This window comes from Streptomyces canus (genome assembly GCF_030816965.1).
GTDB lineage: Bacteria > Actinomycetota > Actinomycetes > Streptomycetales > Streptomycetaceae > Streptomyces > Streptomyces canus_E.
The window spans coordinates 7,020,493-7,075,864 of the sequence record NZ_JAUSYQ010000002.1 but is presented as its reverse complement, the minus strand read 5'-3'; the positions used below and the strand labels follow the sequence as shown (position 1 = coordinate 7,075,864).

Here is a 55,372-nt window from a genome sequence, read left to right as displayed (position 1 = left end):
CGCCGCCGGTGTCGTAGGTCACCGGGGTGGTGGAGGCGATGCCCTCGGTGGTGCGGAGGGTGGCGTCGAGGTTGTCGAGGAGGAGCTTGTCCTCGGCTCCGTCGACACGAGTCACCAGCGTGAGCGGCCCGTTGACGCCCGGGCCGAAGCCTCCCCCACGCTCCGCGCGGGAGGTGCCCCCAGCGAGGAGGTCGTAGGCCTGCCGGGTGGTCGCGGACCGTGGGTCGTTGCCCTGGTCGGAGGTGCCGAGGCGCAGGCCCAGGGTGGGCAGGGCGAGGACGGTGACGACCACCAGGGCGATGGCGCCGAGCAGTTTGGGGTGCCGTTCCACGAACGCGGACCAGCGGTGGGCGAACCCGGTCGGCAGTTCCGGCTCGGGACCGTGCTCGGCGAGGCGGCGCCGCTCTCGCCGGCTCAGGGCGCGCATGCCGATGAGGGAGAGCAGGGCCGGCAGCAGGGTCACGCAGGAGGCGACCGTCAGGACGACGGTCAGGGAGGCGGCTATCGCGACGCCGTTGAGGAAGCCGAGCCGGAGGATCAGCATCCCCAGCAGGGCGATGCAAACCGTGGCACCCGCGAAGACGACCGCGCGCCCGGTGGTGGTGACGGCGTTCTCGACGCACTCGGCGACGCTCAGCCCGCGTTTGAGGCCGCGCCGGTGTCTGGTGACGATGAAGAGCGCGTAGTCGATGCCGACGCCGAGCCCGATCAGCATGCCGAGCATGGGCGCGAAGTCGGCGACGGTCATGGCATGCCCGAGCAGCCCGATCCCGGCGTACGCGGTGCCCACACCGACCAGGGCGCTCGCGATGGGCAGCAGCGAGGCGGCGAGCGAGCCGAAGGCCAGGAACAGCACGACGGCGGCGACGAGCACCCCGACGATCTCGGCGACATGCCCGCCCGAGGACTCGGTGAGGGCGACGGCGCTGCCGCCCAGCTCCACCTGGAGCCCGTCGGTCTCGGCGTCCTTGGCCGTGTCCACCACGGCCTTTGCCTCGGAGGCGTCGATGTCCTCGGCCGGGTCGGCGAAGGTGACGGTGGCGTACGCGGTGTGTCCGTCGGCGCTGATCCGGTCGGCGCCCGTGTCGTCGTACGGGCTGGCGACGGCGGCCACTCCGGGCAGATCCGCGATCTTGTCCAGGGTCGCGGTCATCGTCTGTTCGACGTCGGCGTCCCGGACCGAGCCCGACGTGAGGTGCCAGACGACCGTGTCGCTGTCGCCTCCGAGGTGCGGGAAGCCGTCCTGGAGCAGTTGGGTGGCGCGGCCGGACTCGGTGCCGGGGACCTCGTAGTCGTTCGAGTACGCGGAGCCGGTGACGGCGGCGGCCGCGCTCACCCCGCCGAGGGCGAGGAGCCACAGGAGAACGACGACCAGACGTCGTCGTACACACCAGCGCGCAAGGGCTGCCACGAACGTGCTCCCGGAGGGCGAATTGTGGATCTTTGACCGGGAACAGTCCTTCATGTGTGAACAGCCCGCAAAGAACGCATGAGCAATGTGCGGACCACTCTCGCAGGGGAAAGTGATCGTTTATCGCGATCGTGCGTTTATTCACAAGAGTGGGAGACAGATCACAGGACAGTAACGGTCACTCTGTCGCGTCAGTCGAACTGGTCGCCCAGCGCCATCACCATCACGCCGACGATCAGCAGCCACAGAGCCCTGCGGGTGCGCCCGCGGGAGCCCAGGACCGCGGCGAGCGCGCACACCCCGGCACCGGATCCGTAGGCCGCCGGGACCAGTGCGGGTGCGGAGCCGCTCAACCGGAGCGCCGCCGCGGCCAGACCGGCGAGGGCCAGCAGCGCGCCGGTGCCGGAGGCCGTCCAGCGGGCCCGCCGGGCGTCCAGCACCTGGCCGTCGTACTCCTCCTGTATGTCGGATGGCTCGGAATTCGCAGGACCGTTCATGGCGGGCGAGCGTAGCGTGTTCCGCTGAGAGACTCCGGGCCCGTCCGGCCCCCGACCGAAGCAGGTGCGTTGTTTGAGCGTCCGACCGAGCTCCTCCGTATCCCTTTCCGCTTCCCCGGACTCAAGGAGCCCGTTCACCGATGCCAGACGACATCACCCCGTCCATGACGGGGCCCTCGAGTGAGGACCTCACCCGGCGGCTGACCCAGGCCCGCTACCCGCGCAGCAACAGCTACGACGTCCGCTGGGTCATCGAGAACCAGATGGGCCCGAACGCGCTGTGGCTGCTGGAGTGGCTCGCGCCCGCCCTGGGCCTGGACACCCTGCGGCCCTGCGCCCGGGTTCTCGACCTGGGCTGCGGCCGTGCGATGACCTCGGTCTTCCTGGCCAGGGAGTACGACGTCCAGGTCACCGCGGCCGACCTGTGGATCAAGCCCGACGAGAACGCCGAGCGCATCGCCGAGGCCGGTTTCGCCGACCGGGTGCTGCCCGTGCACACCGAGGCACACGACCTGCCCTTCGCCGAGGGCAGCTTCGATGCGATCGTGAGCATCGACGCGTACCAGTACTTCGGCACCAACGACCTCTATCTGCCCACGCTGACCCGGTTGTTGAAGCCGGGCGGGCGGATCGGGGTCGTGGTGCCCGCGGTACGGGAGGAGATCGAGGGCGTGGAGCCGCCCGCGCATCTCAAGCAGTGGTGGCAGTCCGACTTCTGGTGCTTCCACTCGGCCGACTGGTGGAGGCGGCACTGGACCCGCAGCGGGGCTGTCGAGGTCGAGACGGCCGACTGGCAGCCGGACGGCTGGAAGGACTGGCTGCTGTGGTGCGACGTGATCGCCGAGGAGAGCCCCGAGGAGTTCCATCGCACGATGGCCCGTGAGGTCGGCGAGATGGTACGGGCCGACCAAGGGCGGTCGTTGGGTTTCGTACGGCTCGTAGGACGCCGTAAGTAAGGCTACGGCCCCGGAGGACACGTCCTCCGGGGCCGTACGCTACGGAGAGCTCAGCCTTCGCCGACGCCCAGCTTCTCCAGGATCAGCTCCTTGACGCGAGCCGCGTCGGCCTGACCGCGGGTCGCCTTCATGACCGCGCCGACCAGGGCGCCGGCCGCGGCGACCTTGCCGGAGCGGATCTTGTCGGCGATGCCCGGGTTCCCGGCGATGGCCTCGTCGACGGCGGCACCCAGGGCGCCCTCGTCGGAGACGACCTTCAGACCGCGCTTGTCGACGACCTCGTCCGGGGTGCCTTCGCCCGCGAGGACGCCTTCGATGACCTGGCGGGCCAGCTTGTCGTTCAGGTCACCCTTGGAGACCAGCTCGGTGACCCCGGCGACCTGCTCCGGCGTGATGGCCAACTCGTCCAGTGACTTGCCGGACTCGTTGGCGCTGCGGGCGAGTTCGCCCATCCACCACTTGCGGGCGGAGGCCGCGTCGGCACCGGCGTCGATCGTGGCGACGATCGGGTCCAGGGCGCCGGCGTTGAGGATCGCCTGCATGTCGAGGGCCGTGATGCCCCACTCGGCGACGAGCCGGTTGCGGCGGGCCAGCGGCAGCTCGGGGAGCGCCGCCCGGATCTCCTCGACCCACTCGCGCGAGGGGGCCACCGGAACGAGGTCCGGCTCGGGGAAGTACCGGTAGTCCTCGGCCTCTTCCTTCACGCGGCCCGAGGTCGTGGACCCCGTGTCCTCGTGGAAGTGCCGGGTCTCCTGGATGATCGTCCCGCCACTGCTCAGGACGGCCGCGTGCCGCTGGATCTCGAAACGGGCCGCGCGCTCCACGGACCGCAGCGAGTTGACGTTCTTCGTCTCGGAACGCGTGCCGAACTTCTCGGTGCCGTTCGGGCGCAGCGACAGGTTCACGTCACAGCGCATCTGGCCCATCTCCATGCGGGCTTCCGACACACCGAGCGCCTTGATGACCTCGCGCAGCTCACGGACGTACGCCTTCGCCACCTCGGGAGCGCGCTCACCCGCACCCTCGATCGGCTTGGTGACGATCTCGATGAGCGGGATGCCGGCGCGGTTGTAGTCGAGCAGCGAATGCGAGGCGCCGTGGATACGGCCCGTCGCGCCGCCCACGTGGGTCGACTTGCCGGTGTCCTCCTCCATGTGGGCGCGCTCGATCTCCACCCGGAAGGTCTCGCCGTCCTCCAGCTGGACGTCAAGGTAGCCATTGAAGGCGATCGGCTCGTCGTACTGGGAGGTCTGGAAGTTCTTCGGCATGTCCGGATAGAAGTAGTTCTTCCGGGCGAATCGGCACCACTCGGCGATCTCGCAGTTGAGCGCGAGACCGATCTTGATGGCCGACTCGATGCCGATCGCGTTGACGACCGGGAGCGCGCCGGGCAGGCCGAGGCAGGTGGGACAGGTCTGCGTGTTGGCGTCCTGACCGAGCTCGGTCGAACAGCCGCAGAACATCTTGGTCTTGGTGCCGAGTTCGACATGGACCTCAAGGCCCATGACGGGGTCGTACGACGCGAGAGCGTCCTCGTACGACACCAGGTCGGTCGTGGTGGTCACGGTGAAACTTCCCTCTCAGCCCAGCAGGACGTCGTCATCGCCCAGCCGCTTCAGCTCGCGGTACAGGATGGCGAGGCCGGTGACGATGGCGACCGCGGAGACGGTGGCGTCGACGAGGACCAGGGTGTCCTTCTCCGAGCGCGCCTTCTTGAGCCGCTTGGCGACACCGATGGCGCCGAACGCCGTGGTGGCGATGGACAGGTACGTACCGGACTTGGACTTCTTGAAGTCCTTCGCCTTGGTCAGCTTGCTCACAGCGACGGTGCCTCCTCCAGGAGCGGGTGACCCCACCTTTCCACGAAGGCGGCCTCGACGGCTGCGCCGACCTTGTAAAGACGCTCGTCCTTCAGGGCCGGGGCGATGATCTGGAGGCCGACGGGCAGGTTGTCCTCGGGCGCCAGACCGCACGGCAGCGACATGGCCGCGTTGCCCGCGAGGTTGGTCGGGATGGTGCAGAGGTCGGCCAGGTACATCGCCATCGGGTCGTCGGCGCGCTCGCCGATCGGGAAGGCGGTGGTCGGGGTCGTCGGGGAGACGATCACGTCGACCTGCTCGAAGGCCTTCTCGAAGTCGCGCGTGATGAGCGTGCGGACCTTCTGCGCCGAGCCGTAGTAGGCGTCGTAGTAACCGCTCGACAGGGCGTACGTGCCGAGCATGATGCGGCGCTTGACCTCGGGGCCGAAGCCCGCCTCACGGGTGAGGGAGGTGACCTCCTCCGCCGAGTGGGTGCCGTCGTCGCCGGTCCGCAGGCCGTAGCGCAGGCCGTCGAAGCGGGCGAGGTTGGACGAGCACTCGGACGGCGCGATCAGGTAGTACGCCGACAGCGCGAGGTCGAAGGACGGGCAGTCCAGCTCGACGATCTCGGCGCCCAGCTCCTTGAGCAGAGCCACGGACTCGTCGAAGCGCTGGATGACACCGGCCTGGTAGCCCTCGCCGCGGAACTGCTTGACCACGCCGACGCGCATGCCCTCGACGCTGCCGTTGCGGGCGGCCTCGACGACCGCCGGGACCGGGGCGTCGATCGAGGTGGAGTCGAGCGGGTCGTGCCCGGCGATGACCTCGTGCAGCAGGGCCGCGTCCAGGACCGTACGGGCGCAGGGGCCGCCCTGGTCGAGGGAGGAGGAGAAGGCGACCATGCCGTAGCGGGAGACCGCGCCGTACGTCGGCTTCACGCCGACCGTGCCGGTGACGGCGGCCGGCTGGCGAATGGAGCCGCCGGTGTCGGTGCCGATGGCGAGGGGGGCCTGGAAGGAGGCGAGCGCGGCACTCGACCCACCGCCGGAGCCGCCGGGGATCCTGGTGAGGTCCCAGGGGTTGCCGGTCGGGCCGTACGCGCTGTTCTCCGTCGACGACCCCATGGCGAACTCGTCCATGTTGGTCTTGCCGAGGATGACGACGTCGGCGGCCTTCAGCCGCTTGGTGACGGTCGCGTCGTACGGCGGGATCCAGCCCTCGAGGATCTTCGAGCCGACGGTCGTCGGGACGCCCTCGGTGGTGAAGATGTCCTTGAGTGCGAGCGGGACGCCGGCCAGCGGGCCGAGCTTCTCGCCCTTGGCCCGCTTCTCGTCGACGGCACGGGCCTGCGCGAGGGCGCCCTCGCGGTCGACGTGCAGGAAGGCGTGCACCTTCTCGTCGACGGCCTCGATACGGGCGAGGTGGGCCTCGGTGACCTGTACGGCCGTGAGCTCACCGGAAGCGATCTTCGCGGCGGTCTCGGCGGCGGTCAGCTTGATGATGGTGACGTTGTCCGTCATGGCGGTTAGTCCTCCCCCAGGATCTGCGGCACCTTGAAACGCTGCTGCTCCTGGGCCGGGGCGCCGGAGAGCGCCTGCTCGGGGGTGAGCGACGGACGGACCTCGTCCGCGCGCATGACGTTCGTCAGCGGGAGCGGGTGCGAGGTCGGCGGTACGTCTTGGTCGGCGACCTCACTGACGCGTGCGACCGCGCCGATGATGTCGTCCAGCTGTCCCGCGAAGTGCTCGAGCTCTTCGGGCTTCAGCTCCAGACGCGCCAGCCGTGCGAGGTGGGCGACCTCCTCGCGCGTGATGCCAGGCATGCAGCGATCCTCTGGGGTGAGTGTGTGTGGTTTGGGGCCGGGGCTAGTCGTCCCATTCCCGTCGTCCGCCCGAAGGGCGGGTCGCGTGGCGTCTGGTGCGTGCGATCGCAAGGCGCCGGAGCGTCCTCGTGGCGGAGCCACGTGGACGATTCGGCAACGCGGCGAGCGTGCGTGCCAGGCGTCGCGCGACAGACGGGAATGGGACGACTAGCCCCAATCCTATGGGTCACGGCCGGATGGCCGTTAAACGGTTTCCCGCAGCCGACGGCAACGGGCGGTGCCCATACCGCGCCAAAGGATGCCTGGACGGGTCACTCCGCCGCCGGCAGCGCGGCCCTCGGTCGCTGCCAGCCCCTCGATCCCCTGGCCAGAAGCCACGCCGTCGTCTCCTCCGGGGGCATCGCCGCCGCCACCAGCCAGCCCTGTACGGCGTCGCAGCCCATGTCGCGCAACCGCTCCCAGGTCTCGTCGTCCTCCACGCCCTCCGCCACGACCAGGAGGCCCAGGGAGTGCGCGAGGTCGACGGTGCAGCGGACGATCTCCGCGTCCTCGGTGTCGACGGCCAGCTTGGCCACGAACGAGCGGTCGATCTTCAGTTCGCTGACGGGGAGGCGGCGCAGGTGGACCAGGGAGGAGTAGCCCGTGCCGAAGTCGTCCAGGGACATCTTCACGCCGTGCCCGGTCAGTGCCGCGAGAGTGTCCGCGGCCCGCGAGGGGTCCTCGAGGAGGACGTGCTCGGTGATCTCCAGTTGGAGGGCGCCCGCGGGGACGCCGTGCCGGGCGAGGCGCGCGGCCACCGAGCCGGCGAAGCCCGGGGTGTGGACGTCACGCGGGGAGACGTTGACCGCCACCGGGACGAACAGGCCGTGCGCCCGCCACTCGGCGACCTGGGCGAGAGCCGTGTCGAGGACGTACTCCGTGAGGTGGGGCATCAGTCCGGACGACTCGGCGATCGCGATGAACTCGTCCGGCGGTACCTTCCCGCGCTCCGGATGCACCCAGCGCACCAGCGCCTCCAGACCGGCGACCTGTCCGTCGAAGCGGACCTTGGGCTGGTAGTGCAGCTGCACCTCGTGCGCGTCCAGCGCCCGGCGCAGGTCGCCGAGCAGCCCGAGCCGGTCCGGCGTGTTGGAGTCCCGCTTGGACTCGTACACCTCTACGCCCGTACGGTCCCGCTTGGCCTGGTACATCGCCACGTCCGCCCGCCGCAGCAGTCCCTCGGCGTCCACGGCGTGGTCGGGGAAGACGGCGACCCCGGCGCTGGCCTCCAGGACGAGGGTGAGCCCGTCGAGGTCGAGCGGGGAGCTGAGGGCCGCGACCAGGTTGCGGGCGACCCGGGTGGCGGAGGTCGTGGAGTCGGCGACCGGCAGTAAGACGGCGAACTCGTCGCCGCCGAGCCGCGCCGCCTCCGCCCCGCGCGGCAGCGCGATCCGCAGCCGGTCGGCGATCTGGAGGAGCAGCCGGTCACCGGCGAGGTGTCCCAGGGTGTCGTTGACCGAGCGGAAGCGGTCGAGGTCGATGAGCATCAGGGCGGACCGGGCGCCGATGCGCTCGGCGTCGTCCAGGGCGGTCCAGATGCGCTCCAGGAGCCACTGCCGGTTGGGCAGTCCGGTCAGCGGGTCGCGCAGTTGCTCCTCGGCGCGGGCACGGGCCATCCACAGCGTGGAGTCGAGGGCGATGAGGGGGATCGCGAACAGCGGGAGCAGCACGGGCTTGGCGACGGCGACCACGCACACCAGCGGGGCGATGCCGAGCAACGCGACCGCGACCAGGCCCTGTCTGACCAGGGCGGTGCGGGCCACGGTGGGCAGACCGGAGTGCCGGGAGGAGTGCAGATACCAGCCCAGGGCCCGGGTGACCGCGAGGTAGGCGATGGCGACCAGGACCACCTCGGGGCCGGTGGAGAAGGTCCAGGTGTCGGGGTTCCAGGGGGTCTCGACGGACGGCGACTGACCGAACACGGCGATGACCAGGGCGCCGGTGGCTATGCCGAGCATGTCCACCGCGCCGTGCAGAATGCCCTGCCGCCAGCGGTGGCGCCGGGCTATGCCGACCAGCAGGACGACGGTGAGGCTGACCATTCCGGCGGGCACCCAGCCGTACAGCAGCAGGACGGCGAGTGTCAGGGCGGCGCCCGAGCCGGTGCCGCCCCACCAGCGGGACCGGCCGAGGGCGACCAGATGGCCGACGATGATGCCGGTCAGCACGGCCAGCGACCAGCCGACGGTGCCGGACGGGAAGAGGGCGTGGCCACCGGTGAACGCCCGGTAGAAGCCCGCCCCCAGCACGAATCCGGCCGTCGAGACGACCGCCGTGGGCAGGGCGGGCCAGGACAGCTGTCGGTCAGGATCGGAGTCCGGCATACCGGGGGCGCGCTCGGCGGTGAGCTGTGCGGCACCGGCGCCGCCGGCCCCGGTGTACTGTCCGGCGGCACGCCCCTCGGCGCCCGGACGCTCCGAAGGCCGCCCGGCCCAGCGGCTCGACCGCCATGCGCCGCTGAGCCGGCGCAGCCGTGAGTCCGGGGCGGCGCTCTCGGTCGGTTCCATTCCCGTCCCTCTCACAGCCGGCGGTGCCCACGCCACGCGGCTCGTTCGCCCGACAAAACCCTCGACGGCGCCGCGTTGGAAAAACCTTCCCCTTGCTCTTCAGGAGCAAGGGGATGCCCCTACCGCAGCTGGGCACGGCAGGCGCACGTCTCAACAGTAGGCCGCAGAAGGCTTCCACGGGCAGCGGTCGTCTACGGTTGCCCGAATGCGCCCTGGCCACCCGTATGCATCTGGTATGCGCCGATCGGGTGGCCTTCAACCGCCGCTCCTCGCTACTCCTCCGTGGGAAGTGCCACATCGCCGGCCGCGTCGGGGCCCTGTTCCAGCAGCACGTCGAAGCCGTCCTCGTTCAGAACAGGCACCTTCAGTTGCATCGCTTTGTCGTACTTAGAACCCGGATTGTCACCTACGACGACGAAAGACGTCTTCTTCGAAACCGAACCGGTGACTTTCGCCCCTCTGGTCTGCAACGCCTCTGTGGCCCCGTCGCGGGTGAAGCGCTCCAGGGTGCCGGTGACGACGACGGTGAGCCCTTCGAGGGGACGCGGGCCCTCGTCCGCCCCCGAGCCCTCCTCCTCCATGCGCACGCCCGCGGCCTTCCACTTGCGCAGGATCTCCTGGTGCCAGTCCTCCGCGAACCACTCCTTGAGGGACTTCGCGATGATCGTGCCGACGCCGTCGGTGTTCGCCAGCTCCTCCTCGCTCGCCTGCTCGATGCGGTCGATCGAGCGGAAGTTGCGCGCCAGCGCCTCGGCGGCGACCGGGCCGACATGGCGGATCGACAGGCCGGTCAGGACGCGGGCGAGCGGGCGCTCCTTGGCGGCCGCGATGTTCTCCAGCATGGCGACGGCGTTCTTCTTGGGCTCGCCCTGCTGGTTGGCGAAGACCGTGGCGACCTTCTCCTCGCCGGTCTTCGGGTCACGCTTGGGCAGACCGCTGTCCTGGTCGAGGACGTACGCCTTGATGGGCAGCAGTTGCTCGATGGTGAGGTCGAACAGGTCGCCCTCGTCGGTCAGCGGTGGCTCCTGGGGCTCCAGCGGCTTGATGAGCGCGGCCGCGGCGACATAGCCGAAGTGCTCGATGTCCAGCGCCTTGCGGCCCGCGAGGTAGAACAGGCGTTCGCGCAACTGGGCGGGGCAGGTGCGGGCGTTGGGGCAGCGCAGGTCGACGTCGCCCTCCTTCATGGGCCGCAGCGCGGTGCCGCACTCGGGGCACTCGCTCGGCATCACGAACTCGCGCTCGCTGCCGTCGCGCAGGTCGACGACCGGGCCGAGGATCTCCGGGATGACGTCACCGGCCTTGCGCAGCACCACGGTGTCACCGATGAGGACGCCCTTCGCCTTGACGACGTCCTGGTTGTGCAGGGTGGCGAACTCGACCTCCGAGCCGGCCACCGTCACCGGTTCGACCTGGGCGTACGGCGTGACCCGGCCCGTACGGCCCACGCCCACGCGGATGTTGATGAGCTTGGTGTTGACCTCCTCCGGCGCGTACTTGTACGCGATCGCCCAGCGCGGTGCCCTGGAGGTGGAGCCGAGGCGGCCCTGGAGGGGGATCTCGTCGAGCTTGACGACGACCCCGTCGATCTCGTGCTCCACGGAGTGGCGGTTCTCGCCGAAGTAGGCGATGAACTCCCGTACGCCGTCGAGGCCGTCGACCACCTTGTTGTGCTGGGCGGTGGGCAGGCCCCAGGACTTCAGGAGGTCGTAGCCCTGGGAGAGGCGGGTCATGCCGTCGAAGCCCTCCAGGACGCCGATGCCGTGGACGACCATGTGGAGGGGGCGGGTGGCGGTGACGCGCGGGTCCTTCTGACGCAGTGAACCGGCCGCCGCGTTGCGCGGGTTGGCGAAGGGCTTGTCACCGGTCTCGACCAGGCGGGCGTTGAGCTCCTCGAACTTCTCCATCGGGAAGTAGACCTCGCCGCGGATCTCCACGAGGTCGGGGACCCTGTCGCCGGTGAGGCGGTCCGGGATCTCGGCGATCGTACGGACGTTGGGCGTGATGTCCTCGCCGGTGCGGCCGTCGCCGCGGGTGGCCGCGCGGGTGAGGCGGCCGTGCTCGTAGGTGAGGTTGACGGCGAGGCCGTCGACCTTGAGCTCGCACAGCAGGTGGTAGTCGGTGGTGCCGACGTCCTTGGCCACCCGCTCCGCCCAGGCCGCCAGCTCCTCGTCGCTGAAGGCGTTGTCCAGGGAGAGCATGCGGGAGCGGTGCTGGACGGACGTGAACTCGGTCTCGTACGCCCCCGCGACCTTCTGGGTCGGCGAGTCGGGGGTGCGCAGCTCGGGATACTCGTCCTCGAGGGATTCGAGGGAGCGCAGGAGCTTGTCGAAGTCGGCGTCGCTGATGACCGGCGCGTCGTTCACGTAGTACCGGAAGCGGTGCTCCTCGATCTGCTCAGCGAGCTGCGCGTGCTTCTCCCGTGCCTCGGCGGGCACCGTCGTCTCCGCTTGCTTGTCGCCGGCCACCGTGTTGTCCTCCCGTTACTCTGGGTTGTCCGCGAGGGATCTCGCCGCCTGGGCGCAGTGGGCGAGAGCCTTGCGCGCGTACTCCGGGGAGGCCCCCGCGAGCCCGCACGACGGAGTGACCGTGACCACCTCCGCGAGAAGTCCCGGATGCAGCCCCAGCCTGCGCCACAGCGTCCTGACACCCATGACGCTACCGGCAGGGTCTGACAATGCCGTGTCCGTGCCGGGCACGACACCGGCGAAGAGCCTCGTCCCCCCTTCCACCGCCTCGCCGATCACGTCGTCGTCACGCTCGGTGAGAAGCGAGAAGTCGAAGGAGACCGCCGCCGCACCCGCCCTCCGCAGCAGGGCGAAGGGGACGTCCGGTGCGCACGAGTGGACCACGACGGGGCCGCCCGCGTGAACCCCGACGACGTCGCGCAGGGTGGCCTCGACGACCTGCCGGTCGACGGCCCGGTGGGTGCGGTACCCGCTGGCGCTCCTCACCTGCCCGCGCAGGGCGCCGATGAGGGACGGCTCGTCGAGCTGGAGCACGATCCGCGCCCCGGGGACACGCCTTCGGACCTCCTCCAGGTGCAGGCGGAGTCCCTCGGCCAGCGAGGCGGCGAGGTCCCGGCAGGCGCCAGGGTCGGAGAGGGCGACCTCGCCGTTCCGCAGCTCCAGCGTGGCGGCCAGCGTCCAGGGACCGACGGCCTGCACCTTCAGCTGCCCCTCGTACCCCTGTGTGAACTCCTCCAGCGCATCGAGGTCCTCCCCCAGCCAGGACCGCGCCCGTTTGGTGTCCCGTCCCGGCCGGTCCCCGAGCCGCCAGCCGCTGGGCTCCACGCGCGCGTACAGCTCGACGAGCATTCCGGCGCTGCGGCCGATCATGTCGGCGCCGGGGCCGCGGGCGGGCAGTTCGGGCAGGAAGGGGAAGTCCTCGAAGGAGCCGGTGGCGGTCCTGGCGGCCTCACGGGCGTCGCCGCCGGGGAGGGAGCCGATGCCGGTGGCGGGGGCGAAGCGAAGGTCTGCGGTCACATACGAAGCCTACGTACGTGACCGGAGGAGGTTCTCGCCCCCACCGGAGCCGTCAGCGGCCCGGACGCACCGTCAGGTCGTTGATCTCCGCATCCCGCGGCAGGTCGATCGCCGTCAGGATCGCCGTGGCGACCGACTCGGGGTCGATCCACCGCGAAGGGTCGTAGTCCTTGCCCTCCTGCTGGTGGACCTTGGCCTGCATGGGACTCGCCGTGCGGCCGGGGTAGACCGAGGTGACGCGGACACCGTTCGCGTGCTCCTCGTGGCGCAGGGCGTCCGCCAGGGCCTTGAGGCCGTGCTTGGAGGCCGCGTACGCGGACCAGTCGGCGTGCGCGTTCAGCCCCGCGCCCGAGTTCACGAACACCACATGGCCCCGGGCCGCCCGGAGCTGGGGCAGGAAGTGGCGGGTCAGCTCGGCCGGAGCGATCAGGTTGACGTTCAGCTGGTGGTGCCAGGTCTTCGGGGTCAGATCACCGACCGGGCCCAGGTCGACCACACCCGCGATGTGCAGCAGGGAGTCCACCCGATCCGGCAGCGACTGGTGCGAGAAGGCCCAGCTCAGCTTGTCGGGGTCGGCCAGATCCCCGACCAGGGTCCGCGCCCCGGGGAACTCCGCCGCCAGCTCCTTCGCCCGGCCCGCGTCACGCGCGTGCAGCACGAGTTCGTCCCCGCGCGCGTGCAGACGGCGGGTCACCGCCGCACCGATGCCGGAACCCGCTCCGGTGATCACATGTGTAGCCATGTCCGCCATGCTCGCATCACGCCGTCAGCGCGTACCGAGCGACTCCTCCAGGTACGCCAGCGCCCCCACCGGCTCCTCCGCGAAGAACACCAGGTCGGTGAGCGGGCGGGGCAGGAAGCCCTCGTCCTCCATGCGCCGGAACTGCTCCTTCAGCCCGTCGTAGAAGCCCGCCGTGTTCAGCAGTACGACCGGCTTGCCGGTGTGCCCGTGCTTCTTCAGCTCCAGGATCTCGGTCGCCTCGTCGAGGGTGCCCGTGCCGCCCACCATGATCACCACGGCGTCGGCCTTCTCCAGGAGCAGTTTCTTCCGTTCGGCGAGGTCCTTCGCGATGACCATCTCGTCGACGCCCGGGCGGACCTTGGCGGCCAGGAACTCCACGGAGACCCCGACGAGCCGTCCGCCCGCGTCCTGCACCCCGTCGGCGACCACCTTCATGAGGCCCACGTCCGAGCCGCCCCACACGAGCGTGTGACCGCCCTTGCCCAGCAGCTTCGCGAACTCCCGCGCGGGACGCGTATAGCGGTCGTCGAGGTCGGCGGCGGAGAGGAAGACGCAGATTCGCATGAGGTCACCGTACGCGGGAAGAACCGGGGGCCCGCGAGCGCTTTCCCGGTATGGCCGAAGGACACACGATCACCATCGAGCAAGCCGACCAGCACGTGCGCGTGGTGCACGGCGACCAGGTCCTCGCGGAGAGCGAACGACCCCTCGTGCTGCGCGAGACGGGCTCTCCTGTGCGGTACTACCTCCCCGCCGAGGACGTACGACTCGACCTGCTGACCCCCTCCGACACCCACACCTACTGCCCCTTCAAGGGCACCGCGTCCTACTGGTCCCTGCCGGACGCGCCCGACCTGGTGTGGTCCTATCCCGAGCCGAAGCCCGCCGTCGCCGAGATCAAGGACCACCTCTGTTTCTACGAGGTCGACGTGTCCTGACCGATGATTTCCGTGCGGTGCGGCAGTCTCCACAGGCATGGACAAGAAGACCCTCTCGCGCGACGGCACGCCGATCGCATATGAACGCAGCGGACACGGCCCGGCAGTCATCCTCGTCAGCGGCGCGATGTCCACCGGCGGCACGGTCGCGCCTCTGGCCGTGCCGCTGTCCGAGCGGTTCGACGTGCTCGTGTACGACCGCCGGGGTCGCGGTGCGAGCGGCGACACGGCGCCCTACGCGGTGGCCCGTGAGGTCGAGGACCTCGCCGCACTCATCGAGGTGGCGGGCGGCGAGGCGGGCCTGTGCGGCATCTCGTCCGGCGGTGCGCTGGTCCTGGAGGCCGCGGCGAGCGGACTGCCGGTGCGCCGGGTCGCCGTGTACGAGACGCCGTACGCCGACTTCCTGGACGGCGGCGCAGAGCAGAACGCCGAGTACACCGAGAAGCTGACGGCAGCGCTCGCCGAGGGCCGACGCGGGGACGCGGTGGAGCTCTTCCTGAGGCTCACCGGCATGGGCGAGGAAATGATCCAGGGCGCCCGTCAGTCCCCCATGTGGCCCGGCATGGAGGCGGTCGCCCCGACGCTCGCCTACGACAACTCGGTCATGGCCGGCGGTCTGGTCCCCCGGGACCGGCTGGCCTCGATCACGGTCCCGTTGCTGGCGGTCGCGGGCGGCGCGAGCCCCGAGTGGATGCGCGAGGGCACCAGGGCGGTCGCGGAGGCGGCGCCGAAGGGCTCGTACCGCGTCCTGGAGGGCCAGACCCACATGGTGGACCCGACGGCCCTGGCACCGGCCCTGACGGAGTTCTTCGCGGACTGACCATCCGCCGCCCGGCACCCGCGGGTGGCGGGATGTGCCCGTGCCCGCAGGGCCCGTGGCGACCGCGCGTACCCGGCACCGCAGGCGCTCTCCCCGGGCCCTGCGGGCACGGGCGCGTGGCACCCTGACACACCCCCGTGGCGGTGCGCACGTGCCGGCACCGGCGGAAAATCCGCCCAGGCGCCCGCGGGCAGCAGCAACTGACACAGCCCAGGGCCGCACCCAGCCGCCGACACCCCCGGACCATCCGCCCCACACCCAGCAAGCACCCCCCGCGTGGCACCCCTGACACAGCCCCCGGCCGTACCCACGTGCCCGCACCGCCGGACCATCCGTCCAGGGGCCGCGCGCGGAGTTCGCTCGTGGGCCCGTGTGCCGTCGGGGGTCTAGGCCACGCCCGCCGTCACCCGCACCGTGGTCGCGATCGTCGCCGAACCCACCACGCGCGTGCCGTCGTACAGCACGATCGCCTGGCCGGGGGCCACCCCGCGGACCGGCTCGGCGAAGGAGACCTCCAGGGTGCCGTCGATCAGCTCAGCGGTCACCTCGGTCTCGCCTCCGTGGGCGCGGAGCTGGGCGGTGTAGGTGCCGCGGCCGACCGGGGACGTGCCGCACCAGCGGGGCTTGATGGCGGTCAGGGCGTTCACGTCCAGCGCGGCGGCCGGGCCGACCGTCACCGTGTTGTTCACCGGTGAGATGTCGAGGACATAGCGCGGCTTGCCGTCGGCGGCCGGGGTGCCGATCCTGAGGCCCTTGCGCTGGCCGATGGTGAAGCCGTACGCGCCCTCGTGGGAGCCGATCTTCGCGCCCGACTCGTCGACGATGTCGCCCTCCGCCCTGCCGAGGCGCGAGGCGAGGAAACCCTGGGTGTCGCCGTCGGCGATGAAGCAGATGTCGTGCGAGTCGGGCTTCTTGGCGACCGCGAGGCCTCGGCGCTCGGCCTCGGCGCGGATCTCGTCCTTGGTGGTGACCGTGTCGCCGAGCGGGAACAGGGCGTGCGCCAGCTGCTTCTCGTCCAGGACACCGAGGACGTACGACTGGTCCTTCGCCATGTCGGAGGCGCGGTGCAGCTCCCGCGAGCCGTCCGTGAGCGTGACGACCTTCGCATAGTGGCCCGTGCACACGGCGTCGAAGCCCAGCGCGAGCGCCTTGTCGAGCAGGGCGGCGAACTTGATCTTCTCGTTGCAGCGCAGGCAGGGGTTGGGGGTGCGGCCGGCCTCGTACTCGGCGACGAAGTCCTCGACGACGTCCTCGCGGAAGCGGTCGGCGAGATCCCAGACGTAGAACGGGATGCCGATGACGTCGGCGGCGCGTCGGGCGTCGCGCGAGTCCTCGATGGTGCAACAGCCACGCGCGCCCGTGCGGAACGATTGAGGGTTCGCGGAGAGCGCGAGGTGGACGCCGGTCACATCATGGCCGGCTTCGGCGGCGCGGGCGGCGGCGACGGCGGAGTCGACTCCTCCGGACATGGCGGCGAGTACACGAAGAGGGCGCGGCGTGGTGTCAGTCATAACCCCTCCAGGGTACGGGGGCGCGGGAACCGAAGCCCACGAGTATCCGTTGACGATCACATGGGGGAGAAACAGGCATCCGCGGACGGCGACCGGCGCATCGGACGCCGGGCCCTGCTCATCGGCGGGACGGCGGCGGCCGTGGGCTCGGCGGTGCTGGCCCGCGACGAGTTGGCGCGGCTGTGGTGGCGGGCGCCGGGTGTGGAGAAACCGCGTGTCGAGGGCGCGGTCGACTTCCGCGGCGCGCAGTGGGTCTCCGCCTCGGACGCGAACTGGCGGCGGGCGGACCGGCCCGACGACTACGGCATAGACATGGTGATCATCCATGTCACCCAGGGCAGCTTCGCCAGCGCGGTGAAGGTGTTCCAGGACCCGGGGCACGGCGCGGCGGCGCACTACATCGTCCGCAAGGACGGGCACATCACGCAGATGATCCGCGAGCTGGACGTGGCGTTCCACGCGGGCAACCGCGCCTACAACGAACGCAGTGTGGGCATCGAACACGAGGGATTCGTCGACCGGCCCGAGGACTTCACGGACGAGATGTACGCGGCTTCGGCGCGGCTCACGGCCGGGATATGCGCGCGGTACGCCATACCCGTCGACCGCGAGCACATCATCGGCCATGTGGAGGTGCCGGGCACGGATCACACCGACCCGGGCGAGCACTGGGACTGGGAGCGTTACATGCGGCTGGTGCGGAAGGTGCCGAGTGCCTCCGCCTAGCCACGAACATTCCGTTTGGTTATGAACATTCGGCCAAGACCGCACGCCCGACATGTCCTGCATGCCGATCATGACCTGCGGACCGTCAACTTGGCTTCTTTCCAATGGAGTTGATCTGAGGACCGCCCTCACAGCTTCCCGGGCCCGCACCTAGCTTCATCCCAGTCCTCACACAGCCCCTACGTCGAGGCTCCCCGGCCATGACACACACCACAGACGGCCTGGGGGCCAAGTCCGAGCACTCCAAGGAGAGCAGAGGCCACAAGAAGGGTCTGCACCGGCGCAAGTTCCTCGGCGGAATGGCCGGGGTGGGCCTCGGGGCCGTGGGGGCGGCAGGCGCCGCCTTCTCCCTGCTGACCGAGGGCACCCGCAGCAAGGCGGCCGCCGCGACGGACGGCACCCTCACCATTCCGGACCTGCTGGAGGGCACCACCTCCGACGGCACCACCACCTTCACCCTGGCGGCACAGACCGGCACCGCCGAGGTGCTCAGCGGCGTCACCAGCAGCACCGCGGGTTACAACCAGTCGTTCCTCGGCCCCACCCTGAAGTGGACCAAGGGCGACACCGTGCTGCTGAACATCACCAACAGCCTCACCGAGGACACCACCGTCCACTTCCACGGCGCCCATGTCCCGCCCACCATGGACGGCGGCCCGCAGAACGCCTTCTCCGCCGGGACGACCTGGTCCCCCACCTTCACGGTCCTGGACGAGGCCAAGACCCTCTGGTACCACCCGCACGCCCTGGGCACCACGGCCAAGCAGGCCACCCACGGCCTGGCCGGGATGATCATCGTCGAGGACGACTCCGACACGTCCGCCGCGCTGCCCGGCGACTACGGCGTCGACGACATCCCGCTCGTCTTCCAGTGCCTGGCCGTGGACAGCGCCGGAGACATCAAGTACGACCAGGCCGGCTATCTCAGCTCCGGCCTCAGCTTCCCGCTGCTGGTGAACGGCGAGAACGTCGACGACACCACGCTCACCTTCGCCGCCACCAAGACCCGCAACCGCTTCCGCGCGCTCAACGCCTCGCCGTCGGACATCATCACCCTCCAGCGCAGCGACGGCGGCACGCTGACCCAGATCGCCACGGACCAGGGCTATCTGACGGAGGCGGCCGAGGTGACCACCATCCGGCTGGTGGCCGGCGCCCGCGCCGAGTTCGTCATGGACGTCAGCGAGGACGTCACGCTCCAGGCCGTCGTCACGACGGGCTGGATCCGCGGCGGCTCCGGTACGTACGACTTCCTCACCGTCGCGGCGGGCGGCACCGACACCCCGGACGACCTGCCGAGCTCGCTCAACACCATCGAGCGGTACGACACCTCCGACTTCACGGCACGCACCATCACCCTCAGCAACACGGGTGCGACCATGAAGATCAACGGCTCTGCCGGGCTCACCATGGCCGGCATGACCATGATCAGCACCACGCTGGGCGCGAAGGAGATATGGACGATCACCAACGCCAGCCAGCTGGAGCACTCGTTCCATCTGCACGACGTGCCCTACCAGCTCGTCTCGATCAACGGTGAGGAGCCGACCGGCGTCGACCTCGGCTGGTACGACACGTTCGAGGTCGTAGGCGGCGGCGAGATCGTGATCGCGATGGAGTTCACCGACTTCGCCGACGACACGTACATGTACATGCTCCACTGCCATCTGCTCCAGCACGAGGACGAGGGAATGATGGCCTCCCTCATGGTCACGGAGAGCTGACCGCAACAGACGGTCTCTCCAGACCTCGTCAGCGGGCTGCCGCCGGCAGCGGAATTGCCGGCGGCAGCGCACCGCGCCACAGCCGCGCGTTACGTCAGTCCCGCCGCGCGGGCGCGTTCCACCGCGGGGCCGATGGCCTTCGCGACCGCCTCGACGTCCGCCTCGGTGGAGGTGTGGCCGAGGGAGAAGCGGAGGGTGCCGCGGGCCAGGTCGGGCTCGGTGCCGGTGGCCAGCAGGACGTGGCTGGGCTGGGCGACGCCCGCGGTGCAGGCGGAGCCGGTGGAGCACTCGATGCCCTGGGCGTCCAGGAGCAGCAGCAGGGAGTCGCCCTCGCAGCCGGGGAAGGTGAAGTGGGCGTTGGCCGGGAGACGGCCCCCGGGCGCCGGGTCGCCGCCGAGGATCGCGTCCGGGACCGCCGTACGGACCGCCTCGACCAGGGCGTCGCGCAGGGCGCCGATCTCGAGCTCGAACCACTCGCGCTGCTCGGCGGCGAGGCGGCCGGCCACCGCGAAGGAGGCGATGGCGGGGACGTCGAGGGTGCCGGAGCGGACATGGCGCTCCTGGCCGCCTCCGTGCAGGACCGGGACGGGGGTCCACTCGCGGCCGAGGACAAGGGCGCCGATGCCGTACGGGCCGCCGATCTTGTGACCGGAGACCGTCATCGCGGCGAGGCCGGAGGCGGCGAAGTCGACGGGGACCTGGCCGAAGGCCTGGACGGCGTCGGCGTGCAGTGGGACGCCGAACTCCGCGGTGACGTCGGCGAGTTCGCGGACCGGCAGGACCGTGCCGATCTCGTTGTTGGCCCACATGACCGTGGCCATGGCGATGTCGTCGGGGTCGCGGGCGATCGCCGCGCGCAGGGCGTCGGGGTGGACCCGGCCGTACTTGTCGACGGGGAGGTACTCGACGGTGGCGCCCTCGTGTTCGCCGAGCCAGTGGACGGCGTCGAGGACGGCGTGGTGTTCGACGGGGCTCGCGAGAACCCGCGTCCTTGCGGGGTCCGCGTCGCGCCGGGACCAGTACAGGCCCTTCACGGCGAGGTTGTCGGCCTCCGTGCCGCCCGAGGTGAAGACGATCTCGCTGGGCCGGGCACCGAGCGCCTCCGCGAGGGTCTCGCGGGATTCCTCGACCGTGCGGCGGGCCTTGCGGCCGGATGCGTGGAGGGAAGAGGCGTTGCCGGTGGCGCCGAGATGCGCGGTGAGTGCCTCGACCGCCTCGGGGAGCATCGGGGTGGTCGCGGCGTGGTCGAGGTATGCCATGGTGACGCCGATTCTACGGGTCGCATGTGAGCACCCTCAGGCCAGGACCGGCCGATGCCGGCGGCGTCAGAGGTTCCAGGACACCGTGCTGTCCGCCTGCATGAAGGCCACCAGGACCAGCAGGTCGGCCACTCCGAGACCGAGGCCCAGGTAGGCACGGCCGCGGCGGGTGGTGCCGCGCCACAGGGCCACCGAGGCCAGGACGATGGCGATCGGGCCGAGGAAGACATTCAGGACGAGAAGGCCGAGGAGGCCGAGGACGAACGACGCCACGGCCATGCCGTCGGCATCGCGGGCGCCGGTGCGGGAGGAGGCCTGCGCGGTGAGCTGCATGGTGATCAGTGCTCCTGGGGACGGTGGGACGGCGGTCAGTGGGCCGAGGTACGGCGGCGGCCGTGGCGCTCGCGGAGCGCGAAGATGCCCAGCCAGACGGCGATCACGACGGCGGCGACGGCGGTGAAGGTGAGCGGCGCGTGGGCGACGGTGCCCAGGACCACGCCGAGCAGCATGAGTGCGGCGACGAGGAACAGCATGGGACGGATCCCCCTCCGAGATGGCTGTCGTTACGTTTGGGTGAACAGTTGTAGTTACAGTTGTTCACTGACTCCAGAGTCTAGCGCGTCACACCGCTTTCCAATTACGGAGAACAGTTGTTAACTGGATGACATGAGTCACACCCTCGGCATCCGGCAGGCACAGAAGCAGAAGACCCGACAGGCGCTCCTGGACGCGGCGTTGGCCCTGCTGGAGGACCAGAGCCTGAGCAGCCTCGGCCTGCGCGAGGTCACGCGTGCCGTCGGCGTCGCCCCGACCGCCTTCTACCGGCACTTCCGCTCCATCGCGGATCTCGGCGCGGCTCTGGTCGAGGAGGCGCTGGGCAGCCTGCACCCGATGATCCGGACGACGGTGTCCGCAGCCGACGACCACACTCAACGCATCAAGCGCGCCATCGAGTTGATCGCCGGTCATGTAGACGCGTACCCCGCCCATGTCCGTTTTATCGCCCGGGAGCGACATGGCGGAGTCCAGCCGGTCCGGGAGGCCATCCGGGACCAACTCGCCCGGTTCGGGCAGGGGGTGAAGGACGAACTGGCCAAGGACCCGGTGTCCGAGGGCTGGAGCGAGGACGACCTGCTGATGCTGGCCAACCTGTACGTCGACCAGATGCTGATCACGGCCTCACTCTTCCTGGAGGCCCTGGAGGCGTCACCGGAGGAGCGGGAGCGCGTCTGCCAGGTGGCGGAGCATCAGATGCGCCTGATCAGCATCGGCCGCGAACACTGGCTGGACTAGGGCTGTTTCGGCAACGCACAGGGGCGGCACCCCCGTTCACCGGGAGGCACCGCCCCTGTCGAACGACGTCGGGGTCAGCTCTTCGTCGCCGCCGCACTCGGCGCACCGCTGGGCGCACCGCTCGGGGCCGCGCCGCCGTCGGGACCACCGCAGCCGCCCATGCCGCCGCCGGGGCCGCCCTGGCCGCCGGGGCCGCCGCTCGGCATCCCTGAGGGGTTGCCGCTGGGCGCGCCCGACGGCTTCGCGGTCGCGTTGCCGGTGGGAGCACCCGAGGGGGCACCGCTCGGCATTCCGGAGGCGTTGCCGGTCGGGGCCTGACAGTTCTGCTGCCGGCCCGAGGTGCCGCTGTTCGAGGTCGACGACGAGTCGCCCGAGCCACAGGCCACCAGGGCGAGGGGCGAGAGCGCCAACAGGGCCACGGCGGGGAGGAGACGCACACGCTTCATGAGAGACAGCTCCAGGGAGGATGAGGAAGTCCTGAGGTCGGGAACTCTCGCAACGGCCCCTGAGCCTTCCTTGAGTCCGGCCTGTCCCCCGCCTGTGCGCAAGGCAAAGCGCGGCTAAAGCAGCCCCTCCGAGCTGGCGTTCTGCGCGGACCGCTCACCTGCTCGCTGGTACATGCCCGTGACAGAAGCGGCCGCGCGGGTCAGGCCGAGCCGGTCGCGCAACACCTCCCAGACGTCGGCGAGTTCGACACCGGGCCGGCGCTTCACGGGTCGTCCGGAAGAGCCTACGTGCGGGTCTCCCGCTCCCCACTGTGCCGGTAGCGCAGTCGCAGCCCGCGGGCGGAGAAGACGGCGCCCTCAAGGGCCACCAGGTCGACGGACCGCCGGGGTCCCCCCCTTCCTGCGTGTGGCGTCGGACCAGGATGCGGCGTGAGGTGGCCCCGGCGGCCGGGCGGTGCGGGGGGGCAGCGCGGCCCTCACCTTGCGCAGCGCCGAGCCGAGGGCCGAGTTCAGGCCGAGGGCGGCGTGGGCGCCCTGGGCGGCCGGGATGACCAGGGCGCGGGTCCCGTCGGCGGTCAGGCTCGTGACGTCCGTACGGAAGCCGACGAGGAATTCGACGCCACCGTGCCGCCCGCGCTCGGCGCAGACCGGGACACCTGAGGTGGGAGGGCTTGGATGTCCCGGAGACGGTCGGACTCCACCGGAAAGGATCTCGCGTGACCCAGCGCCGTGGCCCGCGAAGTCGTGTGCCGGCTGCGGGCCGTGTGTGGCTGGTCGCGCCCCGCGGCGGAGCCGCATATCGAAGCAGCCCCGCCCCTGGGTGGGTCAGGGCAACCTGACCCTGGCAAGTTGACGCGACTGTGCCACCAACCTGTCCGCGCTGTCCCAGACCTCCGCGTCCTCCTCCAGGAAGCCGCCGGCGAGGTTGCGGGTGGTGATGGACACGCGCAGCGGGCCGGGGGCCGGGCGGCAGCGGACGTGGACGGTGAGTTCGACCGTGGGCACCCAGCCCTTGAGGCCGATCTCGAAGGCGGTGGGCGGGAGCGCGTCCACCGCGAGGAGCAGCGCGAAGGGGTCGGCGTCGCGGCCGTCGGCGAGCCCGAACCAGGACCGCATCTCACCCTTGCCGGACGAGGCGCCGAGGGCCCAGCCCAGGGTCGACGGGTCCAGCTTGAGCATCAGCCGGTCGGTGATGGCGGAGCTGCCGTCGACGGGGGCGGGCCCGTCCTGGGGGCCGATGCACTGGTCCATCGGCGGGATCGCGGGCGGCTTCGCCGTCGTACGGACGTCGTCGGGAAGGGAGCCGAGGTCACCGTAGGAGGCGAGGACGCGGATGCGCTCGACCTCCTTGCCGTCCTCGTCGTACTGGAAGAGCGAGGCCTGGCCGGTGGAGAGGGTGCGGCCGGTGCGGACCACGTCCGTGCGGACCAGTGCGGGTCCGGGCTGGGACGCGGTCAGGTAGTGCGCGGAGATCGTGAACGGGTCGGCGTGCGGCAGGGCGTCCGCGAGGGCGCGGCCCAGGACCGCCAGCAGGTAGCCGCCGTTGACGGCGCTGATGATCGTCCAGCCCGCGGAGAGGTCGATGTCGTAGACGCCGGGTGCGCGGCGGGTGACCGCGGTGTCCCGGTCGAACTCGCTGTCGCCGATGGTGGCACGCGTGGCGGAGGCTGCTTCTGGCATGCCTGAACGGTACAACAACCAACTACTAAGCGGTAGCTTTTGCCACGTCACCGACAGGCGGCCGGCCCAGGTGAGACCCGGGCAATTCTTCGGTAAGTGTCCGCACTCGTCCGTAAACCCCTGACCCGGCATCCCCCTCTACAGGGGCATGAGCCTCACCGGGACCGCGTTCCTCTACACGCTGATCGTGCTGTCCGTCGTCGCCCTCGTGCTGCCGCTCGCCCTGTGGTCGCGGCTGCGGGGCCCGCGGATCGTACGCGCCGCCGCCCGCGTACTGATGGTGCTGTTCGCCCAGGGCACGGCCGTCGGCCTCGTCTTCGCGGTGGTCAACAACCAGAACAACCTGTACGACAACTGGGCCGACCTGCTCGGCACCGGCAACCACGTCCAGCAGGCCGCGAACCTGGGCGCCGACGGCACCGGAGGCATCTCGCTGAAACGACTGCCCAGGGTGGCGCAGCACTTCACGAAGGCCACCGGACCCGGGATGCACGGCGTACGGGTGACCCAGCTCAAGGGCCGGGTCTCGGGCGTGAACGCCGAGGTCTACATCTGGCTGCCGCCGCAGTACGGCACGCCCGCCTACCGGCACCACAAGTTCCCCGTGGTGGAGCTGCTGTCGGGCTATCCGGGCTCGGCGAAGGCCTGGTTCGGGTCACTGCACGCGGTGAACCAGCTGCGGCCGCTGATGCGGGAGGGCCGGGTGGCGCCCTTCATCCTGGTCGCCCCGCGCATGAACCTGCTGGCCGGGGTGGACACCGGCTGCGCCAACATCACGGGCACGGTGAACGCCGACACCTGGCTCAGCGTCGACGTGCCGAAGATGGTCACCGACAACTTCCGCGCCCAGGCCGGTCCCGCGGGCTGGGCGGTGGCCGGGTACTCGGCGGGCGGGCACTGCGCGACCAAGCTCGCCGTCGCCCATCCCGACCGCTACCGGGCCGCGGTCAGCATGTCGGGCTACAACGACCCGATCGCCGAACGCAACTCGCTGGCCGCCGAGACCCCCGCCCTGCGCCGCGCCAACAACCCCTACCTGCTGCTGCGCGAGGCCCGCACCCCACCCGCGATCGCGCTCTACCAGTCCGGCCAGCCGGGCGACGGCTACGAGGCGGCCACCGGTCTCGAACAGATCGCGAAGGCGCCGACCACCGTGCACGTCGTCTACATCCCGAAGAGCGCCGGCGGCCACAACATGGCGTTGTGGCGGCCGCAGGTGGTCCCGGTGTTCCAGTGGCTGACCGAGGAGATGGGGCTGCTGCACGGCCGGGCGGGCACTACTCCTCACGCACGGTCGAGCGCCGGTTCCACGCCCGCGGAGCTCGCCAGTGGAACCGCATCGCGAGCAGGCGCAGTACGAAAGCGGTGAGGGCCGCGAGCCCGCTGGTGAACGGAGAGAGTGCGTCGTAACGGATGCACAGGGCGACCATGGTGGCGCCGACGATCGCCGGTACCGCGTACAGGTCGCGGTCCCACCGCAGCAGCGAGGGCACCTCGTTGGCGAGCACGTCCCGCAGGACACCGCCGCCGACGGCGGTGGCGAGACCGAGAGTGACGGACTGGGTGAGGCCGAGTCCGTACTCGTACGCCTTCGTCGTCCCGGCGACGCAGAACAGTCCGAGGCCGGCCGCGTCGAAGACGTTCACACCGGCCTGGATGCGCTCCACGTGCGGGTGCAGGAAGAAGACCAGGAGGGCGGCGAGCAGCGGGGTGACGAAGTAGCCCAGGTCCGTGAAGGCGGCGGGCGGTACCGCGCCGATGATCAGGTCCCGGAACAGCCCTCCGCCCAGCGCGGTGACCTCGGCGAGTACGGCGATGCCGAAGACGTCGAAGTTCTTGCGGACGGCCAGCAGCGCGCCGGAGATGGCGAACACGAAGATGCCGACGAGGTCGAGCGTGTGCTGGACGGAGGGGCTGAACAGTTGCTGGAGCACACCGCATTCTTGCGCAGGGGCTTTTACCGGGCCGGTTTGCCCGTCGTGAAGAGCCAGGTGCGGAACAGGTCGTCCAATTGCTGTCCGCTGACCTTCTCCGCGAGGCGGATGAAGTCGGCGGTGTCGGCGTTGCCGTAGCGGTGGAGCGTGGTCCAGGCCGGCAGCAGCTTGAAGAACGCCTTGTCACCGATCCGTTCGCGCAGCACCTGGAGGGTCATCGCGCCGCGCTGGTAGACCGCGGACGCGAACATCGTGTCGCGCTGCGGGTCGCCGACGGTGATCTGCCAGAACGGGTTGTCGGCGGGGCGGGCGTCGTAGCCGGCGAGGAAGGAGTCGTGGGCGCTGCGGGTGCCCTTGTGCTCGGCCCACAGCCACTGGGCGTAGGTGGCGAAGCCCTCGTTGAGCCAGATGTCCTTCCAGTGCGCGACGGAGACCGAGTCACCGAACCACTGGTGGGCGAGCTCGTGCACGATCGTGGTCTCGTTGCGCACCGCCGAGTACACCGGCTTCGACTGCACCTCCAGCGAGAACCCCGCCTGCGGCATGTCGTCGACGATCGCGCCGGTCTCCTCGAACGGGTACGGCCCGAAGACCTGCGACCAGTAGTCGGTGGCCTCGGCGGTCACGCCGTACACGTCGACGTTGTTGCTGTTCTCCAGCACCGGGTCGATGGCGGTGTAGATGGGGATGCCGCCCGGCGTCGTCCCGGTGCGGACGTCGAACTTCCCGATGGTGGCGGTCGCGAGGTAGGTCGCCATCGGCTTCTTCTCGCGCCAGTGGGTGTACGTCGAACCGCCCTTGTCGTACGTCGACACGAGCCGGCCGTTGGAGACCGCGGTCAGGCCCTTGGGGGTTCTGATGCGGATGTCGTAGGTGGCCTTGTCGGAGGGGTGGTCGCTGGACGGGAACCACGTGGAGGCGGCGTTGGGTTCACAGGCGACGAAGACGCCGTCGGGGGTCTTCATCCAGCCGTAGTCGGAGCCGAAGACGATGGGGCCGCTGAGAGGTTCGGGGACACCGCCGTAGCTGACGGCGACCGTGAAGTCGTGGCCCTTGCGCAGGGATTGGCGCGGGGTGATGCGGATCTCGTCGCCGTCACGTGTGAACTGGGCGCGTCTGCCGTTCACTTCGACCCTCGTGACCTCGAGTTTCTGGAGGTCCAGGTCGAAGGAGGAGAGGTTCCGGGTGGCGCGGGCCGTGAGTGTCGTACGGCCGTCCAGACGGTCGGTGTCCGGGTTGTACGCCACGTCGAGGGTGTAGTGGCGGGCGTCGAAGCCGCCGTTGCCGAGGAGCGGGAAGTAGGCGTCTCCTATGCCGGGGGCGCCGGGGGCGGGGCCTGGGGAGGCCGCGATGACAAAGAAGGAAGCCGCCGCGGTCGCGACGGCTCCTAAGCGTGCCGAACGGGAGAGTCTCATGGTGTCGTCCCTTCGAGCGTGTGCCGATCAGTCGGACACGGACGACTCTTCACTCTCCCCTTCGGGCATGTGCATGACTTTGCCAACTCGTCATGCGTTACTTGTCGGTTGACTCCTGACCGGGGCCTTCCGGTTCATCGGCCGGCTGCGGGTCGGTGGGGGCTGTTCGCGCCCCCTCGGCGGTAGCCGCAGATTCGACACCGCCCCGCGCCCCTGCGTCGGCCGACTCACCCGTCTTGAGAGGCGCGGTGGGTGTGGTCTTGGCGCCTGGACCCGTCTTTGCGGCCACTGCCTCGGTATCCGCCGCGACCACTGCCTCCGGCTTCTCCGCCGTCTCCGCGGAAGCCTCGACAACGGCCTCCCGAGCGCCCTTCACCTCCGCCGCGACCGCCGCCGACGTCTCCGCCGACTCCGCGAGGGCCTCCTCGGCGACCAGCGCGGCCGCCTCCTTGGCCACCGACAGGAGCACGGTGTCCTGCGGGGCCTGGTCCTCGAAGTTCTCCGGGTGGTGGCAGGCCACGCGCTGGCCGGGGCGCAGCTCGACCAGCTGGGGCTCGGTCGTCCTGCAGATCTCCGTGGCCTTCCAGCACCTGGTGTGGAAGCGGCAGCCCGAGGGCGGGGAGATCGGGGACGGGACGTCGCCGCGCAGCAGGATGCGTTCCGACTTGGCGCCGCGGCGCTTCGGATCCGGCACCGGGACCGCCGACATCAGGGCCTTGGTGTACGGGTGCATCGGCGCCTCGTAGAGCGAGGTGCGGTCGGCGAGTTCGACGATCTTGCCGAGGTACATCACCGCGATGCGGTCCGAGACATGCCGTACGACGGACAGGTCGTGCGCGATGATCACGTACGTGAGGCCGAGCTCCTCCTGGAGGTCGTCCATCAGGTTCACGACCTGCGCCTGGATCGACACGTCGAGGGCCGAGACCGGCTCGTCCGCCACGACCAGCTTGGGCTTCAGGGCCAGGGCCCGCGCGATGCCGATGCGCTGGCGCTGGCCTCCCGAGAACTCGTGCGGATAGCGGTTGTAGTGCTCGGGGCTCAGCCCGACCAGCTCCAGCAGGCGCTGGACCTCCTTCTTCACCCCGCCCTCGGGCTCCACGCCCTGGAGCCGGAACGGCGCCGAGACGATTCCGCCGATGGTGTGCCGGGGGTTCAGGGAGCCGTACGGGTCCTGGAAGATCATCTGGATGTCCCGCCGCAGCGGACGCATCCCGGCCGCGTTCAGCCGCGTGATGTCCTGGCCCTCGAAGTGGATCGAACCGCCGGTCGGCTCCTGGAGGCGGGTGATGACCCGGCCCATGGTCGACTTGCCGCAGCCCGACTCGCCGACCACGCCGAGGGTCTCGCCCTTGCGCACCTCGAAGTCGATGCCGTCGACCGCCTTGACCGCGCCGACCTGGCGCTGGAGGACGCCCTTGCGGATCGGGAAGTGCTTCTGGAGGCCCTCGACCTTGAGCAGTATCTCGCGCTCGTCGGGGGCGGCCGTCACGTCCGCGTCCGTCTTCTTCGTCTCACTCACAGCTTCGGCGCAATCTCTTCGGTCCAGATCCGCGTGCGGTCCTCCGGCGAGAGGTGGCACGCGGAGAAGTGCCCGCCGCCGACCTGCTGGAGCTCCGGGCGCACGGTACGGGTGACATCGCCCTTGGGGATGTCCGCGTACGGGCAGCGGGGGTGGAAGGCGCAGCCCGAGGGGACGTTGATGAGGCTCGGCGGCTGACCCTTGACGGGGATGAGCCGCTCGGAGGTCTCCCGGTCGATGCGCGGCATCGAGCCGAGCAGACCCCAGGTGTACGGGTGCTGCGGCCGCTCGAAGACGTCGTCGACGCTGCCCCGCTCCACGCACCGGCCGCCGTACATCACGAGGACGTCGTCGGCGATCTCGGCGACCACACCCAGGTCGTGGGTGATGAGGACGACCGCGGAGCCGAACTCCTTCTGCAGGTCCCGGATGAGGTCGAGGATCTGCGCCTGGACGGTGACGTCGAGGGCGGTCGTCGGCTCGTCCGCGATGAGCAGTTCGGGGTTGTTGACGAGCGCCATGGCGATCATCGCGCGCTGGCGCATACCGCCGGAGAACTCGTGCGGGTAACCGTCCACGCGCTTGGCCGGCTCGGGGATGCCGACCCGGTCGAGCATCTCGATCGCCCGCTTGCGGGCGATCTTCTTGCTGACGTCGTTGTGGACCCGGTACGCCTCCACGATCTGGTTGCCGATCGTGTAGTACGGGTGCATCGCGGACAGCGGGTCCTGGAAGATCATCGCCATCTCGCGGCCGCGCAGCCGGCGCACCTCGTCGGGGTCGGCGGAGACCAGTTCCTTGCCGTCCAGCCAGATCTCGCCGGACATCTGCACGTGCTTGCCCTGCGCCCCGAGCCGGTGCAGGCCCATGATCGCCAGCGAGGTGACGGACTTGCCGGAGCCCGACTCGCCCACGATGCAGAGGGTCTTGCCCTTCTCCACCTGGAAGCTGAGCCCGTCGACGGACTTGACCAGGCCGTCGTCGGTCGGGAAGTGCACCTTGAGATCGCGGACCGCGAGGAAGGCGTCGGGGGCGTTCCCGGGTGCCGGCTCGCCCAGGGCGGCACCGGTCTTGGAGAGTTCGGTCACGAGAGCCTCACCCGCGGGTCGGCGGCGGCGTACAACAGGTCCACCAGGAGATTTGCGACTACGACGAAGAAGGCGGCGAGCAGGGTGACGCCGAGGATCGGGGGCAGGTCGTTGTCGGTGATGCCCTGGACCGCGTACTGGCCGATGCCGGGCAGCGAGAACACCGTCTCGGTGATCACGGCGCCGCCGAGCAGCAGACCGAGGTCCATGCCGAAGACGGTGATGATCGGGGTCAGCGCGGCCCGCAGCCCGTGCCGGGCCACGACGTTGCGCTCCCGCAGGCCCTTGGCGCGGGCCGTGCGGATGAAGTCCTCGTTCATCGTCTCCATCATGCCGGAGCGGGTCAGCCGCGCGTAGATGGCGGAGTACAGCAGTGCCAGCGAGCACCAGGCCGGGAAGAGTGTGTTGGCCCACTGGGCCGGATTCTCGGTGAACGGTACGTAGGTTCGCCCGAAGATCGGCCACTGGTAGGTGAAGAGCAGCAGCGCCAGGTTGCCCGTGAAGAACATGGGCAGCGAGACACCGGCGAGCGCGACGCCCATGAAGGCGCGGTCGAAGAAGCTGCGGGGCTTGAGCGCGGAGATCACACCGATCACCACACCGGACACCAGCCACATCACGGCGGCACCGGCGGCCAGCGAGACGGTCACCGGAAGGCGCGAGGTGAGCTGTGGCCACACCGCGACGTGGTTCTTGAAGGAGTAGCCGAAGCACGGCGCGTCACAGTGTGCCGTGGTGGGGCCCAGGTCATAGGTGGCGCCGGCCACGATCCCCTTGATGAAGTGCCAGTACTGGGCGTACAGGGGTTCGTCCAGACCGAGGTTCTGCTTGACCGCGGCGATGTCGGCCTTCGTCGGACTCTTTCCGATGTACTGCTGCGCGAGCTGGTCGGCGGTCTGGCCGGCCATCCGCGGCAGCAGGAAGAAGATCGCGAAGGTGACCGCGGTGACGACCAGCAGCAGGATCACTGCTGCGAACGTCCGACGGAGGATGTACGAGATCACGGGGACCGGCGCTGGTGCCCGCGGGCCGCGAGGCCCACGGGCACCAATGCCTTCACCTGCCTTCCGGGGCTACTTCTTGGTCGTGCCGATGTTGAGGTAGTCGTACTGACCGCTGAAGGCCGACGTGGACACCAGGTTGGTGAAGCCCGTCGGGCGGTACAGCAGGACCTTGAAGTAGGTCAGCGGGACGAGCGCCGCCAGGTCCATCGCACGCTTGTCGATCTCGGCGTACTGGCTGTTGCGCGCGGTCTCGTCCTCGGTGGCGATGGCCTTCGCCAGCGCCTCGTTGATCTGCTTGTCGTCGAGGTACGAGAGGTTGGTGTTACCGGACGTGCCGATCGCACCGCCGTTCAGGATCTGCTGGAGGAAGCCGTAGCCGCCCGGCCAGTCGGCACCCCACTGCATCATGTGCAGACCGATGTTCTGCTTCTTGTCGAACGACGGCACACCCGCGTAGTCGGTGAAGTACTTGCCCGACGGGTACTGCTTCAGGCTGGCGTTGATGCCGACCTTCTTCAGCGAGGCGATGATCGCGGTGGCCGCGTCGATCTCCTGCGGACGGTCGCTGCGCGCCGAGATGTTGGTGCTGATCGTCGTCTTGCCGCAGGCCTTCAGCTGCTCCTTGGCCTTGGCGACGTCACCCTTGTTGCCGGTCGTGGCGTAGACGTCCGCCTTCTGGTAGCCGGGGATGTCCGGCGGCAGGACGGTGGTGGCGACGTCTCCGCGGATCGGGCCACCCTCGGCGGTCTGCACGGAGACCTTGTCGACGGCGTACTCGACGGCCTTGCGGCACTCGACCTTGTCGAACGGCGCGACCTGGGTGTTGATCGCCAGGTAGACCAGACGGCCACCGTAGGCGTTGTCCGTGTTGGCCTTCAGGTTGGCGTCGTTGACGACCTTGGCCTGGGTCGCGGCCTGAACACCGGTACCGGCGAGCTCGATCGCGTCACCGGCCTGGACGTCCTGGTCGATGGTCTCCGGGTTGACCTTCAGCTTGACGACGATCTTGTCCGGGTACTGCTTGCGCAGCGGGTCGGTCTTCGGGTCCCAGTTCTCGTTGCGGACGAGGACAGCCTGCTTGCCCTCGTCGTAGCTCTGGAACTTGTACGAGCCCGAGGACACGATGCTCTTGATGTAGTCGATGCCCGTGTCCTTGGCCTGCGGCACCGGAGCCGTCTGCGGCGTCGCGACCAGGTAGTCGAACTCCTGGAAGGCGGTGTTGAGCTTGAAGACGATCGTGGTGTCGTCCGGCGTCTCGATGGACTTCAGGCCCTCGGCGCTCTTGTCCTTGTAGGGGCCCTTGTAGTCCTTGCCGCCCACCAGGAACTGCTGGAAGTAGTTCGGACCGAGGGAGAGCACGTCACGCGCGAAGTTGGAGCGCTCGACGGCGTACTTGACGTCCTTCGAGGTGATCGCGGTGCCGTCCTGGAACTTCAGGCCCGAGCGCAGCTTGTACGTCCAGGTCTTGCCGCCGTCGCTGGGCTGGCCCGCGCTCGCGGCGAGGTCCGGGACCAGCGTGTTGCCCTCCTCGCCCGGACCGGGCTTGAAGGTCATCAGCGGGCGGGCGTACAGCCGGCTGAGGTTGTACATGTAGGCGTAGTACGTGTTGCCGGGGTCGAAGGAGTCCGGCACGTCCGACAACTCGTACGTGACCGTCCCACCCTTCTGGGTGGAGGCATTGACGACGCCCTTGGTCGCTGCGTTGGCCCCAGCCGACTTGTTCCCGTCTCCACCGTTGTCATCGGCTTTGCTGCAAGCCGAGAGCAACAGGCTCGCACTGCCGATGGCCGCCACTGCGGCCAGCGCTGACCTTCGCATGATGGTCTGCTTCCCCTTCAATTGTCGGAAATCTTGTGGTCTCTCAGCGCGGTCGCGGGTCAGCGGCTGCGCGGGTCGAGAGCGTCGCGGAGACCGTCGCCGAGCAGGTTGAACGCCAGCACGGTCACGAAGATGGCCAGACCAGGCACGATCATGAACTGCGGGTCGACCTGGTAGAAGTCGACCGCCTGGTTGATCATGCCGCCCCAGGAGGCCTGGGGGGGCTGGATGCCGACGCCGAGGAAGCTCAGCGACGCCTCGAAGAGGATGTTGGTCGGGATGAGCAGCGTCGAGTAGACGATGATCGGGCCGACAAGGTTCGGCAGCAGCTCCCGGAAGAGGATGTACGGCCCCCTGGCCCCCATCCCGCGCGAGGCGTCGACGAACTCCCGCTCGCGCAGGGCCAGCGTCTGGCCTCGCACGATGCGGCCCAGGTAGGGCCAGTTGAAGAAGCCGATCACGAAGATCAGCACGCTGATGTGCAGCGGCAGACCCTCGAGCCCGAAGGCACCGCCCTGGAGCGTGGCCGAGATGGCGATGGCGAACAGCAGCAGCGGGAACGCCAGGAAGGTGTCCATCAGCCGGCTGATGATCGTGTCGACCCGCCCGCCGTAGTAGCCGGCGACCACGCCGAGCACGGCGCCGATCGTGTTGGACAGGATCGTGGCGCCGAAGGCGACGACCAGCGAGACCCAGGAGCCCTCGAGGATGCGGGTGGCGATGTCGCGGCCGAACTTCGGCTCCACGCCGAGCGGGTGGGACCAGCTCATGCCGCCGAAGTCGCCCTTGGGCAGCGAGGTGTTGGGGTCGATCAGATCCTGGTGCAGGGCGTTCGGGTCCAGGCCGAACATGGCCTGGATGGGCCGGGAGAGCACCGCGAGCAGGATCAGCAGGATGACGATCACGCCGCCGGCGACCGCCACCTTGTCCTTCTTGAACCGGGACCAGGCGATCTGCCCCAGGGAACGGCCCTCGATCTGCCCCTTGTCGACGCCGACGAGGACAGCCTCCGGCTGCGCCTCGGCCTGCGCCCCGGTGGTCTCGATCGGTGCGGTCACAGTGACCCGACCCCTCTCGCCGGTGGTGACCGGCCTACACCTGCCGTGGATTACGGCTTTGTCGACTTGCTCAGCTCGCAGGGAACGTCTGATCCTGCGTCTGCCTGGGGAGTCTTCAGCTTCGCTGCGATCACCCGCCAGGCCTGGCGAAGAAAGTATGCGTAACCGTGATGCAGTACGAGGGATTCCGTTATCCGAACAACGGGTAACGCCCCTCGGACGCATGTTAGTTGGGACAGAACGGCACAATAGGCGACCTTCGCGACGATCCGCCGCTATCTACGCGCGAAGAAATGTGGCTGTTACGTAAACGAGTCGAACAGGTAGTTGTAGCTCTCAGTAACCACCACGGGGCGGTGGGTAGCCGTACCCGGACACTGGGGCCTGCGCGGGGGATCCGTGGGCCTCGCGGTCGTAGAAGGGGCGGGCACCGGCACGCATCCACAGCGCCACCGGGTCGTAGTCGTCGGACATCGCCACGGTCGACACCGGGAGCCCGTCCGGGACGGCGCCGATGGACTGCTGCATCATCGCGCGCACCGAGTCCACGGCCGAGGGACTGGTGTCGTACACGTCCAGGCCGATCGCGAGATACGGCGCACCGAGCGCCGGCTGCACCCAGGCGCGGCGCAGTGAGCGGACCGCCGGGGTGCGGTGGGCGTTCTGCACGAGCAGCGCGTAGAACTGGGGGATCTCGATGCCGGGTTCCGACAGCCTGAGCGGCCCCGCGGGCTGGCGCTCGAGGCCGGTGGCGATGCGGCGCAGATCGAGCCAGGGAATGCCGAGGCCGCCGCCGGGGGCGTGCGGGTTGAGCCAGAGGCCGTACTGGTCGGGGTAGAGGGTGCGGGCCACGTCGATGCCGTCGACCACTTCGTACGAACGGTTCCAGCCGCTGGCGCTCAACTCCTGGGCCGAGGTCACACAGGGGGCGTAGCCGTAGCCGTCGACCTCCATGTTCCCGTACTGGGCGTCCGGGGAGCCGGCCTGGCCGTGCCACAGGAGCATCCAGATCTGGCCGGAGTTCGGGGTCGCCAGGGCGCGCAGCAGTGCCTCGTAGGCGTCGTAGCGCCCGGGGGTCACCTGGCGCAGCATGTGCTCGACCTGGTCGGTCGTGGTGGCGCTCACCCTGTATCGCCCCTTCTTGGAAGTTGCCCCGAGTAGGAGACCAGCTTAAGCGCCCACGAGCTCGGGACCTGTGGGCCGTTGGCGGGTGCGGGTCGCCTGTCCCCGACAGGTTGTCCCGCTAGCCCTGGGTATAGAAGGGGCGTACCTGTTCGCGCATCCAGTGGCCCACCGGGTCGTCCGCCACGTCCAGCAGAACCAGGTTGACCGGCCAGGGAACCGGAGTCGTCCCCAGGGCCCTGCCGAGGGCGTCCATCGGGAGGGTGCGCAGATCGCCCTCCCACTGGGAGAGTTCGACGCCCACGAACATCACCGGGTCGGCCGTCTCGATCGCGGCCAGGCAGCGGCGGGCCGTGAGGACCACTCCCGTGGCCGCGAACTCGGCCGACGCGGCTGCCAGGAAGTCGACCGGGTCGTCCTGCCAGTCCGGCTCGTAGAGCTTGACCCGGCCACCGGTGTTGGGGCCGTCCAGCGGGGTGCGGCCCACGCGGCAGAGGTCGGCGACCGCGGCCGGCGGGAGGGGGACGCCGACCACCCCGTCGGGGTTCACCGCGATGCCCACGTGCGGGGGCAGGCCGCGGGCGAACTCGACCGCCGGGGCGATGGTGTACGACAGATGGCTGCCGACGACCTGGCGGAACTGCTCCTCGGAGCTGAAGACCGGGACGAAGGCCTGACCCGCGATCTCCAGGGTGGGCAGATCGAGGGGGCCGCTGTGCGGACCGCCGCCGTTCGGCAGGGGGATCCAGACGAAGCTGCGGCCCAGCACCTCGATGATCCGCCCGCCCGCCGAGGGCATGCCGAGGGAGGCCGAGAGCACCTCCTCCAGTTCGTTGCCGGGCCATCCGCCGTGCGGATGAGGGTGCGGGTGTGCCGGTGCTGGAAAGTCCGCGGGAAGATCCGCCGGGAAGTCCATCTGTGTGACCGCCTGCTGTGAACCTACTGATGTGGCTGAAAGGCTAGCGGGTACGGCGGAAAGGTGGCTCGGCCCGGGAAACCCGTCGTCCGCGTCAGCCCGTGAAGCCGATCCGCCGCAGCACGTCCGCGGCGTCCCGGTCGATCAGCACCGCCGAACCGCAGCCCTGTGGCAGGTCACCGCGCTCCACGGAGCGGATCAGCCGGGAGGCAGCGCCCCGGTGCCGCAGGAAGGCGTACCGCGAGACGCCTCGGCCGCGCTCGCGCTGGCCCTCCAGCGCGGTGTCCGCCGTGACGTCGAGCAGCAGCAGGTGCAGGGTGCCGCCCCGGCGCCGGGCCTCGCGGGCCAGCCAGCCGCGCACCCAGGCCTGCGTCCCGCAGTCGTGGACCACGACTCCCTCGCCGGAGCGCAGGGCACCGCGCAGTCCGGCGTAGTGCGCGAGCCGGACCAGGGGGCGGTAGACGGCGTACGGCAGTAAGCGGGACAGCCGGCCGTCCCAGCGGTCACGGGTGTCCTGGGAGTCGATCCGGATCCCGCCCACCGCCCGCCTCATCAGCGTGGACTTGCCGCTGCCGGGCAAGCCGGTGATGACGACGAGGTCCTTGGGGCCGAAGAGCAGAGCGCGCGGACTGCGGCCCCCGCGGTCGCGCAGGTCGCGGACGACCGGGGCCGCGTGGCACGCGCCGCGGAGCTGGACGGCCGGGGCCGCAGGCTGCTCCGGCAGCGCGACGCCCGAGGTCGTCGCGTACGCCGTGGTCCTGTCCACCGTCATCGTCCTCCTCCGGGGTCGGGGTCTCCCTCCCCACCGAGCGTAAAGAGAAGGTAATGGACGATCTCTCGCTTTTCTGTAGTCGTACCGCCACAAGCTGGTTACAGACGCTGCCCTGCCGGACGCGTGCGCGGCGTGCAATGATGTCCGCGCCAACTGCATACCGGCCGCTTGAATCCGCGCGGGAGAGTCCTGGGTACGTGTACCCGGGCGCCGAAGGAGCAAGTCCCTCCCTTGAATCTCTCAGGCCCCGTTACCGCGCGGGCGAGGCACATCTGAAAAGCGGGCCGCCGATTCGAAGGCGGCTCCACCCACGGTGCAAGCCCGGATCATTTCGTGATCAGGGCGAACCTCTCAGGTTCCGATGACAGATGGGGAGGAAAGACCTCGCCCGTCATGCCTTGGATCCTTGGGAGACGACCGTCCGATGAGCAGTACCGAACCCCGTCGTACCGCGCTCGACGCCCTGCACCGCTCGCTGGGCGCGACGATGACCGACTTCGCCGGCTGGGACATGCCCCTGCGCTACGGCTCCGAGCGCGACGAGCACAACGCCGTACGCACGAAGGCCGGGCTCTTCGACCTCTCCCACATGGGCGAGATCACCGTGACCGGGCCGCAGGCGGCCGAGCTGCTGAACTTCGCCCTCGTCGGCAACATCGCGTCGCTGAGTGTCGGCCGCGCCCGCTACACCATGATCTGCCAGGCCGACGGCGGCATCCTGGACGACCTGATCGTCTACCGGCTCGGCGACACCGAGGCCGCTTCTTCTCACTACCTGGTGGTGGCCAACGCCTCCAACGCCCAGGTCGTGCTGGACGCGCTGACCGAGCGCGCGGCCGGCTTCGACGCCGAGGTGCGTGACGACCGGGACGCCTACGCGCTGATCGCCGTACAGGGACCTCAGGCGCCGGGGATCCTCGCCTCCCTGACCGACGCCGACCTCGACGGCCTGAAGTACTACGCCGGTCTGCCCGGCACGGTCGCCGGGGTGCCCGCGCTGATCGCCCGCACCGGGTACACCGGCGAGGACGGCTTCGAGCTGTTCGTGAAGCCGGAGCACGCGGTCGAGCTGTGGCAGGCGCTGACCAAGGCGGGCGAGGGCGTCGGGCTCGTCCCCTGCGGGCTGTCCTGCCGGGACACGCTGCGCCTGGAGGCGGGCATGCCGCTGTACGGGCACGAGCTGTCGACCTCCCTCACCCCCTTCGACGCGGGCCTCGGGCGGGTGGTGAAGTTCGAGAAGGAGGGCGATTTCGTGGGCCGCGCGGCCCTGCGCGAGGCCGCGGAGAACGCGAACCACGAGCCGCCGCGCGTCCTCGTCGGGCTGATCGCCGAGGGCCGCCGGGTCCCGCGTGCCGGGTACGCGGTCGTCGCGGGCGGCGAGGTGATCGGCGAGGTCACCTCCGGTGCCCCCTCCCCCACGCTGGGCAGGCCGATCGCGATGGCATACGTCGACCCCGCGCACGCGACGCCGGGCACGGCGGGTGTCGGTGTGGACATCCGGGGCAGTCACGAGCCGTACGAGGTCGTGGCGCTGCCGTTCTACAAGCGTCAGAAGTAGCCGTCGTAGGTGATGCTGAGCACAGAGTCGCTGCTCACGCACGTCTTCCGCAGTCCCCCATTCATCAGCACTCCCCCGCGTACAGGAGAATTCAGACCATGAGCAACCCGCAGCAGCTGCGTTACAGCAAGGAGCACGAGTGGCTGTCGGGCGCCGAGGACGGCGTCTCGACGGTCGGCATCACCGAGCACGCGGCCAACGCGCTCGGCGATGTCGTCTTCGTCCAGCTCCCGGAGGTCGGTGACACGGTGACCGCGGGCGAGACCTGCGGCGAGCTGGAGTCGACCAAGTCGGTCAGCGACCTGTACTCCCCCGTCTCCGGTGAGGTCACCGAGGTCAACGAGGACGTCGTGAGCGACCCGGCGCTGGTGAACTCCGCCCCCTTCGAGGGCGGCTGGCTGTTCAAGGTGCGCGTCGCCGAGGAGCCGGCCGACCTGCTCTCCGCCGACGAGTACACCGCCTTTTCCGCCGGCTGAGGAGTCCGCACCCGATGTCCGCACTGAACACACCCCTGCACGAGCTCGACCCGGAGATCGCCGCCGCGGTCGACGCCGAGCTGGACCGTCAGCAGTCCACCCTCGAGATGATCGCGTCGGAGAACTTCGCTCCGCTCGCGGTTATGGAGGCGCAGGGCTCGGTCCTCACCAACAAGTACGCCGAGGGCTATCCCGGCCGTCGCTACTACGGCGGCTGCGAGCACGTCGACGTGGCCGAGCAGATCGCGATCGACCGTCTGAAGGAGCTGTTCGGCGCCGAGTACGCCAACGTGCAGCCCCACTCCGGTGCCTCCGCGAACCAGGCCGCCCTGTTCGCGCTGGCGCAGCCCGGCGACACGATCCTGGGTCTGGACCTGGCGCACGGCGGTCACCTGACCCACGGGATGCGGCTGAACTTCTCCGGCAAGCAGTTCGACGTGGTCGCGTACCACGTGGACGAGGCGGGTCTCGTCGACATGGCCGAGCTGGAGAAGCTCGCCAAGGAGCACCGGCCCAAGGTGATCATCGCCGGCTGGTCGGCGTACCCGCGGCAGCTGGACTTCGCGGAGTTCCGCCGGATCGCCGACGAGGTCGAGGCGTACCTGTGGGTCGACATGGCCCACTTCGCGGGCCTGGTGGCGGCGGGGCTGCACCCGAACCCCGTCGAGTACGCGGACGTGGTCACCTCCACCACCCACAAGACGCTGGGCGGACCGCGCGGCGGGATCATCCTTGCGAAGAAGGAGTTCGCGAAGAAGCTGAACTCCTCCGTCTTCCCGGGCTTCCAGGGCGGTCCCCTGGAGCACGTGATCGCGGCGAAGGCGGTGTCCTTCAAGGTGGCGGCCTCGGAGGAGTTCAAGGAGCGCCAGCGGCGTACCGTGGACGGTGCGCGCATCCTCGCCGAGCGTCTGACGGCCGACGACGCCCGGGAGGCCGGGGTCGACGTGCTCTCCGGCGGCACCGACGTCCACCTCATCCTCGTCGACCTGCGCGAGTCCGAACTGGACGGCCGGCAGGCCGAGGACCGTCTCCACGAGGTCGGCATCACGGTCAACCGCAACGCCGTCCCGAACGACCCGCGCCCGCCGATGGTGACGTCGGGGCTGCGGATCGGCACGCCCGCCCTGGCCACCCGCGGCTTCACGGCCGAGGACTTCACCGAGGTCGCGGACGTCATCGCCGAGACGCTGAAGCCGTCCTACGACGTCGAGTCGCTGAAGGCCCGGGTCAAGGCGCTCGCCGACAAGCACCCGCTGTACCCCGGCCTGAACAAGTAGTTCCACGGTGGGGGCACCCGACGACGTGTGCCCCCACCCTTTTTGAAGGAGTGCCCGTGGCCATCTCGGTCTTCGACCTGTTCTCGATCGGCATCGGCCCGTCCAGCTCCCACACGGTCGGCCCGATGCGCGCGGCCCGTATGTTCGCCCGTCGCCTGCGCAACGAGGAGCTGCTGCCCTCCGTCGCCTCGGTGCGCTGCGAGCTCTACGGCTCCCTGGGCGCGACCGGTCACGGCCACGGCACCCCGAAGGCGGTGCTGCTCGGCCTGGAGGGTGCCTCCCCGCGCACCGTGGACGTGGAGAACGCGGACGACCGGGTGGCGGAGATCAAGGCCGCGGGCGTCCTGAAGCTGCTCGGCGAGCGTGAGATCCCCTTCTCCTTCGACGACGACCTGGTCCTGCACCGCCGCAAGACGCTCCCGTACCACGCGAACGGCATGACGGTGTGGGCGTACGACGCCTCGGGCGCCGAACTCATGTCGAAGACGTACTACTCGGTGGGCGGCGGGTTCGTCGTCGACCAGGACGCGGTGGGCGCGGACCGGATCAAGCTCGACGACACGGTGCTGAAGTACCCCTTCCGCACCGGCGACGAGTTGCTGCGGCTGACGAAGGAGACCGGGCTGTCGATCTCCGCCCTGATGCTGGAGAACGAACGCGCCTGGCGCACCGAGGACGAGATCCGCACCGGGCTGCTGGAGATCTGGGAGGTCATGCGGGCCTGCGTGCAGCGTGGCATGACCCGCGAGGGCATCCTGCCGGGCGGCCTTCGGGTGCGCCGCCGCGCCGCGGTGACCGCGCGCCAACTCCGCGCCGAGGGCGATCCGTTGGCGCACTCCATGGAGTGGATCACGCTGTACGCGATGGCGGTGAACGAGGAGAACGCGGCGGGCGGCCGGGTGGTGACCGCGCCGACCAACGGGGCCGCAGGCATCATCCCCGCGGTGCTCCACTACTACATGAACTTCGTGCCCGGCGCCGACGACGAGGGCGTCGTTCGGTTCATGCTGGCCGCCGGGGCGATCGGCATGCTCTTCAAGGAGAACGCGTCCATCTCCGGCGCGGAGGTCGGCTGCCAGGGCGAGGTCGGCTCGGCCTGCTCGATGGCCGCGGGCGCCCTCGCCGAGGTCCTCGGCGGCTCCCCCGAACAGGTCGAGAACGCCGCCGAGATCGGCATGGAGCACAACCTGGGTCTGACGTGCGACCCGGTCGGCGGGCTGGTCCAGATCCCCTGCATCGAGCGCAACGGCATGGCCGCGGTCAAGGCGGTGACGGCGGCGAAGATGGCCCTGCGGGGGGACGGCTCGCACAAGGTGTCCCTCGACAAGGTCATCAAGACGATGAAGGAGACCGGGGCCGACATGAGCGTGAAGTACAAGGAGACGGCCCGGGGCGGGCTGGCGGTGAACATCATCGAGTGCTGAGGGGGTGCGGTGACGTTCGAGTACATCGAGCTCGGCGACACCGACGCCGCCCGCGGTGCCTCGGCCACCGCGGGCATGGAGAACGCGAACGGCACCGTCGCCGTCCCGCTCAACTACAACAAGCCGTGGCTGCGTTCGGGCACCGCGTTCCGCGCCGACGTGCCTGCGGTCCTACGGGGCCGGGTCACCGATTTGGACAGCGGCCAGCCGATGGCGGGCATCACCGTGTACGCCGAGCGGGAGGACGGGCCGCAGCCGCGCACCACCACCGGCTCGGACGGCCACTACACCCTGCGTCTGCCCTACGGCAGCCACCGCATGGTCGCCACCGCCGCCGACTACGCCCCGGTCACCGGCGACGCCTCGCTTACCGTGCAGCAGCCGCAGGGCACGCTCGACCTGGTTCTCGACCGCAACGCGGTGGCGGGCAAGGTCACCGACTACCTGGGCCGGGCGGTCGCCGACGCCGAGATCACCACCAACGGGGTGGCGGAGCGCATGTTGCGCACCGGCACCGACGGTACGTACCGCATCGCGGCCCTGCCGCCCGGCGAACTCACCGTCACCGTGCAGGCGGACGGCTGCCACGAGACCGGCATCCGTACCGAGGCCGTGGACGGCGAGGAGCAGCTCGACTTCCAGCTCGGGCAGCGCAAGGACGGCGGCGGCTACACCTGCACCACGTCCACCGGCACCGCATTGCCGGTGACCACCAAGCTGGCGCTCACCGGCGACGAGGAGGCCGCAGAGGTACAACTGCCGTTCTCCTTCCCGTTCTACGGCACCACCCAGAACCACCACGATCTCCACCAACGGGGTGCTGACCTTCGACTACTGGGCGGCCGGCTGGGCGAACAGGCCCCTGCCCGACAAAGGCGCGCCGGACGGCGGCATCTACGCCTTCTGGGACGATCTGGAGCTCGACCAGGACAGCTCGGTGTGGACCGGGACCGTGGGAGAGGGCGCCGCGCAGAAGTTCGTCGTCGAGTGGCGCAACTCGGGCTTCTTCGCCGGGTCCGAACGCATCACCGTGCAGGCAGTGCTCCACAAGGACGGCACCATCGTCTACCACTACCGCGATCTGGAAGGGGAGGAGGACGCCCTGGGCGACTACGCCTCCATCGGTATCGAGGCACCGGACAACACCATCGGCTTCGGCTGGCCGTACGGCCGACCGGTGTTGGAGAACAACCTTGCGATCATTTTCCGGCACTGATGCTCGTCAGTACGCTGTCGCCAGACTCAGGGAAGGCAAACATGACCACGCGAACGAGGCTGCTGCTCGCCCTCCTTGCCGGTGCACTCCTGCTGACCGGCTGCAGCGAACTGTCCGCACCCCGAGCCGCCGCCGACGGAGTAAGCCTCACAGTCAGCGGCGGCTTCGCCGGAGTCCGGCACGGCATCGAGGTCGGCCCCGGCGATGCGGTTTTCCTCACCGACCGCAAGGGCGGCCGCGAGCAGACAGATGCCCTGACACCGGCCGAGAGGAAGAAACTCGACTCCCTGCTCGACGCGGTGGACTTCGGCGAGCTGCCGTCCCGCAGCGTCGCCGAGAACGCCCGGGACCGCTTCGAATACCGCCTGCAGCACGACGGCCACACCCTGGTCACCGACGGCAGTACGGACCTGGGCCCGGCCCGCGACCTCATCGCCCATCTCGAGAGCTGCATGCAGGCGCGGCGCTAAGCAGGGTCGGGGACTGGCGCAATGGCTGATGCTCCGTTTCCAGTCCCCGCCGCTTCAAACCGTGTACTACAGCCACAGATCTCCCCTGCGTGATCGGAGCTGACCGTTTCGCGCTCCGCCGCCCGCCCGGCTCCATGGCGCGAGGGGCCGGGTCAGGCTCGGCCGCCGCCTTGGTGACCGAGCCTGACCGGTTCTGACCGACGGATCAAGATCTGCGGCTGTAGTACGAGGTCAGGGAGGCATGGAGACGGCGCGCGGGGGCTTGGCGGTCAACATCATCGAATGCTGAGGTAACAGGCCCTGACCAGCGCGTTCGTTTCTTTCAGCGCTGTCAGGGCCTTCCTTGCTTACGCGGCGGAAAGTCCCCGGAATGTCCCTGGGAGCAGGCGCGAAAGCCCCCACCTGCTCGTGCGGCACTTCCCGGACTGGCGCTTCACGGCACCGGGCGGCGGACTGCCCCTGTGGGTCGACCTGCGCGCGCGGCTCGGCCCGGCGCTGGCCCGTGCGGCGGGGCGGCGGTTCGGCGGGGCAGCGGGGCAGCGGGGCAGCGGGGGGTACGGATCTATTCGGGCGGCCGGTTCGGGGAGGACGGCACGCTGGACAACCACATCCGGATTCCGTTCGTCGCCGACGACGAGACCCTGGCGGAGCGGTTCGAGCGGCTGGCAGAGGTGTGCGGGCCGGGAGGTCAGGTGCAGGGGCGGGTGGTCACCCAGCTGCGGGTGCAGGAGCGAAGTGGAGACAAATCACCAGATCCGAGCCATGGCAGACGTATCCGGCGTGTCCCGCGCAAACTCCTCCACCGGCACCACGGACGTGGAGGTCGCCGCGCGCCTACCCCGGTACGCGGCGCTGCCCGGACCGGCGGCCACGCGCGCCGAGGTTCCTCCGCCACCATGTGGGGCATCATCAACTCCCGTCCCCACACCCACACTTCAGGGAGCCCCCACATGCTCCGCGGCATCGATGTCAGCGCCTACCAGTCGTCCACCTTCAGCACGGAGGGCCTCGCCTTCGTCTTCATCAAGGCGACGGAGGGCCGCTCCTACACCAACCCGAAACTCTCCGCCCAGACCAAGCACGCCCGCGAGGCCGGACTGGTCGTGGGCTTCTACCACTTCCTGTGGCCCGGCAATCTCACCGCCCAGGCCGAGTACTTCGTCAAACACGCCCCCGAGAAGGGGGGCGACATCCTCGCGGTCGACTGGGAGACGACGGGCGACGGCACCCACGCGACGAACGCGGAGAAGGACAGCTTCATCCGCAAGGTGAAGCAGCTGCGCCCGAAAAATCCGGTCGTTCTCTACACAAACAGGCACTACTGGCTGACAGTCGACACGACGTCGTACGCCGGCGACGGCCTCTGGATCGCCGACTACGTCACGGCCGGCAAGCCCCGCATCAAGGCCAAGTGGCGCTTCCACCAGTACACCGACGACCCTGTGGACAAGAACGTCGCCGACTTCGCGAGCAAAGCTGCCCTACGCGAGTGGGCCACCGAAGCCTGACCGGCGCCGACCGGCGCCCTGATCGTAGGCTGTCCCCATGGGCGGGAAGATCGCTGCGGTCAGCAGCAACGGGACGTACTCCTTCACCAAGCCGAACCGCGAGAGCATCACGCTGCTCGCCGGGTTCGGGGTGGAGGGGGATGTTCACGGCGGGGCGACGGTGAAGCATCGGGGCCGGATGGCGAAGGATCCCTCGCAGCCGAATCTCCGGCAGGTGCACCTGATGCACGAGGAGTTGTTCGAGGAGCTCCGCGTGGCCGGGTTCGAGGTCGGCGCCGGGCAGCTCGGGGAGAACGTGACGACGCGGGGCGTCGACCTGCTGGGGCTCTCGGTGGGGACCCTGCTGCATCTGGGCGACGAGGCCGTCGTCGAGGTGACCGGTCTGCGGAATCCGTGTGCGCAGATCGACGGCTTCCGCAAGGGCCTGCTGAAGGAGGTCGTCGGACGGGGTCCGGACGGGGGCGTCCGCTTCAAATCCGGGATCATGGGTGTCGTCGCGGTGGGAGGTGTGGTGCGTCCCGGGGACACGATCCGGATCGAGCCGCCGGACGGACCGCACCGGCCGCTCGACATCGTGTGATCGCCCGGGATCGGTGCCGCGGCGCTCAGCCCCCGAACGGATCCTCCAGCTCGGCTCGCAGAATCCCCGCCGCCCCCTCCGCGTCCCCGTCCGCCACCGCCCGGACCAGTGCCGCGTGGGCCTCGTCCGCGGTGTTGGGGTCGACGTCGCGCAGGGCGGTCAGGGCCAGCAACTCGATCAGGCCCTCGCGCAGGACGGGGGTGAACTCCCTGAACAGGTCGGCGAGTACGGGGTTGTGCGCGGCCGCGACCACCGCGGCGTGGAAGGTGATGTCCGCGTCGACGAAGGCCGCGTCGGAGGATGCGGAGGCGGCCCGCCGGCCTTCCAGCGCGCGTTCCATCGCCGTCACGTCCTCGGGGGTACGGCGGCGCGCGGCGAGGCGGGCCGCGTGGACCTCCACCGCCGTGCGGACCTCGTAGACGTCCGTGACCGCGGCCCGGCGCAGACGCGTGGGCCAGTCCTCCACCGTCTGCGTCGCGGTGACGAAGACCCCCGCGCCCTGCCTCGGCTGCACCAGCCCCGCCCCGGCCAGCGCCCGCAGCGCCTCGCGGACCGTTGAGCGGCCGACGCCCAGTTCCTTCGCGAGTGTGGTCTCACCGGGCAGCTTGGTGCCCACGGGCCAGTGGCCCGCGGTGATCTGCTCACGCAGCCGCTCGGCGGCCTGTTCGACCAGGGGACTGGGGCGGACGGGGCCCAGCGGCATCTGCGGTTCACCCATTCATGCGAGGCAAAGGACGGTACTCGGCGAATTCTCACTTGTCTGAGGACCTGAGGAGTGGCTAGCCTACCGGCATGACGCTCAGCGGTCTCCTTCTTCTCGGCTGCCGCGGCGGGGCCTGACGCGACCGGCACCCCGCCGCGGGACGCCGTGCTGCCGGTCTCCGTCGACCGACCGAGCCGAAGGACCCACCGTAACCTCCGTCTGGAACCCCCAGCGGCCCAGCCCCATGCCCTTCCATCGCTACCGCCCCTTCGAGGACCGCGTGAACGTACCGGTCAACGACCGGAGTTGGCCGTCCGCCCGCATCGACCGCGCCCCCCTCTGGGTCCCCGTCGACCTGCGCGACGGCAATCAGGCCCTCGCCGAGCCGATGGACACCGCCCGCAAGAGCCGCTTCTTCGACCTGCTGGTGCGCACCGGCTTCAAGGAGATCGAGATCGGCTATCCCTCCGCGAGCCGCACCGACTTCGACTTCGTACGGCATCTGGTGACCGGCGGCGCCGTCCCCGACGACGTCACTCCCGTCGTCTTCACCCCGGCGCGCACCGACCTGATCGACAGGACCTTCGACTCGATCGCCGGACTGCCGCGTGCCGTCGTCCACCTGTACATCGCCACCTCACCGGTGTGGCGGGACGTCGTCCTGGGCCGGGACCGCAAGGAGGTGTGGCGGACCGTGCGGGAGTCGGCCGAGCACATGGCACGGCGGGCCGAGACCCTCAACGGCACAGCCGTCCGCTTCCAGTTCTCCCCCGAGACCTTCAACCTCACCGAGCCGGACCTCGTCCTGGAGCTGTGCGACGGACTGACGGAGCTGTGGGACGCCAGCCCGGACCGCCCGGTGACCCACAATCTGCCCGCGACCGTCGAGATCGCCACCCCGAACGTCTACGCCGACCAGATCGAGTACGTCCACCGCCATCTGGTCCGCCGCGACTGTGTGATCCTCTCCGTCCACCCGCACAACGACCGCGGCACCGGCGTCGCCTGCGCCGAACTCGCCGTGCTGGCCGGCGCCCAGCGGGTGGAGGGCTGTCTGTTCGGCAACGGCGAGCGCACCGGCAACGTCGACCTGGTGACCCTCGCGATGAACCTGTACGCCCAAGGGGTGGACCCCATGGTCGACTTCGGCGACATCGACGCCGTCCGCGAGACGGTGGAGCACTGCAACCGGCTGCCCGTGCACCCCCGCCACCCGTACGCCGGCGAGCTCGTCCACACCGCCTTCTCCGGCACCCACCAGGACGCCATCAGCAAGGGTCTCGCGCACCGGGACGAGCACCCGGACGAGCCCTGGCAGGTCCCGTACCTGCCGATCGACCCGGCCGACATCGGGCGGACGTACGAGGCGGTGATTCGCGTCAACTCCCAGTCCGGCAAGGGCGGGACAGCGTATCTGCTGCGCACGCACCACGGCATCGACCTGCCGCCCCGCATGCGCGCCGACTTCTCCCGGGCCGTCCAGGAGGCCACCGACGCGAGCGGCCGGGAGATGGGTCCGAAGGAGCTGTACGAGCTGTTCCGGTCCACCTATCTGATGGAGGGTGAGGTCCGGCTGCACGACGGGACGGCGTACGAGGAGGCGCCCGGCGTCCACCGCTTCGTCGGCACGCTGGAGTGCGACGAGCACGTCGGCGACCACGAGGGCACGGGCACCAGTCCGCTCTCGGCCTTCGTGGACGCGCTCGCCGGTGCCGGGTACGCCGTCGAGGTCATTGACTTCGCCGAGGACGGCACGGCGGCCTACACCGAGTGCCGCGTCAACGGCCGTACGACGGCCTGGGGCGCCGGCGTGGGTCCGGCCGCCGCCGTCCAGGCCGTGCTGTCCGCGCTGAACCGGGCGATGCGGTGACGGAGGTCCTGCGCGCCGAGGACGTGCATGTCGTCCGGGACGGGGAGCCGATCCTCCAGGAGGTCTCCCTGACGGTCCGGGCGGGCGAGCACTGGGCCCTCCTGGGCGCCAACGGCGCGGGCAAGTCCACCCTGCTCAGCCTGTGCAGCGCCCTGGTCCACCCCACCCGCGGCACGGTCGAGGTGCTGGGCCGCCGGCTCGGCCGGGTCGACCTGCGGGAGCTGCGCGCCCACGTCGGTCACGTCGACCCGCGCCATCCGCTCACCGCGCCCCTGCGGGTCCGGGACATCGTCCTGACCGGGCTGACCAACTCCGTTGCCCCGCTCCCCCGTTGGCGACCGACGCAAGGGCAACGGGACAGGGCCGCCCGGCTCATCGGCACCCTCGGCCTCGCCGGCCTCGGCGACGCCCGCTGGCCGACGCTCTCGCAGGGTCAGCGAGGCCGTACGCTCATCGCCCGCGCGCATGGGGGTACCGCCCGGCTCGAGCGAAGCCGAGAGCTGGGGGAGCCCGAACCGCGGCTGCTCCTCCTCGACGAACCGGCGACCGGCCTCGACCTCCCGGGCCGCGAGCGGCTGATCGAGGCTCTGGGAGCCCTGCGCCGGGAGCATCCGGCACTGGCGACGGTCCTGGTCACCCACCATCTGGAGGAGCTCCCGGCCGGCACCACCCACGCGATGCTGCTGCGCGAGGGCCGGGTCCTCGCGCAGGGTCCGGCGTCGGACGTCCTGACCGGTGACCAGGTCGGCAAGTGCTTCGACCTGCCGCTGGTCCTGGAGCGTCACGGCGGCCGCTGGACGGTACGGATCCGGCGCCGGGGCCAGGACGGGGCATGACGAAGGGGGCGCCTGTCGAGGCGCCCCCCTCACCGTCGGCTCTACTTGTTCAGGTAGGCCCAGAACTCGTCGAACGACAGGAGCTTGTCGCCGTTCAGGTCGCGGCTCTTGATGATCGCCTCGGCGACCGACTCGGTCACGTTCCAGTCGCCGCCCTGGGCCAGGGCGGACTTGAACTCGGCGGCGGTGATGGTGCCGTCCCCGTCCGCATCGATCCGCTCGAACTGCTTGCGTGCTTCCTCGATGTCGATGTGCGCCACCGGTCCGCCCCTTTTCTTGCCTTTGTCGTGTCCTGCTGGCTTGCTGCCGCAGGTCAGATTAGCCGCCCGCCCCGATCTCCGGTGCGGCGCCCACCCGGGGAAAACCGCGGTGCCGTCCTCGATCATGTCTGCGAGTGTGGGCCTTCCACTGGGTGGCGACTCGAGGAGCGGTGTGATGGAGAGCTTGCGGGACATTCTCGACGCGGCGGCCCGCGGTGTCTTCCCGCCAGCGGACGGCAACACGACGGTCGTACCGCAGGCGTGTCACCGGGACGCGGGCGTGCTGTCCTTCACGGCGCACTCGGTCGTCTTCACCGACGAAGATCCCGAGTGGGTCCACGCCACCTTGCGCGGCCTGGACTGCGACGCGCTGGCCGCGACGCTGAACCCGCGGTTCCTGGCCGCCTTCCTGGACCGGACCGGGCGCCGGTCCGAGACCATCGACGCGATGCTGGTCGCCGACCCGCTGCCGGGCGGACCGCCGCTCGTGCTGAAGGAGATCGAGGACGCGAACCATCCGCGGGTCGCCTACGCCCGCAGGCGGCGCGACGACATCCGTGCCTGGACGGCGCGGGGCGGGTTGCTGGTGACGGGGCGGGGGGTCGGCGGCCGCCTGGAGGTCTCGGTGGAGGTGGACGAGGACGTACGGCACCGGGGGCTGGGACGTGCGCTGGTGAGCGCGGCCAGGCATCTCGTCACGGAACCGCTGTGGTCCCAGGTCTCACCGGGCAACGCCCGCAGCATGCGGGCGTTCCAGGCGGCCGGTTACCGTCCGGTGGGCGCGGAGGCGGTGCTGCTCGCCACGGCCCCGCAGGGCCTCGGCGGCTCAGCGGAAGATGCCCGTGTGACCGAGTGAGTACCGCCCCGGTTGTGGATACACGGCGAGTCCGTGCGGGCCGCTGCCGACCTTGACGCGGGCCAGCTGCGCGCCGGTGCGGGTGTCGATGGCGTAGACCTCGGAGTTGTAGCGGCCGGACAGCCACAGGACCTTGCCGTCGGCCGAGACGCCGCCCATGTCAGGGCTGCCGCCGTGGGGCAGATGCCACTTCTTGGTGAGCCTGTTCTGGGTGAAGTCGAAGACGGAGACGGTTCCTTCGCCACGGTTGGAGACATACATCTCGCGTGAGTCGCGGCTGACGTATAGACCGTGGGTGCCCTTGCCGGTGGGCAGCAGCGTCGGCCTGCCGAACGTGTCGCCGTCCAGGACCCACATCCCGTCGGCCATCATGTCCGCGACGTAGAACCGCTTGCCGTCCGGCGAGACCTTGACGTCCTGCGGCATGGCCCCGTCGAAGGGGAGCTTCTGCTGCCCGATCACCTTCATCTTCTCGGTGTCGACCTTCAGCAGCTCACCGCTGAACTCGCAGGACACGATGAAGTACCTCCCGTCCAGGGAGAAGTCGGCGTGGTTGACGCCGTAGCAGCTGACCGGGACGGTCTTGACCCGCTCCATGGTGTGCGGGTCGCGGAAGACGAGCTCGCGGTCGAGGGAGGCCATCACGACCGCGTACGTGCCGTTCGGTGTGAAGTAGAGGTTGTACGGGTCGTGGACCTCGACCGGTTTGCCCGCCTTCCCGGTCCGCGGGTCGATCGGCGTGAGGGTGTGCCCGCGGTTGTTGTTGACCCAGAGGGTCTTCAGGTCCCAGGAGGGCACGACGTGCTGGGGCTGCCGCCCCACGGGGATCGTCTCGATGATCTCGTACGTCTTCGGGTCGATGACGGAGACCGTGTCGGACCCGGTGTTGGGCACATAGACCCGCGACGGGAAGTCCTTGACCACCGGCGACAGCTTGTTGGGCCGGTCGGCCGCGTACACGTCCTTCGGATCGAGGACGGGCGGCATCCCGGACAGCCCATGGACCGGCTTCCGCACCGGTTTCACCGGTGCGGGGGCGGCCGCCTTGGTGCCCAGGGCCTCGTTCGCCCCGTCCTTGGAGCCGGTGCCGCAGGCGGCGAGAGCGACGAACGCGGCGCCCGCGATCAGGGCGCTCTTCACGAGGTGGCGCTTCATGGGAGTGGGGGGCATCAGCTGAACAGCTCCGTGGTGGTCACCGCGGCCAGGCCGCGCCGGTCGAGTTCTTCCAGTACGACGGGGAGGGCGGCGATCGTGTCGGCGTACCCGAAGTGCAGGCTCACCACGGATCCCTCGCGGATCTCGGTGAGAACCTTGCGGGCGACGACGGGGGCGCCGGGCGAGGTGAAGTCGAGGGAGTCGACGTCGTAGGAGAGGACGTGGGCATAACCGGCCTCCTGGGCCAGCCGCGTGACGAGAGGTGTGGCGACGGGCGTGCGGGAGGGCCGGAACCAGGTCCCGATCGACCCGGTGAGCCGCTTCAGCCGCTCCGCGCACCCGGTGATCTCTTCCCGGGCCTCGGTCTCGGACATCGCGTTGATGTCGAGGTGGCGGAGGGTGTGATTGCCGAGGTCGTGGCCGCCGTCGAGAATCCGGCGGGCGAGGTCGGGGTGCGCGTCGAGCCATGTGCCCACGGCGAGGACAGTGACCCGGGCACCGTACTTCTCGGCTTCGGTGAGCAGGGTACCTGCGGTCGCGGGATCACCGTCGCCGTGAAAGGTGAGGGCGACACGGGGGCGGTCGCGGGGGCCGTGGGTGAGCTGTGCGGGGAGAGCGGGGGCTGCGCTGGGGGATCGGACTGGATGGGCGACGGCACCACTGCTGCTCGCACATCCCGCGGCCAACGTCAGCCCGGCGGTGGCGAGCAGCACTGCCCGACGATCGGTAGCGGTCACCCACCCTATTTAAGGGGTTATGTCAGAGAATGGCGCTGATCGACCCACCGACTACCTGTCAGCCACCCGCATCTCGAACCAGGTTGTCTTCCCACGAGGCAGCAAGTCCACGCCCCACCGGTCCGAGAGCTTGTCCACGAGGAACAGCCCCCGCCCGCTGACATCCATCTCCTGCACGGGCATCAGGCAGGGCAGCCCCCGGGACGGATCCCGCACCTCTATCCGGATCCACCCCCGGCGACGCCGCATCCGCAGACCGAACACCCGCGCGCCCGTGTGCCGCACCGCGTTCCCCACCAGCTCGGACACGAGTAACACCGCGTCCTCGGTCATCTTCGGAGTGAGCCCCCAGTGCCGGAGAACGATCACCTGGGTCAAGCGCCGCGCGACCGCCGCGGACTCCGGCCGGGACGGCAACGGGACCTCGGCCTCCGCGGGATTCCCGAACAGTTCGAGCGCCTTCAGTGCGTGCTCGTCCTCGACCGCCGGAGACCAGCGCGCCGCCGTCGTACGGCTGTCTCCCCGCGGCTGTTCGAAACCCTCCAGCCCCGCCATGCCCCCATCATGGCCGCCCAAGCACCCTCGGGGGCCGTTCCTGACGAATACGCCCCCCGGAATGCGTCGTTCCGAAGGGGTCGATCGGCATATGCCAATGACGCTTCGGCGTGTTCGAAAGCCCTGCTGACCTGCGGCGGAGGCTCACTGGGAGGCAATCGACCGACTCCCTCGACAAGGCAGACCTAAGGGTGCGTTAAGGCTCCCATAAACCGCCCCATCGAGGGACCCGGATCAGACATCGCGTCAACTGCAAGCGGTTCAGAGGAATTTCGCCTTGCCGGGGCCCTCCTCGACGAAGCTCTTCATGCCGCGTTCGCGGTCCTCCGTGGCGAACAGACCGGCGAACCAGTTCCGTTCCACCGCGAGGCCCGTCTCGATGTCGGTCTCCAGCCCCGTGTCGATCGACTCCTTCGCCGCGCGCAGGGCGATCGCCGGTCCCTGCGCGAGCCTGGCCGCCCAGGCGTGCGCCTCGGCGTACACCTCGTCGGCGGGCACGACCCGGTCCACGAGGCCCAGGGTCAGCGCCTCGTCGGCCTTGACCATACGGCCCGTGAAGATCAGGTCCTTCGCCTTGGACGGGCCGACCAGCCGGGCGAGCCGCTGGGTGCCGCCCGCGCCGGGGATCAGGCCGAGCAGGATCTCCGGCTGCCCCAGCTTGGCGTTCTCCGCGGCGATCCGGAAGTCCGCGCACAGCGCGAGTTCGCAGCCGCCGCCCAGGGCGTAGCCGGTGACGGCCGCGACGACCGGCTTGGGGATGCGGGCCACGGCCGTGAACGCGTCCTGGAGGGCGCGGGAGCGCAGGACCATCGCGGTGTGGTCCATGTTCTGCATCTCCTTGATGTCCGCGCCGGCCGCGAACACCTTCTCCCCGCCGTACAGGATCACGGCGCGCACGTCCTCGCGCCGGGTCGCCTCCTCGGCGAGCTCCTTCAACCGGTCCTGGGTGGCCACGTCCAGCGCGTTCATGGGCGGGCGGTCGAGACGGATGGTGCCGACACCTTCGGCGACTTCGAGATTCACGGTCATGCCCAGCAGGTTAACGGGGACTAACGGCGAGTGGCCGGGTGCGGTCGCTCACACTCGGCCGGGGGCCCGGAGGTTGGTAACTGCTCGCCGGGGTTGCCCCCAGGCGGACACAGCACGGCGACCAACGACAAGGGCCCCGGTGCCGTACCTCACACCGGAGCCGCTGATCGTCGTACGGACTACGCCTTCCACTTCTCCCACGACATGTTCCAGCCGTTGAGGCCGTTCTCCGGCGCGACCGTCGCGTCGTCGGAGTTCTTGACCACGACCACGTCACCGATCAGCGAGTGGTTGAAGAACCAGGCGGCCGGCACACCGCTGTCGTAACCGCCCTTGACGTCACGCAGGCCCACGCAGCCGTGGCTGGCGTTGTAGTTGCCGAAGGCGTCGCCGCCCCAGTAGTTGCCGTGGATGAAGGTGCCGGAGTCGGTCAGCCGGGCGGCGTGCGGGACGTCCTTGATGTCGTACTCGCCGCCGTAGCCGACGGTGTCGCCGTTCATCCGGGTCACCGCGAGCTTCTCGCTGATGACCATCTGGCCGTTCCAGGTGTCGTAGCCGGGCTTGCCGGTGGTGACATTGATGGTCTTGATGGTCTTGCCGTCCTGGGTGACCTTCATCGTGTGCTTCTCGGCGTCCACGACGGAGACCTGGTTGCGGCCGACGGTGAAGGAGACGGTCTTGTCCTGCTTGCCGTAGACGCCGTCGCGGCCCTCGACCCCGTTCAGGTTGAGGTCGACGGTGACCTTGGTGCCTTCCTTCCAGTACTGCTCGGGACGGAAGTCCAGGCGGTCGTTGCCGAACCAGTGGCCCTCGACCTCGACGGCCGGTTCGGTCTTGACGGTGATGGCCTTCTCGACGTCCGCGGGGCTGGTGATGCCCCGGGTGAAGCGGATGGAGAACGGCATTCCGACGCCGACCGTCGAACCGTCCTCGGGCGTGAACGTGCCGGTGAAGGTGTTCTTCGGCGTCAGGGTGGTGAAGCTGGAGTCCTCGGCCGCCGTACGGCCGTTGGCGTCCTTCGCGACCGCGTGCACGGTGTAGGCGGTGCCGGCGGCGAGGTGGGTGGACGGCGTCCAGGAGGCGCCGTCCCCGGTTATCTTCCCTGCTATCGCGGTGCCCTTGGCGTCCTTGACCTGGACCTCGGTCAACTTGCCCTGGGTGGCACCGACCCTGAGGGCGCCGCTGGTGTCGACGGACTTCGCCCCGTCCTTCGGGCTGATGGAGACGACCGCCTCGGACTGCTTGGTCTCGGTGGCGGACGAGTCGCCCTTCTCGGCCTTGGCGTCACCGGTTCCGGAATTTCCTCCGCCGCAGGCGCTGACGGCCAGCAGCAGAACGCCGAGTATCAGCGCCGACAGCCCCTTGGCCCTGCGCCCCCGCGCGTCAACCGACGCCCCCGATATCGGTCGCACGTTCAAGTCTTTTCTCCCCTCGAAGGGCCTGGTCAGGCCCGCTCCCCAGCGCGTTCCACGAACGCGTTGGCGAATATTAACCGCAGAGTTTTGAGCATCGTGTGAGCCCAAGGTCACCATTCAGTCCCAACTTCAACGGAAAGTTGGGCCGACCCACCCCCCTGTCGGGTTACTTCACCGCACTGCCTGCCTTCCACTCCTTCCAGCCCATATTCCAGCCTCCAAGGCCATTGTCAGGAGCGACCTTTTTGTCATTGCTGTGGACGACCTCGACGACGTCCCCGACCAGGCTGCGGTCGAAGAACCAGCCCGCGGGCGTGTCCGAGCTGCCGCCCTTCACGTCCCTGAGGCCCACACAGCCGTGGCTGACATTGACTCTGCCGGGGGCGCTCGGCGCCCAGTAGTTGCCGTGCAGGAAGGTGCCGGAGTCGGTCAGACGCAGGGCGTGCGGGACGTCCGGGATGTCGTACTCGCCGCCGAAGCCGACCGTGCGGCTGTTCATACGGGTCACTTCGAGCATCTCGGTGACGACCATCTTTCCGTTGTACGTGGTCGTCTTCGGGGCGCCGGCGGTGATCGGCACGGTGGCGATCAGTTCACCGTCCCGTCTGACCTGCATGGTGTGCCGGGCCGCGTCGACGAGGGAGACCTGGCTGCGGCCGACGGTGAAGGCGAAGGTCCGGTACTGGAGGCCGTAGACGCCGGACGCCCCTTCCACATCACGGAGTCTGAGCGCGACCGTCACGCGGGTGCCGGGTCTCCAGTAGTGCTCGGGGCGGAAGTCGAGGCGGCCGTTGCCGAACCAGTGCGGGCGGATCTCGACGGCTGGCTTCGAGGTGACGCGTACGGCGCGTTCGACGGCGGCTCGGTGCTCGATCTCCCGGTTGAACTCCAGGGAGACGATCATCCCGGTGCCGACGGTGGAGCGGTTCTCGGGGCTGACGTACCCGATGAACCGTTCCTCGGGGACGTAGGTGGTGAACGTCGTGTGCCGGGCCGAGCGGCGGCCGTGGCCGTCCAGGGCGACCGCGTCGACGGTGTACTTGGCGGCCAGCGCCAGCTGTGCCTCGTCGGGTTCCCAGCGCAGGCCGTCCTCGGAGATGCGCCCGGGCACCGGGAAGTCCTGCGCGTCCTGGGACTTGACGACGG

55 protein-coding genes, 1 pseudogene and 2 riboswitches (2 of these 58 running past the window's edge) are annotated in these 55,372 nt (G+C 69.8%); of the genes and pseudogenes, 20 read left to right on the top strand and 36 right to left on the bottom strand.

Annotation, left to right across the window (positions count from 1 at the left end):
• Both QF027_RS33640 and QF027_RS33635 read right to left on the bottom strand, forming a co-directional pair.
• Window positions 1-1,411, bottom strand: the 5' portion of a protein-coding gene (locus tag QF027_RS33640) for an MMPL family transporter (RefSeq protein WP_307078882.1). 860 nt of this gene lie to the left of the window's left edge; only the first 1,411 of its 2,271 coding nucleotides appear in the window; it begins with the start codon at window positions 1,409-1,411; its stop codon lies off the left edge, out of view.
• A gap of 191 nt (window positions 1,412-1,602) precedes the next feature.
• Window positions 1,603-1,908, bottom strand: a complete 306-nt coding sequence (locus tag QF027_RS33635) for a hypothetical protein (protein WP_307078880.1) — start codon at window positions 1,906-1,908, stop codon at window positions 1,603-1,605.
• A gap of 140 nt (window positions 1,909-2,048) precedes the next feature.
• Here QF027_RS33635 and QF027_RS33630 point away from each other — a divergent pair, with 140 nt between their 5' ends.
• Window positions 2,049-2,864, top strand: a complete 816-nt coding sequence (locus QF027_RS33630; RefSeq protein ID WP_306976045.1) for an SAM-dependent methyltransferase — start codon at window positions 2,049-2,051, stop codon at window positions 2,862-2,864.
• Window positions 2,865-2,914: 50 nt separating this feature from the next.
• Here the strand turns inward: QF027_RS33630 and gatB are convergent, their stop codons facing one another.
• The 9 genes from gatB to QF027_RS33585 form a co-directional block, all read right to left on the bottom strand.
• Window positions 2,915-4,429, bottom strand: coding sequence for an Asp-tRNA(Asn)/Glu-tRNA(Gln) amidotransferase subunit GatB (gatB, locus tag QF027_RS33625; RefSeq protein ID WP_307078878.1), 1,515 nt, complete (start codon window positions 4,427-4,429; stop codon window positions 2,915-2,917).
• A gap of 15 nt (window positions 4,430-4,444) precedes the next feature.
• Window positions 4,445-4,684: a hypothetical protein gene (locus QF027_RS33620; protein ID WP_306976050.1), complete on the bottom strand. Its 240-nt coding sequence runs from the start codon at window positions 4,682-4,684 to the stop codon at window positions 4,445-4,447.
• On the bottom strand, window positions 4,681-6,183 hold the full coding sequence (gatA, locus tag QF027_RS33615; RefSeq protein ID WP_307078876.1) for an Asp-tRNA(Asn)/Glu-tRNA(Gln) amidotransferase subunit GatA: 1,503 nt from the start codon (window positions 6,181-6,183) through the stop codon (window positions 4,681-4,683). Before gatA ends, QF027_RS33620 begins: the two co-directional genes overlap by 4 nt.
• 5 nt (window positions 6,184-6,188) lie before the next feature.
• Window positions 6,189-6,485: an Asp-tRNA(Asn)/Glu-tRNA(Gln) amidotransferase subunit GatC gene (gatC, locus tag QF027_RS33610; RefSeq protein ID WP_007384860.1), complete on the bottom strand. Its 297-nt coding sequence runs from the start codon at window positions 6,483-6,485 to the stop codon at window positions 6,189-6,191.
• Between the two features lie 311 nt (window positions 6,486-6,796).
• Complete coding sequence (locus QF027_RS33605; RefSeq protein WP_307078874.1) at window positions 6,797-9,031, bottom strand: putative bifunctional diguanylate cyclase/phosphodiesterase; 2,235 nt, start codon at window positions 9,029-9,031, stop codon at window positions 6,797-6,799.
• A gap of 272 nt (window positions 9,032-9,303) precedes the next feature.
• The gene (ligA, locus tag QF027_RS33600) at window positions 9,304-11,496 is read right to left on the bottom strand and encodes an NAD-dependent DNA ligase LigA (RefSeq protein ID WP_307078871.1); all 2,193 of its coding nucleotides are present in this window, start codon (window positions 11,494-11,496) and stop codon (window positions 9,304-9,306) included.
• A 15-nt stretch (window positions 11,497-11,511) separates the two neighbouring features.
• On the bottom strand, window positions 11,512-12,513 hold the full coding sequence (locus tag QF027_RS33595; RefSeq protein WP_307078869.1) for a methionine synthase: 1,002 nt from the start codon (window positions 12,511-12,513) through the stop codon (window positions 11,512-11,514).
• A gap of 52 nt (window positions 12,514-12,565) precedes the next feature.
• Entirely contained in the window at window positions 12,566-13,264 is a 699-nt protein-coding gene (locus QF027_RS33590) for an SDR family oxidoreductase (RefSeq protein ID WP_306976061.1), read from the bottom strand.
• A gap of 15 nt (window positions 13,265-13,279) precedes the next feature.
• Window positions 13,280-13,819, bottom strand: coding sequence for an LOG family protein (locus QF027_RS33585; RefSeq protein ID WP_307078867.1), 540 nt, complete (start codon window positions 13,817-13,819; stop codon window positions 13,280-13,282).
• 50 nt (window positions 13,820-13,869) lie between these two features.
• Between QF027_RS33585 and QF027_RS33580 the strand changes: the two genes are divergently transcribed.
• Both QF027_RS33580 and QF027_RS33575 read left to right on the top strand, forming a co-directional pair.
• A complete protein-coding gene (locus tag QF027_RS33580) occupies window positions 13,870-14,193 on the top strand; it encodes a DUF427 domain-containing protein (protein WP_057616345.1) in 324 nt (107 codons plus the stop codon).
• A 37-nt stretch (window positions 14,194-14,230) separates the two neighbouring features.
• On the top strand, window positions 14,231-15,013 hold the full coding sequence (locus QF027_RS33575) for an alpha/beta fold hydrolase (RefSeq protein WP_307078865.1): 783 nt from the start codon (window positions 14,231-14,233) through the stop codon (window positions 15,011-15,013).
• Between the two features lie 386 nt (window positions 15,014-15,399).
• Here the strand turns inward: QF027_RS33575 and mnmA are convergent, their stop codons facing one another.
• On the bottom strand, window positions 15,400-16,524 hold the full coding sequence (gene mnmA, locus QF027_RS33570) for a tRNA 2-thiouridine(34) synthase MnmA (protein WP_307078864.1): 1,125 nt from the start codon (window positions 16,522-16,524) through the stop codon (window positions 15,400-15,402).
• 60 nt (window positions 16,525-16,584) lie between these two features.
• On the opposite strand from mnmA, the gene QF027_RS33565 reads away from it, so the two are divergent.
• Both QF027_RS33565 and QF027_RS33560 read left to right on the top strand, forming a co-directional pair.
• Entirely contained in the window at window positions 16,585-17,250 is a 666-nt protein-coding gene (locus QF027_RS33565; RefSeq protein WP_306976070.1) for an N-acetylmuramoyl-L-alanine amidase, read from the top strand.
• Between the two features lie 200 nt (window positions 17,251-17,450).
• Entirely contained in the window at window positions 17,451-18,974 is a 1,524-nt protein-coding gene (locus tag QF027_RS33560) for a multicopper oxidase family protein (protein WP_306976071.1), read from the top strand.
• An 89-nt stretch (window positions 18,975-19,063) separates the two neighbouring features.
• Here the strand turns inward: QF027_RS33560 and QF027_RS33555 are convergent, their stop codons facing one another.
• From QF027_RS33555 to QF027_RS33545, 3 genes are all read right to left on the bottom strand, one after another.
• Window positions 19,064-20,233 (bottom strand): cysteine desulfurase family protein, encoded by a 1,170-nt coding sequence (locus QF027_RS33555; protein ID WP_307078862.1) that lies wholly within the window; start codon window positions 20,231-20,233, stop codon window positions 19,064-19,066.
• 66 nt (window positions 20,234-20,299) lie between these two features.
• Window positions 20,300-20,566 carry a DUF4190 domain-containing protein gene (locus QF027_RS33550; protein ID WP_306976075.1) on the bottom strand — a complete coding sequence of 89 codons (267 nt, stop codon included), beginning with the start codon at window positions 20,564-20,566 and terminating at the stop codon, window positions 20,300-20,302.
• 35 nt (window positions 20,567-20,601) lie between these two features.
• The gene (locus tag QF027_RS33545) at window positions 20,602-20,766 is read right to left on the bottom strand and encodes a hypothetical protein (RefSeq protein ID WP_106409937.1); all 165 of its coding nucleotides are present in this window, start codon (window positions 20,764-20,766) and stop codon (window positions 20,602-20,604) included.
• Window positions 20,767-20,899: 133 nt separating this feature from the next.
• Here QF027_RS33545 and QF027_RS33540 point away from each other — a divergent pair, with 133 nt between their 5' ends.
• Window positions 20,900-21,526: a TetR family transcriptional regulator gene (locus QF027_RS33540; protein WP_307078860.1), complete on the top strand. Its 627-nt coding sequence runs from the start codon at window positions 20,900-20,902 to the stop codon at window positions 21,524-21,526.
• A gap of 74 nt (window positions 21,527-21,600) precedes the next feature.
• Here QF027_RS33540 and QF027_RS33535 read toward each other — a convergent pair whose 3' ends face one another.
• Both QF027_RS33535 and QF027_RS49720 read right to left on the bottom strand, forming a co-directional pair.
• Window positions 21,601-21,972 (bottom strand): hypothetical protein, encoded by a 372-nt coding sequence (locus QF027_RS33535; RefSeq protein WP_307078857.1) that lies wholly within the window; start codon window positions 21,970-21,972, stop codon window positions 21,601-21,603.
• 114 nt (window positions 21,973-22,086) lie between these two features.
• A complete protein-coding gene (locus QF027_RS49720; protein WP_373430945.1) occupies window positions 22,087-22,239 on the bottom strand; it encodes a hypothetical protein in 153 nt (50 codons plus the stop codon).
• A gap of 162 nt (window positions 22,240-22,401) precedes the next feature.
• Between QF027_RS49720 and QF027_RS49715 the strand changes: the two genes are divergently transcribed.
• Window positions 22,402-22,632, top strand: coding sequence for a hypothetical protein (locus QF027_RS49715; protein ID WP_373432445.1), 231 nt, complete (start codon window positions 22,402-22,404; stop codon window positions 22,630-22,632).
• 165 nt (window positions 22,633-22,797) lie between these two features.
• On the opposite strand, the gene QF027_RS33525 is transcribed toward QF027_RS49715, so the two are convergent.
• Window positions 22,798-23,652, bottom strand: coding sequence for a thioesterase family protein (locus tag QF027_RS33525; RefSeq protein ID WP_307078855.1), 855 nt, complete (start codon window positions 23,650-23,652; stop codon window positions 22,798-22,800).
• 148 nt (window positions 23,653-23,800) lie between these two features.
• Between QF027_RS33525 and QF027_RS33520 the strand changes: the two genes are divergently transcribed.
• Window positions 23,801-25,021 (top strand): alpha/beta hydrolase, encoded by a 1,221-nt coding sequence (locus tag QF027_RS33520; RefSeq protein WP_306976084.1) that lies wholly within the window; start codon window positions 23,801-23,803, stop codon window positions 25,019-25,021.
• Here QF027_RS33520 and QF027_RS33515 read toward each other — a convergent pair.
• The 10 genes from QF027_RS33515 to QF027_RS33470 form a co-directional block, all read right to left on the bottom strand.
• Window positions 24,930-25,586 carry a trimeric intracellular cation channel family protein gene (locus tag QF027_RS33515; RefSeq protein WP_266527251.1) on the bottom strand — a complete coding sequence of 219 codons (657 nt, stop codon included), beginning with the start codon at window positions 25,584-25,586 and terminating at the stop codon, window positions 24,930-24,932. The two genes, QF027_RS33520 and QF027_RS33515, sit on opposite strands and share 92 nt — an antisense overlap.
• A 23-nt stretch (window positions 25,587-25,609) precedes the next feature.
• Window positions 25,610-27,001 (bottom strand): M1 family metallopeptidase, encoded by a 1,392-nt coding sequence (locus QF027_RS33510; protein WP_307078853.1) that lies wholly within the window; start codon window positions 26,999-27,001, stop codon window positions 25,610-25,612.
• A gap of 97 nt (window positions 27,002-27,098) precedes the next feature.
• Window positions 27,099-28,523 (bottom strand): ABC transporter ATP-binding protein, encoded by a 1,425-nt coding sequence (locus QF027_RS33505; RefSeq protein WP_307078851.1) that lies wholly within the window; start codon window positions 28,521-28,523, stop codon window positions 27,099-27,101.
• On the bottom strand, window positions 28,520-29,611 hold the full coding sequence (locus QF027_RS33500) for an ABC transporter ATP-binding protein (protein WP_307078850.1): 1,092 nt from the start codon (window positions 29,609-29,611) through the stop codon (window positions 28,520-28,522). Before QF027_RS33500 ends, QF027_RS33505 begins: the two co-directional genes overlap by 4 nt.
• Window positions 29,608-30,615 carry an ABC transporter permease gene (locus QF027_RS33495; protein WP_307078849.1) on the bottom strand — a complete coding sequence of 336 codons (1,008 nt, stop codon included), beginning with the start codon at window positions 30,613-30,615 and terminating at the stop codon, window positions 29,608-29,610. The genes QF027_RS33500 and QF027_RS33495 overlap by 4 nt, the downstream gene beginning before the upstream one ends.
• Before the next feature lie 69 nt (window positions 30,616-30,684).
• Window positions 30,685-32,433: an ABC transporter substrate-binding protein gene (locus QF027_RS33490; protein ID WP_306976096.1), complete on the bottom strand. Its 1,749-nt coding sequence runs from the start codon at window positions 32,431-32,433 to the stop codon at window positions 30,685-30,687.
• A 59-nt stretch (window positions 32,434-32,492) separates the two neighbouring features.
• Window positions 32,493-33,491: an ABC transporter permease gene (locus QF027_RS33485; protein ID WP_306976099.1), complete on the bottom strand. Its 999-nt coding sequence runs from the start codon at window positions 33,489-33,491 to the stop codon at window positions 32,493-32,495.
• A gap of 336 nt (window positions 33,492-33,827) precedes the next feature.
• Window positions 33,828-34,583: an enhanced serine sensitivity protein SseB C-terminal domain-containing protein gene (locus QF027_RS33480; RefSeq protein ID WP_306986522.1), complete on the bottom strand. Its 756-nt coding sequence runs from the start codon at window positions 34,581-34,583 to the stop codon at window positions 33,828-33,830.
• Between the two features lie 151 nt (window positions 34,584-34,734).
• Window positions 34,735-35,529 carry an enhanced serine sensitivity protein SseB gene (locus QF027_RS33475; RefSeq protein ID WP_306976102.1) on the bottom strand — a complete coding sequence of 265 codons (795 nt, stop codon included), beginning with the start codon at window positions 35,527-35,529 and terminating at the stop codon, window positions 34,735-34,737.
• A gap of 94 nt (window positions 35,530-35,623) precedes the next feature.
• Window positions 35,624-36,301, bottom strand: coding sequence for an AAA family ATPase (locus QF027_RS33470; RefSeq protein ID WP_307078847.1), 678 nt, complete (start codon window positions 36,299-36,301; stop codon window positions 35,624-35,626).
• Between the two features lie 169 nt (window positions 36,302-36,470).
• A riboswitch (glycine riboswitch) is annotated at window positions 36,471-36,567 on the top strand.
• Window positions 36,568-36,679: riboswitch (glycine riboswitch) on the top strand.
• 46 nt (window positions 36,680-36,725) lie between these two features.
• Between QF027_RS33470 and gcvT the strand changes: the two genes are divergently transcribed.
• The 9 genes and pseudogenes from gcvT (at window position 36,726) to QF027_RS33425 (ending at window position 44,810) form a co-directional block, all read left to right on the top strand.
• Window positions 36,726-37,859 (top strand): glycine cleavage system aminomethyltransferase GcvT, encoded by a 1,134-nt coding sequence (gene gcvT / locus QF027_RS33465; protein WP_307078845.1) that lies wholly within the window; start codon window positions 36,726-36,728, stop codon window positions 37,857-37,859.
• Window positions 37,860-37,957: 98 nt separating this feature from the next.
• Window positions 37,958-38,335, top strand: a complete 378-nt coding sequence (gcvH, locus tag QF027_RS33460) for a glycine cleavage system protein GcvH (RefSeq protein WP_007384830.1) — start codon at window positions 37,958-37,960, stop codon at window positions 38,333-38,335.
• A gap of 14 nt (window positions 38,336-38,349) precedes the next feature.
• Window positions 38,350-39,612 (top strand): serine hydroxymethyltransferase, encoded by a 1,263-nt coding sequence (gene glyA / locus QF027_RS33455; protein WP_306976108.1) that lies wholly within the window; start codon window positions 38,350-38,352, stop codon window positions 39,610-39,612.
• A 56-nt stretch (window positions 39,613-39,668) separates the two neighbouring features.
• Window positions 39,669-41,036: an L-serine ammonia-lyase gene (locus QF027_RS33450; protein WP_306976110.1), complete on the top strand. Its 1,368-nt coding sequence runs from the start codon at window positions 39,669-39,671 to the stop codon at window positions 41,034-41,036.
• A 75-nt stretch (window positions 41,037-41,111) separates the two neighbouring features.
• Window positions 41,112-41,621 (top strand): annotated as a pseudogene (locus QF027_RS49710) (carboxypeptidase-like regulatory domain-containing protein); the annotation flags it as partial.
• Window positions 41,622-41,853: 232 nt separating this feature from the next.
• Window positions 41,854-42,252: a hypothetical protein gene (locus tag QF027_RS33440; RefSeq protein ID WP_306976114.1), complete on the top strand. Its 399-nt coding sequence runs from the start codon at window positions 41,854-41,856 to the stop codon at window positions 42,250-42,252.
• A 41-nt stretch (window positions 42,253-42,293) separates the two neighbouring features.
• On the top strand, window positions 42,294-42,722 hold the full coding sequence (locus tag QF027_RS33435) for a hypothetical protein (RefSeq protein ID WP_306976116.1): 429 nt from the start codon (window positions 42,294-42,296) through the stop codon (window positions 42,720-42,722).
• Window positions 42,723-43,672: 950 nt separating this feature from the next.
• Entirely contained in the window at window positions 43,673-44,230 is a 558-nt protein-coding gene (locus tag QF027_RS33430; RefSeq protein ID WP_306976120.1) for a glycoside hydrolase family 25 protein, read from the top strand.
• A 37-nt stretch (window positions 44,231-44,267) separates the two neighbouring features.
• Complete coding sequence (locus QF027_RS33425) at window positions 44,268-44,810, top strand: MOSC domain-containing protein (protein ID WP_307078840.1); 543 nt, start codon at window positions 44,268-44,270, stop codon at window positions 44,808-44,810.
• 25 nt (window positions 44,811-44,835) lie between these two features.
• Here the strand turns inward: QF027_RS33425 and QF027_RS33420 are convergent, their stop codons facing one another.
• On the bottom strand, window positions 44,836-45,513 hold the full coding sequence (locus tag QF027_RS33420) for a FadR/GntR family transcriptional regulator (protein WP_307082591.1): 678 nt from the start codon (window positions 45,511-45,513) through the stop codon (window positions 44,836-44,838).
• Window positions 45,514-45,757: 244 nt separating this feature from the next.
• Between QF027_RS33420 and QF027_RS33415 the strand changes: the two genes are divergently transcribed.
• Together QF027_RS33415 and QF027_RS33410 are read left to right on the top strand one after the other, a co-directional pair.
• On the top strand, window positions 45,758-47,383 hold the full coding sequence (locus QF027_RS33415; protein ID WP_307078838.1) for a 2-isopropylmalate synthase: 1,626 nt from the start codon (window positions 45,758-45,760) through the stop codon (window positions 47,381-47,383).
• Window positions 47,380-48,219: an ABC transporter ATP-binding protein gene (locus QF027_RS33410; protein ID WP_307078836.1), complete on the top strand. Its 840-nt coding sequence runs from the start codon at window positions 47,380-47,382 to the stop codon at window positions 48,217-48,219. The genes QF027_RS33415 and QF027_RS33410 overlap by 4 nt, the downstream gene beginning before the upstream one ends.
• 41 nt (window positions 48,220-48,260) lie before the next feature.
• Here QF027_RS33410 and QF027_RS33405 read toward each other — a convergent pair whose 3' ends face one another.
• The gene (locus QF027_RS33405; RefSeq protein WP_007384825.1) at window positions 48,261-48,479 is read right to left on the bottom strand and encodes an EF-hand domain-containing protein; all 219 of its coding nucleotides are present in this window, start codon (window positions 48,477-48,479) and stop codon (window positions 48,261-48,263) included.
• Window positions 48,480-48,654: 175 nt separating this feature from the next.
• Here QF027_RS33405 and QF027_RS33400 point away from each other — a divergent pair, with 175 nt between their 5' ends.
• On the top strand, window positions 48,655-49,335 hold the full coding sequence (locus tag QF027_RS33400) for a GNAT family N-acetyltransferase (RefSeq protein WP_307078834.1): 681 nt from the start codon (window positions 48,655-48,657) through the stop codon (window positions 49,333-49,335).
• Here the strand turns inward: QF027_RS33400 and QF027_RS33395 are convergent.
• The 6 genes from QF027_RS33395 to QF027_RS33370 all read right to left on the bottom strand — a co-directional run.
• The gene (locus tag QF027_RS33395; protein WP_373432030.1) at window positions 49,306-50,505 is read right to left on the bottom strand and encodes a YVTN family beta-propeller repeat protein; all 1,200 of its coding nucleotides are present in this window, start codon (window positions 50,503-50,505) and stop codon (window positions 49,306-49,308) included. The genes QF027_RS33400 and QF027_RS33395 overlap by 30 nt on opposite strands.
• Window positions 50,505-51,236, bottom strand: a complete 732-nt coding sequence (locus QF027_RS33390) for a polysaccharide deacetylase family protein (protein WP_307082586.1) — start codon at window positions 51,234-51,236, stop codon at window positions 50,505-50,507. The genes QF027_RS33395 and QF027_RS33390 overlap by 1 nt, the downstream gene beginning before the upstream one ends.
• A 42-nt stretch (window positions 51,237-51,278) precedes the next feature.
• Window positions 51,279-51,782, bottom strand: coding sequence for an ATP-binding protein (locus tag QF027_RS33385; protein WP_306976128.1), 504 nt, complete (start codon window positions 51,780-51,782; stop codon window positions 51,279-51,281).
• A 261-nt stretch (window positions 51,783-52,043) separates the two neighbouring features.
• Window positions 52,044-52,811 carry an enoyl-CoA hydratase/isomerase family protein gene (locus QF027_RS33380; protein ID WP_306976130.1) on the bottom strand — a complete coding sequence of 256 codons (768 nt, stop codon included), beginning with the start codon at window positions 52,809-52,811 and terminating at the stop codon, window positions 52,044-52,046.
• Between the two features lie 179 nt (window positions 52,812-52,990).
• Window positions 52,991-54,229: a L,D-transpeptidase gene (locus QF027_RS33375; protein ID WP_307078832.1), complete on the bottom strand. Its 1,239-nt coding sequence runs from the start codon at window positions 54,227-54,229 to the stop codon at window positions 52,991-52,993.
• Window positions 54,230-54,392: 163 nt separating this feature from the next.
• Window positions 54,393-55,372, bottom strand: partial view of a L,D-transpeptidase gene (locus QF027_RS33370; protein ID WP_306976134.1) — the 3' portion only. It continues 253 nt past the right edge of the window; 980 of the gene's 1,233 nt are visible here — the last part of the coding sequence; its start codon lies beyond the right edge, outside the window — the gene reads right to left on this strand; the stop codon is at window positions 54,393-54,395.

Excerpts from the sequence above, each read along its gene's own strand:
- QF027_RS33475 (WP_306976102.1), bottom strand. The coding sequence starts at position 35,529 with ATGGACTTCCCGGCGGATCTTCCCGCGGACTTTCCAGCACCGGCACAC.
- QF027_RS33520 (WP_306976084.1), top strand. The coding sequence starts at position 23,801 with ATGAGCCTCACCGGGACCGCGTTCCTCTACACGCTGATCGTGCTGTCC.
- QF027_RS33510 (WP_307078853.1), bottom strand. The coding sequence starts at position 27,001 with ATGAGACTCTCCCGTTCGGCACGCTTAGGAGCCGTCGCGACCGCGGCG.
- QF027_RS33425 (WP_307078840.1), top strand. The coding sequence starts at position 44,268 with ATGGGCGGGAAGATCGCTGCGGTCAGCAGCAACGGGACGTACTCCTTC.
- QF027_RS33630 (WP_306976045.1), top strand. The coding sequence starts at position 2,049 with ATGCCAGACGACATCACCCCGTCCATGACGGGGCCCTCGAGTGAGGAC.
- gcvT (WP_307078845.1), top strand. The coding sequence starts at position 36,726 with ATGAGCAGTACCGAACCCCGTCGTACCGCGCTCGACGCCCTGCACCGC.
- QF027_RS33480 (WP_306986522.1), bottom strand. The coding sequence starts at position 34,583 with ATGCTGCGCCAGGTGACCCCCGGGCGCTACGACGCCTACGAGGCACTG.
- QF027_RS33385 (WP_306976128.1), bottom strand. The coding sequence starts at position 51,782 with ATGGCGGGGCTGGAGGGTTTCGAACAGCCGCGGGGAGACAGCCGTACG.
- QF027_RS33560 (WP_306976071.1), top strand. The coding sequence starts at position 17,451 with ATGACACACACCACAGACGGCCTGGGGGCCAAGTCCGAGCACTCCAAG.
- QF027_RS33635 (WP_307078880.1), bottom strand. The coding sequence starts at position 1,908 with ATGAACGGTCCTGCGAATTCCGAGCCATCCGACATACAGGAGGAGTAC.
- QF027_RS33395 (WP_373432030.1), bottom strand. The coding sequence starts at position 50,505 with ATGCCCCCCACTCCCATGAAGCGCCACCTCGTGAAGAGCGCCCTGATC.
- QF027_RS33540 (WP_307078860.1), top strand. The coding sequence starts at position 20,900 with ATGAGTCACACCCTCGGCATCCGGCAGGCACAGAAGCAGAAGACCCGA.
- QF027_RS33565 (WP_306976070.1), top strand. The coding sequence starts at position 16,585 with ATGGGGGAGAAACAGGCATCCGCGGACGGCGACCGGCGCATCGGACGC.
- gcvH (WP_007384830.1), top strand. The coding sequence starts at position 37,958 with ATGAGCAACCCGCAGCAGCTGCGTTACAGCAAGGAGCACGAGTGGCTG.
- QF027_RS33525 (WP_307078855.1), bottom strand. The coding sequence starts at position 23,652 with ATGCCAGAAGCAGCCTCCGCCACGCGTGCCACCATCGGCGACAGCGAG.
- QF027_RS33420 (WP_307082591.1), bottom strand. The coding sequence starts at position 45,513 with ATGCCGCTGGGCCCCGTCCGCCCCAGTCCCCTGGTCGAACAGGCCGCC.
- mnmA (WP_307078864.1), bottom strand. The coding sequence starts at position 16,524 with ATGACTGACACCACGCCGCGCCCTCTTCGTGTACTCGCCGCCATGTCC.
- QF027_RS33575 (WP_307078865.1), top strand. The coding sequence starts at position 14,231 with ATGGACAAGAAGACCCTCTCGCGCGACGGCACGCCGATCGCATATGAA.
- gatC (WP_007384860.1), bottom strand. The coding sequence starts at position 6,485 with ATGCCTGGCATCACGCGCGAGGAGGTCGCCCACCTCGCACGGCTGGCG.
- QF027_RS33590 (WP_306976061.1), bottom strand. The coding sequence starts at position 13,264 with ATGGCGGACATGGCTACACATGTGATCACCGGAGCGGGTTCCGGCATC.
- QF027_RS33605 (WP_307078874.1), bottom strand. The coding sequence starts at position 9,031 with ATGGAACCGACCGAGAGCGCCGCCCCGGACTCACGGCTGCGCCGGCTC.
- QF027_RS33490 (WP_306976096.1), bottom strand. The coding sequence starts at position 32,433 with ATGCGAAGGTCAGCGCTGGCCGCAGTGGCGGCCATCGGCAGTGCGAGC.
- QF027_RS33585 (WP_307078867.1), bottom strand. The coding sequence starts at position 13,819 with ATGCGAATCTGCGTCTTCCTCTCCGCCGCCGACCTCGACGACCGCTAT.
- QF027_RS33550 (WP_306976075.1), bottom strand. The coding sequence starts at position 20,566 with ATGCAGCTCACCGCGCAGGCCTCCTCCCGCACCGGCGCCCGCGATGCC.
- QF027_RS33580 (WP_057616345.1), top strand. The coding sequence starts at position 13,870 with ATGGCCGAAGGACACACGATCACCATCGAGCAAGCCGACCAGCACGTG.
- QF027_RS33415 (WP_307078838.1), top strand. The coding sequence starts at position 45,758 with ATGCCCTTCCATCGCTACCGCCCCTTCGAGGACCGCGTGAACGTACCG.
- QF027_RS33400 (WP_307078834.1), top strand. The coding sequence starts at position 48,655 with ATGGAGAGCTTGCGGGACATTCTCGACGCGGCGGCCCGCGGTGTCTTC.
- QF027_RS33435 (WP_306976116.1), top strand. The coding sequence starts at position 42,294 with ATGACCACGCGAACGAGGCTGCTGCTCGCCCTCCTTGCCGGTGCACTC.
- QF027_RS33430 (WP_306976120.1), top strand. The coding sequence starts at position 43,673 with ATGCTCCGCGGCATCGATGTCAGCGCCTACCAGTCGTCCACCTTCAGC.
- QF027_RS33535 (WP_307078857.1), bottom strand. The coding sequence starts at position 21,972 with ATGAAGCGTGTGCGTCTCCTCCCCGCCGTGGCCCTGTTGGCGCTCTCG.
- QF027_RS33555 (WP_307078862.1), bottom strand. The coding sequence starts at position 20,233 with ATGGCATACCTCGACCACGCCGCGACCACCCCGATGCTCCCCGAGGCG.
- QF027_RS33380 (WP_306976130.1), bottom strand. The coding sequence starts at position 52,811 with ATGACCGTGAATCTCGAAGTCGCCGAAGGTGTCGGCACCATCCGTCTC.
- gatA (WP_307078876.1), bottom strand. The coding sequence starts at position 6,183 with ATGACGGACAACGTCACCATCATCAAGCTGACCGCCGCCGAGACCGCC.
- QF027_RS33545 (WP_106409937.1), bottom strand. The coding sequence starts at position 20,766 with ATGCTGTTCCTCGTCGCCGCACTCATGCTGCTCGGCGTGGTCCTGGGC.
- QF027_RS33470 (WP_307078847.1), bottom strand. The coding sequence starts at position 36,301 with ATGACGGTGGACAGGACCACGGCGTACGCGACGACCTCGGGCGTCGCG.
- glyA (WP_306976108.1), top strand. The coding sequence starts at position 38,350 with ATGTCCGCACTGAACACACCCCTGCACGAGCTCGACCCGGAGATCGCC.